Origin of the sequence: Leptospira gomenensis (genome assembly GCF_004770155.1) — a bacterium.
Lineage (GTDB): Bacteria > Spirochaetota > Leptospiria > Leptospirales > Leptospiraceae > Leptospira > Leptospira gomenensis.
The window spans coordinates 1-57,671 of record NZ_RQFA01000026.1 but is presented as its reverse complement, the minus strand read 5'-3'; the positions used below and the strand labels follow the sequence as shown (position 1 = coordinate 57,671).

Sequence of the window (57,671 nt, the reverse complement as noted above, 5' to 3'; positions counted from 1 at the left end):
TCCATTGAAAATCCAAGAATTGGTATAGTTTCATGAGAGAGATAAAAACAGTCACAGTTTTAGGCGCGAACGGTACTATGGGTGCAGGTTCTGCGGCAATCGTTGCCTCGTTCGGTAAGGCAAAAGTCCATATGCTTGCAAGGGACATAAACAAAGCGAAAGAAGGGATTGAGAAAGCGATCGGTTCGGTTAAGACAGATACGATTCGTCCAAGATTGATTCCCGGTTCGTACGACGCGGATTTGGAAAAAGCCGTTGCGGAATCGGATTGGGTTTTTGAACTCGTTGCGGAAAGTTACGAAGTCAAAGAACCGATCAACAAAAGAATCGCGAGCTCCAGAAGACCCGGAACCATCGTTTCCACTGTATCTTCCGGTCTTTCCATCGAAAGACTTTCCAAAGCCTTCGACGAAGACGGACAAAAGCATTATTTCGGAACTCACTTCTTCAATCCTCCTTACAAAATGATTCTTTGCGAACTCGTTTCCCACAAAGGATCGGATAAGAAAGTTCTCAAACAACTCGGCGAATATCTGGATAAGGTTCTTGGCCGCGCGGTCGTTTATACGAACGATACTCCCGCGTTTGCCGGAAACAGAATCGGATTTCAGCTTATCAACGAAGTCGCCCAATTCGCGGAAAAATATTCCGATAAGGGCGGGATCGCTCTGATGGACGCGATCATGAGCGGTTACACAGGAAGAGCAATGGCTCCTCTGGACACTGCGGACTTCGTAGGACTCGACGTTCACAAAGCGATCGTGGACAACCTCTACGAGATGACTCAGGACGCGGCTCATTCTACTTTTAAAATGCCGGGTTACTTCCAAAAACTAATCGATAAAGGCGACCTCGGAAGAAAAGCGGGCGGCGGTCTTTACAAGATGTCCAAAACTCCGGACGGCAAGAAAGAAAAGTTAGTCTATAATATAGGCGCCGATTTGTACGAACCTCTTCCCAAATTCGACATTGATTTTATTCGTCAGGCGAACCGAAGAATTTCCGAAGCGGACTACATAGGCGCAATGAACGTCGTAAAAGAAGCGAAAGGTCTGGAAGCCGATCTCGCGAGATACTTCATCGCAAGATACGTTAGTTACTCTCTCTCGATCGTCGGCGAAGTCGTAGACACCAAAGAAATGGCGGATCTCGCGATGGGAACGGGATTCAACTGGGCTCCCGCGTCTGCGTTCGTCGATTTCTTAGGCGGACCTAAGGACGCGATCCAACTGATCGAAAAAGCAAAACTTCCGGTTCCTGAAGTATTAGCAAAAGCGAAACCGGGAAAACCGTTTTACGAGCTGAAGGAAAAACTTGACGCTCGTTCACTTTTCAAAGGATAATTTAGGGGAGAAGGTATCACCATGAGCGATAAAATTTACGTCCTCGGCGGGGAACAAACCGATTTTCAAAGAAACTGGACCAAAGAAGGAAAGACCTTCATGTCCTTAATGCGCGAAGCCGTTCAAGACGGACTTGCGGCTGTCGGAATTACTCCCGATGAAATCAAAAAACTGAACAAACAAAATAGAATCGGAATTTTCGTAGGAAACTTCGACGCGGAACAATATGCGACGCAAGGTCACTTGGGCGCATTCTTAACCGAAGTCGATCCTGCGTTCTACGGAATTCCGGGCGGACGTTTTGAAGCCGCTTGTGCTTCCGGATCGATCGCACTCGATGCGGCCGCTACAAAAATCCGCGCAAAAGACTACGACGTTGCCATCGTTCTCGGAATCGAGATCATGAAAACGGTCAGTTCTTCCGTAGGCGGTGACTTTTTAGGAACAGCCGCTTATTACGAAAAAGAAGCGAAAGGAGTTCAATTTCCTTTCCCGAAACTTTTCGGAAAACTCGCGGACGTAATTCTGGAAAGATACAAACTTCCGGAACAAAGATTCATGGGCGCGTTAGCCGAAATCTCAAGAATCAACTACGACAACGCAAAGAGAAACCCGAAAGCGCAAACACGTTCTTGGTTCATGAACAAAGAACACGCGAACGCTCGCGGCGGAGAATACAATATGGCCGTGGGTGGAAGACTTTGTATCACCGATTGTTCTCAAGTAACCGACGGTGCGGCGATGGTGGTTCTCGCGAATAAATCTTACACCGAAGAATACGCTAAAAAAAGAGGAAAGAAGATCACTTCCATCCCAAGACTGAAAGGTTGGGGACACAGAGTGGCTCCGATTACTTTCGACGCGAAGGTTGCCGAATCTAAAGGAGACAAATACATTCTCCCTTGGACCAGACAAACCGTAAAAGACGCTTACGACAGAGCGGAACTCGGAGTGAAAGACATCGACGTTTTCGAAACTCACGACTGTTTCACTTCTTCCGAGTATGCGGCGATTTCCGCTTTCGGAATCACTCAACCCGGTAAAGAACACGAAGCGATCGAAGACGGCGTAATCGACATCAACGGTAAAAAACCGATCAACCCGTCCGGCGGACTGATCGGAGTCGGTCACCCGGTCGGAGCTTCCGGAGTTAGAATGATGCTCGACCTCTACAAACAAGTTACCGGCACTGCAGGCAACTACCAAGTAGAAGGCGCTAAGAACGGATTGATGCTGAACATCGGCGGATCCGCGACGACGAACGTTGTATTCATCGTAGGAAAATAAGAATGAGTTTAAGAACTGCGAAAGATTGGAATCAATTTCTTTTAAGGCTGTTTATCGCCTTCGGTTTTTGGGAAGTAATTTCCATTCCGCTTCGCAGTTTGTTCTTTTCGCGTTTTTACTACGACCCTGCCTATAAAGGTTTTTTCCAATCCGTTGGAATGATCTTATGGGTGGGGCCGATCGCCGCCGACCTCATTCAGGTTTTCTTTTTGGGAATTATCATTCGTCTTGCGAAAGATTCTCTTCCGACCGGAATCGTCGGCGGGTTGATCGTTGCGATTTGTTTTTCCCTCGCGGCTTATGTCGGTCCAGCAATTTCCATCCTGAATTTCATCAACGTACTTCCGACCACGATCGTATGGCTTTGGGTGTTTTCTCAGTTTTTACTCGCCTTCTTGGCTTCTTTGATCCTGACATACACGACCGACGAAGAATTTTAACCGGAGAATTTTTCTCTCGTTAGAGACTTAGAAAGATAACCTTTCTCGATTCAAGCCTTCAAATAATTCATAATAGAATGTGAATTTCAAGTTATCAATTTGGGCGGCTCCCGCCAACCGACTTACAAAAGTAAGCCGGAACGAATCAGGCGGGATCGGGCTCTCAGCTTTGGTCAAGTTATTGAAAATTCAATCACTTCGATCGCTTTTTCTAAAAACCAATAACTTGACCCCGCGTCGATCCCTGCCGCAGGGACCGGTCGGGAACGCAAGGGATTAACTTCTTTCGTATCGATTTAAACCAAGATCGAAAAATGCCAGAATTATCACGAATTCCATTGAGTGTTATCGATCGATCGGAAAAGTGTTCTTTGTTTTTAAGACCCATCGGAGTTCACATTATAATCCGAATCCTTTCCTGCAAGTTTTCTAAGGATTCTCTGACTTAACTTGAAAGCTAGTTCAGTATTTTTCTCCGGATGTTTTGAAAATATCCGGAGAAAAATTTATGAAAATCAATATAAAATTTGTTTTAAGCTCTTTGTTTCTTTGTGCCTTCTTGTCCTTTTGTTCCATGAAAGAAGAGGATAAAATGAGCTCCAACCTTCTTCTACTTTTATTGTTACCGGATCGTGCTGAAAACTACGATCGTGACGTTCAAATCATAACGCATACGATCGTGTCTTCTCCCTCGGTTTCCTATGACGTGAATTATTCGGATGAAGATTTGAATTATTATAAAGACCTCGTAACAGCGGAAATTGCAAGGTATCCAAGAGGATATTTTATCAAAGCCCGGGCGGAAAGAATTGTATTTACTAGAAATCTTTATATTGACTCTATCGGTTATAGAGGTGGCTTATCAAGGCCCGAAGAAAATATTATATTTTTGGACGTTTCGGACGGATTAAAATCTAGGTCCATTTTCAATCCTGCTGCTCCTTGGACTTATTATAGTGAAGAAAGGTTATCACAGATAATACACCATGAGCTTACGCACAGTATGGATGCTACTATGAGATTCTGGTCGAGTCCAGAATGGGAATCTCTAAACCCGCCTTCCTTTCAATATGGAAGTTACCAATTTTCAATAGATAATTACAATTCTCGTCCGTTATCGTCCCAAAGCCCCCTCACTCCATTCTGGAATCCTATTGACGGTTTTGTGAGCGAATACGCCACGTATAATTATGCTGAAGATCGAGCGGATGTCGGAGCTGTATTTCAAGGACGTCAATTTTCCTATTTGAATGAAATTTGCGCTACTGACCCTATCGTGGCCGCGAAAGTGCGTTTGACGATCGATGAAATGAATCGCTTTTGGCCTTTTCCCGGTGCGGAAAATACCCAATGGAAACGTAGATTCTCCGAGGTACAATGCAATTGACAGGATTTGTTTAAGAACGAAACACATTGGAATTCATCCGATGCTTTCATTTCTTTAGAATCCGAATTTTAATTCCGTAGATCGTAAGACCACGTTATTCATTCCTGCCTGTATTTTTCAGTGGATTCATTTTTCGGAGCAACTACATTGTGTCTGAAAATCCTCGACCTCATAACGAATTCGGGTGCCAAGACGGCACTCGAATTCAATTCAGGAAGGCAGCCAATGAATCGGATTATTAGATACTCCTTACTCGGCTTCGTTTTCGTAGCCGCGTTTCTTTATACCTTTTATTCCATCGCATCCAAACCGAAAGAAATATTAGAATTTTATGATCCGTATCATCAAGGACGTTCAACTGCCGAAGGTAAAAAATTCATGGTAGCTACCGGACATCCTTTGGCGACGAAAACCGCTCTTGAAATGCTGAAACGAGGAGGCAACGCAGCTGACGCGGGCATAGCCGCCTTATTGGTGTTAAACGTCGTTCAAGGAGAAGAGGCTTCGTTTCCCGGAGTCGCCCCTTTGCTTTATTATGACTCGAAATCGAATCGCGTCGAAAGTTATATCGGAGCCGGAAAAGCGCCTTCCAAAGCTACGATAGAATATTTCAGATCGAGAGGACACGAATATATACCCGCTTTGAAATATTCATCGCAACTCGTTCCCGCTTCTCCGGACGTAATCGTGGCACTTCTGAAAAAATACGGAACGATGAGTTTTGAACAGGTAAGCGCTCCAGCGATCGAAATAGCCGAGCAAGGTTTCCCGGTTCACAGAATCTTAATGAGGAACCTCAATATGAATATTTTCAAAAGAATCGGATTCTACCTCCTGCTGCCTTACAACGCCGAAGTCTATCTGGAAAATCGATGGTGGAAACCGCTGTATCATAAGGAAATATTCAGACGCCCGCGACTTGCGAAAACGTTACGCGAACTTGTGGACGTCGAATTTAAATCGAAACAGAACGGAGCCGATCGAAATCGCGCTTTGGACTTCGTCCGTAATTATTTTTACGAAGGCCCCATCGCTCAAAAAATCGTAAAGGCTCATGAACAGAACGACGGAACGATCACACAAAAGGATCTGACGGAATATTCGGGAGCTTGGGAACGACCTCTTCAAGGCAGATTCGGATCGTATACGATTTTTTCCAATCAAACTTGGAATCAAGGCGCGGTCGTGCCGATCGTTCTTCAAATTTTAGAAGGAATCGATTTGAAATCGATGAAACACAATTCTCCGCTATACGTCCACACCGTGATACAAGCGATCGAACTTGCGATGGCGGATCGAGAAAAATTCTTCGGAGACCCCGCCTTTGTGAACGTTCCGAGCGAAGGTCTTCTCAGCAAGGAATACGCTAGCGAGCGAAGAAAACTATTACAACCGACCGCATTCGGCAAAACACCTTCACACGGAAATCCCTTCGCTTATCAAAAGAAGAGTGTTTTAAACTCGCTCGAATTTCAAAAACAGCGGAAAGATTCTCTCCCGAGTCAAAATCATTCTCCTGTCGATCAAAATCGATTTTCAACCGGGACCTCCTCCGATTCTAATCCCAACACTTCGCTATTAGGTCGGGTGATCGCAAAATTGATTTTTTTTCAATCGTCTCTTACATTCCATTCTTCCTTAAATGACCAACAACTTTCCCTTTGGGAAAAAACGGGAAAAGTGGGACGTGACACCACCTATCTCAGCATCATCGACGCTCAGGGAAATTCCCTCTCTTTGACTCCGAGCGATTTTCCACAATCTCCGATGATCGATGGTGACATTACGCTCGGAATTCGCATGACCCAATTCCGTCTTGATCCGAATCATCCGTCCGCTCTACTTCCCGGTAAACGACCTACGATTACGCCTAACGCGTCTATGGTTTTTAAAAACGGAAAATTCCTGATGAGTCTCGGAACGCCGGGAGGCGATATGCAAACCCAAGCTACCATACAAGTTTTTTTGAATATGTTTGTCTTCGGAATGGATCCGCAGACAGCGGTGGAAAAACCGAGGTTTCGGTCCTTAAACTGGACCGATTCCTTCTCGCCTCATAATTATTATCCCGGCCGCATAGAACTGGAAAAGGATATCTTCGAACTTCACGGAAAAACTCTGGAAAAGTTAGGATACGAAGTCGTAGGCCGGGGCGTTTGGGAATACGACTTCGGGGCCCCTTGTGTTTCCCTCAAAAATCCGATGACCGGAAAATTATACGGAGGAGCCGATCCTCGAAAAGAATCTTGGGCGGAAGGAAAATAAATGATCCGCTTCTTTCACCTCGGAGCAGTTCGAATGCGAAAATCGGGGCTTAATTTTATAAATAGCCTTGTTTTATCGGTAACGATACGTTTTAAATCCGGAAATAATTTATAGCCTAACAGAAGTAGGCAGGAACAAGGTCGATTTCCGGAAATAAGAACGTTCTTAGTATAAAATCACCTACAATAACTTTCCTGAATTCCGGAACCGCAGTAGTCTTCCTTAAAGTAACTCGTAAAACGGTTTTTAATCGCCTCCGAATCGTATCGATTCATTCCAACGTCGTAAAGATCCGATAAGACGTTTATCGGAATTACCGTAGAAAATTTATCCTCTTTGACAAGGAAAACGACATCGGGTTCTTCTTCTTTGACGATTTCCTTCGGGGGAAGAACCGAAACCGCAAAATTTCCGAGATAAGAGACGCCTTCCGGCACCGAAGTGATGTTTAAGAGATCAGGATTTAGTACTTTATAAATTCTTAATTTTTGAATCGGAGTGGAGTATGTCGCCGAGTTGTTTAAATAAGTCGTATATTCGAAACCGACTTCCTCCAATTGATACGTAAAGCCCGGTTCGATTCCTCCGAAGACGTAATACGGTGTAAGAACGTCTAACGTCTTTTTCTTGTCCGTTAGACCGGTAAAAACGCTGTAAAAGAAATCGGTATTTTTCCCTTTATAAGGGGCTTTTTGTTTAAGGTCGTAAATCTGGCGATGGCCGCAATCCTCGTTGAACGCTGCGTTTTCCGTTTTTTTACAGAGAATTCTGAATTTGAAATACTGCGCCTTTAACTTATAAACGACAGTTTTATCCCCTCCCATAGGAACACGTTTGAACGGGTCGAATAAAAACAGGGAAAACGCGGACAAGCCTTGCTTTTGACCGTCTTTCTGATCGGGAACGATCATCATCGTGGTTCTGCAGGAGAAAAACAAAAAGCCGGAAACCAACACGGTAAACGAAAAGTTTCTGATCATAGAACGAACTCCCTTACTTGGAATATAAGAATCGGCGAGCGCGGAATTTTCCCGTTATTCTATCGCCTAACACTAATTTGACGTCAACCTTCCGGAGTTTGTTTTTGGAATTCCCGAAGGTCTTTTTCCAAAACGGCTCTTATATCGGGAGGAACCGGTATCGTACATTTACGAACGTGATCGAAGGTAACTTGAACCGTTTTCGCGATGGCAAACAATTCGCCCGTGTTACTTTCCACGATTTTGGATCGGAAATCCCAGGAGCTATTGCCTATACGGATCACCGAGGTTTGCACTTCCACGGTATGTCGGATCTCGATCGACTTTTTAAGGTCGATTTCGATTCTCGCAAGAATAAACGGAACTTCGAAAACGTCCTTCACACCGAATCTGCGACGACAGTAATCCACTCTTCCGATCTCCAAATAAGCGACGAACACCGAATTGCTGACGTGAGCGAAAGGATCCATGTCCGTCCACCTGGTTTGAATCGGGGTGGAAATCATATTAGAATTGTTTTAAGAATCTAAGATTACCGGATTGAAAATAACGAATATCATGAATTCCGTAACGCATCATCACGAGTCGGTCCAAACCGAGTCCGAAAGCGAAACCGGTCCATTCTTTCGGATCCAAACCCGCATGCGACAACACGTTAGGATGAATCAATCCGCAAGGAAGAAGTTCCAACCATCCGGATTGTTTACAAACGGGGCAACCTTTGCCTTCACAGACGAGACAGTTGATATCCAATTCAAAGCCCGGCTCGACGAACGGAAAATAACCCGGTCTCAATCTGGTTTTGATTTCCTTTTCGAAAATCCTGGAAAGCAGAACCTGCATCGTGTCGATCAGATTCGCGGCGGATATATCCTTACCTACGACCATTCCTTCGATTTGATAAAAAGTATGTTCGTGAGAGGCGTCCACTTCCTCGTAACGGAATACTCGCCCAGGCGCGATGATCCGAAACGGAGGTTTCAATTTTCTTAATGTTCTCACTTGAATGGCGGAAGTATGGGTACGAAGAAGATTTCCGTTTTCCAGATAAAACGTGTCCTGCATTTCCCGTGCGGGGTGATCTTCCGTAAAATTAAGGGCGCCGAAGTTGTTCGTGTCGGTTTCGATTTCCGGACCGTCCATCACGCTAAAACCCATGGACGAGAATATATCCTCGATCTCGTATTGAATCTGCGTAATCGGATGTAAGGTCCCGTCGGAAGGATCGCGTAGAGGTCGAAGCGCGTCGAAAAACTCGGACGCGGCCTGTGTTTCAAAAAGTTTTTTCTTTAAATCGGACTTGGTTTCGATCACGAACGCTTCCAGTTTTTTGGAAAGTTCGTTCGCCTTTTGACCAACCGTCTTTTTTTCCTCGATGGAAAGGGAGGCAACGTTTTTTAAAACCGCGGTCAACTTTCCTTTTTTACCGATGAAGTCGTTCTTATTTTTATCTAAGTCCTCTTCGGATACGGAGGACGCGATTTTAAGAACCGCTTCTTCGTAGATGGAATCCAATTCCTGCGATAAGTTCATACGTGTTTACGCGCCAATTCGACGAGATCGGGATAAATTCCACCGAAAGCCCCGTTGGACATGGCTAAGATCAGGATTTTCTGTCCCGCGAATTGGGGAATCATTTTCTCTAATTTCGCAAACAACTCCTGCGGATCCTTCGCGTAGACGGGTAGGGTTTTGGAATTTTTCAGAAGTTTCTGAACCAATTTTTTGACGTCCAGACGTACGTCTTTCGGAACCTTCTTGAGGTTGTAGATTTCCGTGAGAATGGTCAGATCCGATCCCAAGAAGGAATAGGAATATTCCTTTTGAAATACGTTCCGATGCGAGGTTGCGCTTCTCGGTTCGAACAAGGAAATGATTTTATAACCGTGAAATCTTTTTTTGACGGAATGAATCGTCTCGTGAACAGCGACCGGATGGTGAGCGAAATCCTCCATGACGACGGCCTTCTCGGATTGAAAAAGAATATCCTGTCTTCGTTTAACTCCCGGAAAGGAATCGATCGCTTTTGCGATCCCTTGTTTATAACCGTTCGGATTTTTTTCGCGCAGAATTTCCGAACAAACTCGAATCGCAACTTCCAAGTTTCGATAATTATGATCTCCGAATATTACCGGATTAAGTTTTACGTTCTCCCAAACGAGCTCGTTTTTTTTCCAACCGAGAGAGGATTCCTTTCTGTTCCATTCGAAACCCTCCGTGTCCGTAAACTTTACGTGTTGAACGAGTTTTTTCAACGAACCGGAACCGCTCCAATAAAAGATTTTACCGTTGCCGGGAACAAGATTGATCAAACGCAGAAACATCGTTTCTATCGCGGCGATATCCGGAAAAATATCCGCGTGATCATAATCCAGAGCGTTTAACACCGCATAGGTGGGACGATAATGGAGGAACTTGGAGGACTTATCGAAAAAAGCCGTGTCGTATTCGTCGCCTTCGATCACGAAATAAGGACCGTTTCCCAATTCAAAACCTGGAAAACCGTCCTTACGAATTCCGCCGACGAACAATCCCGGCTGTATTCCGTTTTCTTTTAGAATATGATGAATTAAGAATGTGGTCGTGGTTTTACCGTGAGTTCCGGCAACGACGATCACTTTTTTTCCTTTAAGAAAAAATTCGCTGATAGCGGCGGGCATAGAAAGATATTCCGTTCCGGAATTGAGCATTTCCTCCACTTCCGGGTTCCCCCTGGAAATCGCGTTTCCAACCACGATCAAATCCTGGCCCTTTACGTTTTCGGCTTTGAACCCCTCATAATAAGGAATTCCCCATTCCTTCAACTTATCCGACATCGGAGGATAAACCCCCGCGTCGGAACCGGAAACTTCGTGCCCGCTTTTTTTGAGCATATAGGCCAGATTGCCCATGGCAATCCCGCCGATGCCGATGAGATAGATCTTCAATTTAGGACGGTCCTGATTAGATTGTAGAATACGGTAAGAAATAAAATTCCGGTTAGAAGATACGCGGACCCGGATAAAAAGAATATTAGAATTTCCTTATCATCCCAATTTAAAATCCGCTTCAGACTTCGTACGGACAAAACACAGGAAAGAAAAAACGAAATTGCGATAAAAACCGCCTGAAACGGAGAAGGTAAAATCCAGAATAAGGAGGATGCGCTAAACGGCAAAAAGGACAAAAGCAGAATGTTCGCGGGTGGAGGCGTTTCTCCTTTGGTCCGATCGGCCTTTTTTTGAAAAACCCGAAACACGTCCAACTGAACTACGACGAACAAAACCACCGGATAAATCGCGAAGGAAAAAACGACTCCCGAAAAAATCGTCCATTCACCGTCGTCGAAACGTACAAAAGAAAGAACGGACAAAATCAGATTGGAAACGAGCTTTGCCGCCGGTGCGATCAACCAAAGAAGAAAATGTGTTTTGACGATTTCGCCGTATCCGAATCCGTCCGTTTTTTGATAAAGCTCGAAGGCCGACTCTGGAGATTGAAACACCCGTTGAAGAAGACCCGTACGTATTTGCGAAAAATCCTGTTCTTTGTCCGTGATCATTTTTTAGGAATCGCGGATTGATGATTCTTCAGGATTTGTTCCGGAGAAACCGGCGCCTTTTTCGCCTCCGCTTTATCCAAGTTCGCTACGTTTTCTTTTAACCGCAAGAAACTATCTTCGCGAATATAAAAAGGAGGTTCGGAAAATTTTCCGTTAACGATCCGAATCACGGGACGATAATCCACTGAGTGGATATTGGTCTTCGGATAATAACGCAGAACGATCCAATCTCCGTTGGAAATGCGAATCTTTAAGGATGCCTCTGCGGGAACCGAAGTGAGTTTTTTCGCGACCGCGAATCCGGCGCCGCTCGGATCATCGGGATACACGTCTACCTTCTGACCGATGATCTGACTGTTCCATGCGTCGCCGAGATGATTTTCCAACGCGATGATCTTTCCGGAAAGTCTTCTCCAAAAATTCTTTTTGATCGATTGTTCCTTGAACGGATGATTGTCGAGTCGAAGAGTTTTTCCCTCTTCCTCCCAGACCGTTTCCAAAATGGATTCATCCTTTAATACGACCAATTGTTTCTGACGAAATTCTCCGATCCCTCTGGTAAGACGATCCAGAATATGATTGGGAACGATGAAAATCTCCTCCCCTTCCCGTAGAATTCTGGTCGCGTCCGAAGATTTTTTTTTACCGATCCATATTCGTTTCAAAGTTCGTCCGGACGATTTCAAAATCAATACGGGAGAATCATCACCTAACATGAGCGAGGTGGTCAATTCTCCGGGCGCGATCCGCTCCAGCCCTTTCACCTTTAGAACGGAAAGTTCGCGGAACAGATTGTCCACGTTATGCCCACCTTCAAAGGAAATCGTTTCTCCCGTTTCCGAATCCACGGATCCCACCGAGGAAAAATTCCCCGATTCGCTGATTTCCTTTTCCTTTTTGAAAATGATCGGCCAACGGAAAAAAGACGCGGAATCCTCCGCATTCCAGGAAGATTTAGGAGGAACATATTCGATCTCGTCGATGTCCAGATCCCAAACGGAAATCTCGGTTTGATTTTCCTTCTTTTCGTCGAGAAGAAAAAAACTTATCGCGAGCAGCAACAAAGCAAGAACGAAAAGGATTCCTCTTTTCAAGATTCTTCTCCTTCCCGTCTTCGTTTACGAATCAAAACGAACGAGGATACGACCGCGATCAATCCGGGAAAAACGAACATTCCCAAAATCCAAACCGTACGTTTTTGAGTGTCGGTCAAGGATACGGTGTTCACCTCTTCCTTTTTCGGTTGAATCGAAGTTAAGGAAACGTCCTGATACATCCAGGTGACGGAAGAAGTCGCGAGTTCGTAATTGGCTCCGTAGGAAATAAATTGGTCCGTGATCCAGGATGTACCGGAAAACACCAAAACCCTTCCTTCCCCTTTCGACTCGGACGTCGTTTCGTTTTTCGGCGATTCCGGAGTTTGAGTTCCTAAACCGGGCAAAGGCGAGGAACCGACTCCCGGGGTTTCGGCCTTTTCGGAATCGGTCGCGTTAGACGAAATCGGGTTCTTCGCTACGCTCCGCAGAATCATCCCCAAAATCACGTTGCGCTTTTCCTCGCCCGGATCCTGTTTTCCATTATTATTTTTATCTAATATAGATTCCCCACCCGATTCCACCAAAGGAAACGGATCGAGCGTTTTCCCGGCGGGCGTCAAACCGGCGGTCGCGGTAAAATATCCTCCGAACGGAAACATGGAACCCATCTCTTTGCGGGTCAGAGTCTCCTCGATCGGATGTTTTCGGAAAGACTTTGCGATCACGACCCCGGGTTGGCTCGGAATTTGGGAAAGAGGTCCTTTCGATAATTCGTAACCGGCCCTTTCCAAAAGCCAGGAGAAATTCTCCGAACCCTTCGGATCGATCGTGATAAAAACTTTTCCCTTTTTTCGTTCGATATAATCGATCACCGAAGCCTGCGCTTCTTTGGAAAAGGCGACCGTAGGTCCGACGATCACAAGAACGTCCGCGTCTTCCGGAATTCTTCCGGGCCAACCTTCCGCAATTCCAAGCCCTTTCACTTTGAAATTCAGAAAACCGAGCGCGTTGCTCAAAGTCCCCACTCTTTCATTGGGAAGATTTTGGAAGATAGGAGAAAAACGTTCTCCGTTGGATTGGGTGAAATAAACCTTCTTCTCTTCCGTCGTAATATTGACTACGGCCTGTACGAGTTTGCGTTCGAAATCTTCCAGGTCGGTTTTTTCCTTGATAGAAAGCCTCTGCTCCGCGAATTGTTTTCCGTCTTCGGAAAGATTTTTTTTCACCCGAATCAGAACGATTCCGTTCGAGACCTGACCGAACTCTGCGAGTTCGTCCAGCTCCACGTCCGCGTTGATGAAACGTACCTTATACTGCGCGCCCAATGATTTGAGTTGATCCAGATAAATTTCCAAATCGGGTCGGATTCTTCGGAGCGAAAACGAATTGGCCTTATCGCTCGCGGTTGAATTTTCCAGAGGACGCGGGTAAAAGGCGATCACCTCCACTTCTTTCGTGACGTTTTTTAGAATTTTGACCGCGGTCTGACTGAAGGAATATTGCCCCTTCGAGCTGAGATCGAAATTCCTGTTCCGGATTACGGAAACGTAATTTACCACCACGAGAACGACGAATACGATCGCCAAGTTGAGGATGAAATAACGGACCAGGGCTTGTTTAGAAGTTTTTAATACGCTTTGGGCGCCGGCGGAATCCTTTCCCAATTCCTTCAACAACGTTAGAATGAGAAATCCGAGCACGGTCAAAACCAATAGGACCAAAAGAATTTCCCGAAGACGTTCGTTTAACGAATGTGAACCGCTCGTTTTGAGGGCGACATCCTCCAGATAAACCCGAAGATGATAAATCCCGAACGCTAAGAGACCCAGCCCGGCCGATAAATAAGAATTCCATTCTTCTTTAATATTCTTTTTTCGAAAATAACGATAGCCCGGCTCCAGGATAAGAATTCCAAGAACGAAGCCGAACCATACCCACTTCGTTCCGGGAGCCAAGATGCTGTCCCTTACGGGAAAATAAAGAAACAACGCCGTTAGGGAAATCCAAGGGAAAATTCTGAATAAAACGGATTCTTTCATCCTCTCCATCTCCTGGATTCCAAAACTTTCACAGTGAGATAAAGAAAGAATAAAGAACCGCTCAAGAAAAATACGATACCGTTCAAGGGAAGAACTCCTTTACAAAATCCGATAAAGTGCGAAAAAATATGAAGGTGATACAAGACCTTTCTCGTAACCGAATCGAAAAGATACGAAAAGTAACCCGAAACCCAGAGAGTCAGAACGATCACGATCGAAATCAAAAGGGATATCATCTGATTTTTACCGAGACTACTTCCGAACAATCCTACCGAAAACGAAAATAAACCCAAAAGAAAAACCCCGATCGTTCCCGATACGACGATGTAAAGCGGAGCCTTCCAAAAGGAATAAAGGAAAATCGGAAACAAACCGTTCACGAAAACCGAAATCAAAAAACAAATCAAGGCTCCGAACGCGAACTTCCCGGCAACGATTTCCAGATCCGTGACCGGCGCGGTAAAAAGAAACTCCAGCGTTCCCCGGTTTCTTTCCTCGGTGATACTTCCCATCGCAAGAATCAACATGGCGATGATGATCGTTGACATAAAGGAAAGAAACGTGATTACGGTCGTATCTACGTAATTCGTGCCGGAGTTAAAATTCAAAATAAGGACGAACAACGAATTGAGAAACGCAGTTCCTCCGAAAACCAGAGGAGCCATAAAGGTTCCGAAGAACACCTTAACTTCCTTAAAAAAAATCCATTTGATATTTTGGAACATAAATTCCTCAGACCTGATTCATAAAAATCTGTTCTAACGTAACTTCCTGTTTACGGACGTATTCCAATCGCGGAACGGAAGAGGCGGAAGCGAAAAGACGATCCTTAAATTCGCGTTCCGTGGATGTGGAGACCAAAAACGTGATTCCCCGAGAGTCCTCTCCTATGGATTGGATCTTTTCAGCGGAAGCGCCGGGAAGCGATGACAGATAACGTTTCCCGGAATCGGCGTCGGTTCCGGATAACGTGACTTCCAATCCGGAAACTTTTTCCATCTCCTCTTCGAGCTGTTTACGGTCCCTCTGATACACCATTCGACCCTTGTGAAGAAAGAGAAACCTGTTACAGGTTTTATAAACTTCGGGAAGAATATGGCTCGAAAGAAGAATGGTATGTCCTTCCTTAAGGGAATGAATCAGATTTCGAATTTCGACGATCTGCTTCGGATCCAAACCGGAAACGGGTTCGTCCAGAATGATGATCCTCGGATTTCCCAAAAGCGCCTGAGCAATTCCCACTCGTTTGCGATATCCCAGAGAAAGCGTTTCGATATCGCTCTTACGAACTTCCGTAAGAAACGTTCTTTCGCAGACTCTTGCGATTTCGGTTTCGATCACATCGGGAGAAACCTGTTTGATTCTAGCGGCGAAGCGCAGATAATCTTCCACGGAAAGTTCCGGATACAAGGGCGGGGTTTCGGGAAGATATCCGATTTTCTTTTTCACTTCGAGAGGGTTTTCGAAAGTGTTGGTTCCGTCTATCTCGCAGACTCCGTCCGACGCGATGAGATATCCGGTAAGAATTCGGATCGTCGTGGTTTTACCCGCACCGTTTAAACCGAGAAGTCCGACGATCTCTCCTTCTCCCAATTCGAAATTCAAACGGTCTATGGCTAATTTTTTGCCGTAAAACTTAGATAGGTTTTTGACTTTGATCATCTTTATTAAATTGTAAGGCGGTCTTGACCGCGTTATCTGGTAAAGAATACAAAAAATTTACAAGATAGGGTCAACCTCTTTTCTCGAGTCGGAGAAGACCTCGGGCGCTCGTCGTACGCCAAAGAAACCGATCGCTCTAAAACCGGGGTCGGACCGAAATCTGTTCCGCAAGAAACATAGAAATTTAAAATCCGGGAATCAAAGTTCCGATACGGCTACGAAACGCGTCCGATCCTTTTTAAAGCGAAGCGAACGATTTCTAAAAATCTCTTCGCGGATCTTCGTAATCGGGATACTGCGGAGGGAATGTTCGCGGAAGCTCATTTTTACTTGCTTAAACAAATAAATGGCTTGCAAAAATTTTGCGACCGAAATAGACATTCATTGCTTGTTTAGACAATGAATGGGGAATTTTTACGAAAACCTTGGACCAATTTTTGCAGACTCGCGCTCGGTTCCGTTTTTCTTCTTTTTGAAATCAATGATATCGGTTATCGGCGTTCGGAACTTTTTCAGGAATACATCCGGACATACTTCGAACGGAGTCGAGTTTTTTAGAGTGATTCTTTTTCCGGCGCAAACCGATTTAGAATAAATGAATATACTTCCGGCGATCCGGAATATTCCCCCGATAACGCACGAACAATTATTTTCCTCCCGGAACGGTTTGTTCGCCGAGATCGATTCGGATCAAGAATTCCCTGTGCGAAGCGGAAACGTCGAGATCGATTCGTAACCGGCTGCGATCGCGATTTCCAAAATCTGATTCGAGGAGATTTTAAGTTCGCAAGCCGCCCTCATACGCTCTTAATCCTCGAATACATTATTGAATTCTAATAGGATTGAAACTCCCGAACCTTCGTTTTTTTCTGAAATAATTCTTACGAACCTTTTCCAAACCGGGTGGCATAAATCCCAATTCGAATTCGGGGCGATCGTTTTCGCTTTTTTCTAAGGAGCAAAAAAATAGCGCCCGATATCGGACGCTACAAAGTTAGGATGTGCCTTTACGATAGATACGGATCAGAAATAAATGCGGGAAATCGATCGATCGTTTTCCCGACCACAAAACGAATGTTTTGAAGCGACCGCTTTTTTGTTAAACGAAGCGGCCGAAACTCCGTTTTAATTTTGGGAAGATCCGTAGATCTGTTCGATCTCTTTGGAGTATTTTTCGGTTATCAAAAATCGTTTTAACGATAGTTTTGCGGTCAACTCCTCCCCTTTTTCCCAGGGTTTGCTCAAAAGACTGAAACCGCCGATCCGTTCGAACGATTTGAATCCGTTTTGATCGCTGATCATCCGGGAAATTTCGGTCCGAATGAGGGTTTTTACTTCAGAATTTTTGCATATACTTTCGAGGTCGTTTCCGAATTGTTTCAGATTTTCCAAACTAGGAACCACGAGAACTCCCGCGAATTTTTTATCCTGCCCGACCACCATACAAGATTCGATCAAAGGCGATTCCTGAAGTTTGGCTTCGATGGGGACCGGTTCCAAATTTTCCCCGTTGGAAAGTACGATCGTTTCCTTGATCCTTCCGACGATCTTAAGATACGAATCCGGAGTGATCAAAGCGAGATCCCCCGTTTTGAACCATCCGTCCTGAAACACTCGCTCCGTAGCTTCCGGATTTTTATAATAACCTTTCATAACTTGAGGACCTCTGACCAATAGTTCCCCTTTTTTTCCGAAACCGTCCCCGCCGGGATAAATATCTTTTCCGGTGACGACGTCCAAAATCCGGATTCTGGTTTCGGGAAATATCTTTCCAACCGTACCGACGATCAGATTCTGAGGGGTTCGCATAGCAAGGATCGGACTCGTCTCCGTCAAACCGTAACCTTCCAGAACGGGAATTCCTATCGCGTTAAAAAGTTCGTCCACGTGAAGGGGCAAAGCTCCTCCTCCGGAAACGCTCGCCTTGAGTTTTCCTCCGGTCGCCTGTCTCACCTTTCTAAGTACGATAAGATCCAAAAAAGAAGCCGGCAGGAATACGATGAGAAACATTAAAAAAGAATAAAGTCGTTTAACGAAAACGAACGGTAAAAACTCCCGTTTCATTATCAGTTTACGTTTTTTTAATACGGATAAATGGTGATATCGTAATCGATTCGTCTTCAATGCCGCCGAAAACAACAATCTAGCAAAACCCTTCATACCCTGAAGTTTGGCCTGAATACCTTGAAAGATACTTTCCCACAACCTCGGAGCGGAGGCCATAAACGTAGGTTTTACGATTTGAAGATCCTCCTTTAAGGAGCGGATATTCGTGTAATACGTTTTACAACCGAAAGTAAACGAAACGATTTCGAAAATTCGTTCGAAGATATGCCAAACGGGAAGGATGGAAAGGATCTTATCCTCTTTGTTCAATCCGAGCGGAATATTTCGAATCTGAGAAAGGATGTTCGAATGAGTGAGCATAACACCCTTAGGATTTCCGGTTGTTCCGGACGTATAAATCAATGTGAGAAGATCGTCGGGTCGGATCCTATCGGCTCTGGAAAGAACCTCTTCCTTGGAAAGTTTTTTTCCTTCCTCGAGAATGTTCCAAAAAGAAAAAGCCTTTCCTTCGCGGAAAAGATCCTGATTCGCGTCCATCAGAATAACGTGCTCCAAACCGGAAAGCCTATCGCGAATCGCATTCAATTTTTTGAATACGTTTGCGTTTTCCACGAATACGATCCTACAATCCGCGTGGGAAAGAATATATTCCAGATCCTGCACGGTAGCGTCGCTTCCTCTCGGGACGTCCGCGGCGCCGGAAAATAAAACCGCTAGATCCGTCAAAATCCACTCTAAACGGTTATCCGCGATGATCGCCACGTTTTCCTGAGGTTTTAATCCGCACTTGTGAACGAGAAATGAAGCGAGGGACAATGCGTCTTCGTACAATTCTCCGTAAGTCGGTCCCTCGAACACACCTTGGGAATTTTTCGTCAAAAACGATTTTTCGTCCTTGTAGGCGCCGACCGAATGACGAAACAACTGAGCCAGATTTCGAAAATTATCTAAGTTTGTTTTGGACATGCCCTCACGATACTTCGTTTTTCAAAAAGGATCGACGGGATTCATGATTCCCTACCCTTTTTTTTGAGATATTGTGTGGGTGTAAGTCCCGTTTCTTTTCGGAAGGATTCGTTAAACGAACTCTTACTGTTAAAACCGCAGCGCATCGCTACGTGAATGATTTTAAGATCCGGATCCTTTTCCAAAAGACGGATCGCTTCTCGGATCCTATAATTGTTCAGAAACCGATTGAAGTTGATCCCGTAGGAATCGTTGATCACTTGGGAAAGTTGATCGGGCCGGAGCGAAAGTTTCGAAGAAAGGGATTTTAAGGAAAGATCTTCGTCCAGATAAATCTTATCCGTTTCAAACAATTCGTGAATTCGGTTTAACGTGGAGGCGGTTCGGTCTGACGAAATTCGATTTTGTTTTCTACGGATTTCGCGGATTCCCCTCCGGAGAAGTTCCAAAAAGTCCGGATATCTCGCCAGCACGACGAAGATCGAAACCACACCCGTCGAAAAAAATAAGGCGCCGATTTTTTTCAGAAAATTCCATTCCTCCCAAAAAAAACCCGCAAACGTTACGAGTTTGGAGAACGCGAAAAATCCCAACACGAGATAAAACACGAAGAGACTTTTTTCTTTTCCTGCCGAAAAAAGAATCCGAACGTTGAAGAGAAATCGAAACGAAAAGACGATATAAATCGCCGGAACGAAATAGCTGATAGTTAAGAAAAACAGAATATAGTTTTTCATAAACGGATCGATTGCTCCCGAATTTCCCCGGAACAATTGATATTTGGTTTCGGACGGAATCGCAACGACGGGCAAAAACGCAGCGAATAAAACGAGAACGAACGCGACGTGCCACCACTGATTTTTTTCCCATAGATAATCGGTCTTGAAAACGGATTTTATAAAAAGATAAAACAGCGGACCGGTCGAAATCGCAAACGGTACGTGCAGAAAAATCAACCACGGAAAAAGAATCAACTTTCCCGATGTGAAAAGATGAAGTTCCGTCAACCAAACGGAAATACAAAAAAACAAAAAGGAACCGATCGTCACCGTCGGATTTCTTTTCCGACTAACGGCAAAGATTATTCCGACAAGAAACGCACAAAACGAACTCGCATATCCGTACACTTCGATCCACATCGTTTTAGCCGTTTCGCAAAGCTAGATTCGTTCCTGATTCTGCCAATATCAATTTGAATCCGATTCGTTCCGTCCGATTCGAAACTCGAATTCGCTTTATAAAAAACGTTAAATTCACTTAAATTCAGGCGATTTTCCGATGAAAAAACGGATGAACGAAGCGGGTAACGTCGATTTCGAGAATCGAACACGCAAAAAAGAATTGCGAAAGGGCCCCCGAAACGGGATCCATCCTTAAACACCTAAGGAAAAAAAGTTCATGGCAATCGCAAACTTTCTGAACCAAGTCAAAGCGGGCGGAGGAAAACTCTTTCTGCAATTCGGAGGACAAGGATCTCCTTTTTTAAAGGAACTCTCCAAACTTTACGAATCCGAACCTTCTCTGAAAGAATTTTTCGAAGTTTCCTTTAAAGCGATCAGCGAAGAGGTTCCGAAACTCGACACGAAAATTTTATACGGCGGATACGATTTCGAAAGCTGGGTAAAAAATCCAGACTCCGCTCCCGATGAAAATTATCTCTGCAGCGCACCGGTTTCCATCGTGGGAATTTTTCTGACTCAAATAGCGAACTACATCGCGTTTACGAACAAAGGATTTCCCGTTTCGGAATTGATCTCCAACTCGATAGGAGTAACCGGTCACAGCCAAGGCGTGATCTCTTCCGCATTGATCGCACTCGGAAAAGAAGGAGCGGATTTTTACGCGGCGTACGTTAAATTCTTAAAGTTCGTTCTTTATATCGGCTACAGAGCCCAAGAATTGGTCGGGCCTTACAATCCTTCCGAAGCGCTGATCAAAGCGAACGAAGAAGTGGGAGACAAACAACCCGCGCCTATGGTGGCCGTGATCGGTTATTCGCAAAAGGAATTGGAAGACCGCGTAAAACAAACGAACGATGCGCTTGGTTTAAGCGGCGACAAAGCGATTTACGTAAGTTTGTTTAACACTCCGGATTCAAACATCGTATCCGGAAGCCCAGAGTCCTTATTGGAACTTCGTAAAAAGTTTAAAGCCGAAATGGATGAAAGAAAAGTGAAGTTCGTTTATCTCAGAACGACCGCTCCGTTCCATTCTCCTCACATGAGTGAAACGGAAAAGATTGTCCCGTCTGATATGGAAAGGATCGGTTTCGCTTTCAAAGGAAGCGATCTGAAAACCCCCGTTTATTCCATCTTCGACGGCAGAAACATGCAATCGGACGACGGAATCGGACTTCCTTTGTTCAAGGAAATGTTGATCAAAACCCTCTACTGGGACAAGGCAGTAAAGGCGTTTGCAAGCACGCCTAACGTTACCGGAATCGATTTCGGACCGAGCGTGGTAAGTCAAAAACTCACGCAGGCAAATATGGGTTCCTCCGAAAACAAAATCTACGCGGTTTCCAGCCCTAAGGATATCAAGGTTCTTTTGGCCTGAAAAACCTCGGACCTCCGATTCTAAAATGGATTTACCCGTTCCGGAAAATTCTTCCGGAATGGGCTTTGGTTCGTTTCTCCTTTAATCGACCGGTCGAAGAAATCCCAAAACTCACCAAAGCAGGTTTCACGACCGGTCTTTACTGCGAATACCATCTTTGGCTCAACACGTACGAACCTCGCCCCGACTTCGATCCTTTCGAATACCAATACATTTCTCCCAAACAAAAATCCCTGCTTCGGGAACTTTCCCATTCGCTTTTTCCCGAATCGAAAAACGCGCGTTATAACGAATCGGAAACCAGGAGAATTTTAAAATCCGGCTTAGGTGTGCGGTCGGCTTGTCTGGAAACGGATAAATTTTCGATGAAGACGGAATACGTTCTTCCCGATCGTCAAGTCGAAAACGCGTTCGAATTAGTCGTCCTCAAAGCCTCTAGTTCATTCAAAAAACAGCATATTACAGAAGTTGCATTTCAAAAATTCGTCGCCGAAGAATGCGGATTCCCGATTTCTAAGTGCACCTTACTTTTCGTGAATTCCAAATATCCGTATCGGGAAGAAATAGAACCGGAATTCTTTTTCGTCAAAAAGGACATCACTTCCGAAGTGGCCGCGAGATACGGAGAAACAAAAGAAAGGGCGTTTTCCTTATACGATCTCCTTTCCAGAAAGAATCTTCCGCCCCGCTCCGTTAGCCGAAATTGCGCCCATCCTAGAAACTGCGTTTATCCGGAAATCTGCCTAACACCCGAGGTTCCGGGCGACATCTTCACACTTCGCGAAGGGAAAGAAGAATCCGGGAGATTTTATAAAGAGGGAATTTTTCATCTCAAGGATATCCGAAATCCCGAAGGTCTTACCTCGCGACAAAAGATTCAGATCGAAACCGCGAAAACCGGAATACCTTACGTAAACCATAAGGTTTTCGTGGAATTCCTAAAGAGGATAAAGTTCCCGATTCATTTTCTGGATTTCGAATCGATCAATCCTCCTATTCCCGTTTATCCCGATTCGAATCCGTTTCAACACGTTCCTTTTCTTTTTTCTCTGCACGTATTACGGCAAGATCTTACCGAAGAGCCGGAAAGTTTCCATTACATAGACGACGGGACTACTGATCCAAGAAAAGGAATATTAGAAAAACTGCAACAATGGATTTCCCCCGGAGGAACCGTTCTGTGTTACAACGATAAATTCGAAAAAAGATGTCTGGAGGAATCGGCCGCCGTTTTTCCGGAATTTAAACCGTGGTTAAAATCGATCGAAAACGACTTCGTCGATTTGGCTAAACCATTTTGGGAATACGAATACTATCATCCCGACCAAAAGGGAAGCACTTCCCTAAAGACCATTTTGCCTGTCATCACCGGAAAATCGTATCGTGATTTGAATATCAAATCGGGGCAAACCGCCAACGCCGAATTTCTGCGTCTAAAAACCGAAACCGTTTCCGAGGAGGAAAAAAGGAAAATAGAAAATAGCCTGATCGAATACTGTAAATTGGACACGTACGCGATGGTGCTCATATTGAGAAAAATCCGCGAGTGGATCGAAACGGTCTAAGTTAGGAAACTCCGATAAAAACCGCCCGAAAAACCCTCTATGGAACCTCTTCAAATCGACGCAGAAATTTCCCAAAGAACATTCTCTTTATCGAATATTCAAGAAATAAAAATTAATCTTTCATTGATCAACGTAAGTTCGGAGGAAATCGGAATTTATCCGAACGTAGCTCCTTTTACCGGAACGACAGGTTGGGGAGGTCCGAGTTTCGGCATCGAAATGACTCCCGCTTCGTTTTGGGAATTGAGGGGCTACTACGGTCCTCCCGGACAACCGCCCAACCGGACTTTTTACGAAAAAAATATGATTTTACTTTCGCCCGACGAATCCTATCGTAAAACGTTTACGGCTTGTTGGATTCCACGCTCCGCAATCGCGCCGACCGCCGTTTCCCCAAACAACTTGGATCCGGAAGGGATGGACTCGGTCGATCCGGCTCTCTTTCGAAGAGCTTCGTTTTTGATTTTGGGAAAAGGGTCCGAACAGGTTTTACAAGAGATGGATTCTCGAGAGGATTTTTTGAGACCGAATCCTTTGCTCGTTTTTCCGAAGTCCGGAGAATACGAATTATCGGCGTCTTATCTTCAGTTTCAGTGGGTGGAGTTCCGACCAAAACGAACCTTCTCCTGCAAATCTCGGTCCATATCCGTTCGAGTGGAATAAAAATAGACGCGGAGAAAAGCCGTGCTTTCCTCGTCGGATCCTTTGAACTTTCCGACGCTTCTTCGATTCGTTTTCCGTTCGTTTTCGGTTTTTTTCCAACTCGTTCCAACTCGACTTTGATTCACCTTCCATTCGTTTTCCAAGTCGTCCTCGATTCGTTTTTATGTCGGAATTCCGACTACGATCTTCTCCTAAAAAAAGATCGACTAAGAAGCCGCTTCCGCTTGCACGAACAAGGATCGTCTCGGGAAAAGAAGGAAAATCCGGTTGTCCACAGACATGGATCGAATTTCAGTGTTCCCAGAATGGCGCAAAATAAACCCGTTAAAAAAATCGTTCTCGCATACTCGGGAGGATTGGACACTTCCGTAATTCTCACCTGGTTGAAGGAAACCTACGGCTGCGAAGTGATCGCGTTTACGGCCGACATCGGTCAAAAAGAGGAACTTTCCGGTCTGGAAGAAAAGGGAATCAAAACCGGAGCCTCAAAAGTTTATATCCAAGATCTGCGACTGGAATTCGCCCGCGATTTTATATTTCCCGCCATTCAAGGAAACGCGATTTATGAAATGCGTTATCTCCTCGGAACTTCTCTCGCACGCCCTTTGATCGCAAAAGCCATGGTCGAAGTCGCGGAAAAAGAAGGTGCGGACGCATTCGCACACGGCGCCACCGGAAAAGGAAACGACCAAGTCCGGTTCGAGTTGGGTGTGAAGTCTCTCGCTCCTTCAAAAACGATCATCGCTCCCTGGAGAATTTGGGACTTCGGAGGAAGATCGGATCTGATAGAATACGCCAAGTCCAAAGGAATTCCGGTTCCAGTAACGGCGGAAAAACCGTATTCGATGGATCGCAATTTGATGCACATATCTTACGAAGGTGGAATATTAGAAGATCCTTATAAAGAGCCCGATGAAAAAATGTTTCTTCTCACCGCTTCTCCGGAAAAGGCGCCCGACGCACCTGAATATCTGGAACTGGATTTTGAAGAAGGGAACTGTGTCGCGGTCAACGGCAAAAAAATGAATCCCCTCGACGTGATGGAAACCCTGAACACGATCGCGGGAAAACACGGAGTGGGACGTGTGGATATCGTGGAAAACCGTCTCGTGGGAATCAAATCCAGAGGCGTCTACGAAACTCCGGGAGGAACCGTACTTTTCGCCGCTCACCGCGATTTGGAATCGATCACGATCGACCGAGACACGCAACATCATAAGGATAAATTATCCATAGAATTCGCAGAGCTGATCTACAACGGTCACTGGTTCTCCTCAAGGATGAAAGCCGTGAGAGCTTTCATAACCGAAACCCAAAGATACGTGACCGGAACCGTTAAAGTGAAACTTTATAAAGGAACTTGTAGCGTAGTGGGAAGAAAGTCGTCCGTTTCGTTATATAATCCGGAAATGGCGACGTTCGAAAAAGAGGAACTGTACAACCAAAAGGATGCGGAAGGATTCATCAATATCTACGGACTTCCCGCACAGGAAACGGCTAGGCTTCGCAAAAAATGAAACACTTAGCGATTTATCCGGGCTCCTTCGATCCTTTGACGAACGGTCATCTGGATATTCTCCAGCGATCCTTATCCCTTTTCGACAAGGTGATCATAGCGATCGCGGTCAATTCCAACAAGACCACTTTGTTTTCGATCGAGGAAAGACTCGGGTTCATCCGTGAAGTGACCAAAGGTATGAAGGGTTTGGAAATCGACACATTTCAGGGACTTACCGTCGATTATTGTGCGAAAGTCGGAGCCACGAGTATCATTCGGGGATTACGGGCGGTCACCGATTTCGATTATGAATATGCAATTTCTCTAATGAATAAAAAACTCGCCCCGGATGTTGAAACGATTTTTCTGATGTCTTCGAACGAATATTCGTTTATCTCTTCCACGATCGTTAAGGAAGTGGCTAGACACGGAAGAGACGTGAGCAATCAGGTGCCGGAAATCGTCAGCAAAGCATTACTTAAAAAACTCTCTCAATAAGGAAAAACAATGTCCACAAGAACGTTTATCATGATCAAACCCGACGGAGTTAAGAACAAACACGTCGGAGAAATTCTCGCCAGAATCGAAAAAGAAGGATTCAAAATCCTCGGTCTCAAATACCTGAAACTTTCCCTCGAAGACGCGAAACAATTCTATAAAGTGCACTCGGCTCGTCCGTTTTACAACGACCTTTGCGGATATATGTCTTCCGGACCGATCGTAGCGGCCGCTTTAGAAAGAGACAATGCCGTTCTTCATTGGAGAGACGTGATCGGTGCCACCGATCCTAAGGAAGCGAAAGCCGGAACGATCCGAGCGCTTTATGCGGAAAGTAAGGAAGCCAACGCGGTTCACGGATCGGACTCAGACGACAACGCGGCTCTTGAAATCTCCTTTTTCTTCAAAGGAAACGAATTGTTCTAAAATTCTTCCGGAGGCTCGGACGTTCTTTCTTCGTCCAGCCTCCTCTCTTTTCCAGCCGTTTTCGATCCGCAAACTCCTCGACCCAGCTAATCCGCGACGGAAAAAAGATCCATTTCGGTTTAAAATATTACAAAAATTAGAAGTTTTTCGGTTGTACTTTTGGAAAGAAATTATTTATTCTTTTCGAAATTCGTCATGGAACGGTTGTTTCAACCGACAATTCTAATATGAACGCAAGCACAAAAACGCAGATCCAAAAACACAACGAAATCATGAAACAATACAGAGCCAACGATCCGTTCGGAGATCCGAATCACGGAACTCCGGATTGGATGGACGACGTTATGGAGCTCATCTATTCCCGCGAGGAATTTCTTGCGGATTCAGAGTCGGATTTCGAAATCGAATAGATCCGCTTCTTCTTTGTTCCTTTCGATTTTTCGTCCTTCCACGTCTAAAAGCCCCGGATAACCAAGATTGTCTTAACCGAAATCATTCGGTTTCCTTTCACATTTTCTCCGTTCGAAGCCGATCTTATCCCGTAAGGGAATTGACCTCGCCCTCCGTTCCCGCTCTATTAGAAGTATTAGGAGAATAGAATGTCCGAAAAAACCAAAATTGCGATCGCACACGGAGACGGAATCGGTCCGGAAATTATGGAAGCCACTCTTAAGATTCTCGATGCCGCCGGAGCCAAGATCGAACCGATCGAAATTCAAATCGGCGAAAAGGTGTATCAGGAAGGTCATACTTCCGGAATCAAACCGGAGGCCTGGGACATTCTCCGCCAAACGAAAGTTTTTCTCAAGGCACCCATCACCACTCCTCAAGGAGGAGGTTATAAAAGTTTAAACGTCACGGTCCGCACCACCTTGGGATTGTTTGCAAACGTTAGACCCTGTTTTTCTCTTTATCCTTATGTGGAAACCAAACATCCCGTTTTGGACATCGTCATCATCCGCGAAAACGAAGAGGATCTTTATACCGGAATCGAACACCAACAAACCAACGATACGGTCCAATGTCTGAAGTTGATCTCGAGACCGGGATCGGAAAAAATCATCCGTTATGCGTTCGAATACGCAAGGGCGTATGGTCGCAAAAAAGTGACTGCTATGGTAAAGGACAATATCATGAAACAAACGGACGGTTTGTTCCACGATATATTTAAACAGGTGGCAAAAGAATATCCGGAGTTGGAATCCAATTCGCAGATCATCGACATAGGAGCCGCAAACCTCGCGGATCGTCCGCAAAACTTCGACGTCGTTGTAACTTTGAATTTGTACGGAGACATCATTTCCGACATAGTAGCGCAAATCGCCGGTTCGGTGGGAATGGCCGGATCCTCCAATATCGGAGAAGTCGTTTCTATGTTCGAAGCGATACACGGTTCGGCACCGGACATCGCCGGAAAAAACGTCGCCAATCCTTCCGGACTTCTCAATGCCGCAGTGATGATGTTGGTTCATATAGGACAACCGGATATCGCGGCAAAAATCAACAACGCTTGGCTTTTGACGATCGAGGAAGGAATTCATACCGGAGATATTTTTAAACCGGGCGTAAGCAGGATCAAAGTGGGGACCAAGGAGTTTGCGGAAGCCGTCGTAGGAAATTTGGGACATCTTCCCGAAAAATTCAAACCCGTATCCTTCGGAAAAGCAAAGAAAATTACAATTCCCGAATATAAGAGAAACATACAAAAGAAAGAGCTGGTGGGCGTGGACGTATTTTTGGATTGGCCCGGAACAAAACCCGACGAACTAGGAAACCGACTCCGAGCTTTGGCCGGAGATCTCACCTTAAAAATCATCACGAACCGCGGTGTGAAGGTTTTTCCGGAAGGACAGCCCGAAACTTTTTTGACCGATCATTGGAGATGCAGATTCGTACATAAGGAAGCTCTAATACATCATGAAAATCCTACCTACTATCCTATCGATCGAAGACAAATCGCCGAACTCCTTCTCCGTCTCGACGAAGCCGGATTCGATGCCGTAAAAACGGAAAACCTTTATTACTTCGACGGAAAACGTTCCTTTTCCTTGGGACAGGGAGAATAAGTTGAATCTTACCGGCAAAACCGTATGTATAACCGGCATCGGCGGCTTTATCGGTAGAAGATCGGCTCAAATCGCCAAGGAACGCGGAATGAACGTCCGCGGAATCGAGATGAATGTAGCGAAGGCGGAAGAGTTGAAACGAGAAGGTTTTACCGTGATCGTCGGAAACACTTCCGATCCGGAAATCCTAAAGGAAGCCGTAAAAGGGGCCGACTTCATTCTACATACGGCGGCCGTAGTTCGTGAAGGAGGTTCGCTCGAAGAATTCAGAAAAGTGAATGTATTCGCTTCCGTAGAGTTGGCAAAAATCGCGAAAGAGTCCGGAGCGAGGGGAATGATTCATTTATCTTCCGTAATGGTCTACGGATTTTCGTATCCGAATTACGTGGACGAACAAGGGCCGTTTCGCGGAGAAGGAAACCCGTATTGTATTACGAAAATTGAAGGTGAATCGGAACTCGTTCGTTTGAACGATCCTGATCGATTCGGAATTTTGATCGTTCGCCCCGGAGACGTTTACGGACCGGGTTCGATACCTTGGGTCGTACGCCCCGTTCAATTGATGAAGAAAAAACTTTTTTCCTTACCGGACGGAGGCAAAGGAACGATCAATCTCACCTATGTGGACAATCTCGTGGCAGGAACGTTACTCGCGTTGGAAAAAGAGGCTTGGGGTCAATCGTTCAACATAACCGACGATCACCCGATGACCTGGAAGGAATATTTCTTCCGTCTCGCGGACGCCGCAGAAATTTCAAGGCCGCCCTCTCTGCCCGCTTGGCTGTTGAAAACTTTTGTCGTTTTGATGGAATACGGGTTCGGAGTTTTCGGAAAACGACCGCCGGCTACCAGGGAAGGGGTAAATTTTCTCCTAAGACAAAATCCAGTTTCGATCGAAAAGGCCAAATCGGTGTTAGGTTATAAACCCGTCGTCGATACGGAAAAGGCGCTGCAATTCACATTCGACTGGGTTAAAACTCAGGTCAAATCGTTGTAGAGTTTTTGAATATGATCCTGTGTGAGAGGTTTGGAAAGATAACCTTTCACCTCGGGAAACGAATTCGCCTTTACGATGTCTCGCTCATCGACGGAAGAGCTGACCATAAAAATTTTGACGTTTTTAGCGAGATCTCCCCGGATTTTTTTGAATTCGTCCAAGAACTGCCAACCGTCCATAAACGGCATATTGATATCGAGTAGAATCGCGTCCGGAAGTTCGTCCTTGTCTCCGCTCAAACTTTGCAACTGCTGCAGGGCGATTTCGCCGTCCTGGAAGTCCCTCAGTTTTTTGGTTCTTCCGTCCTTCTCCAGAAATCGCTTTGCGATCATAATATAGATGGAATCATCATCGATCAGCCAGAAATTCATATCAACGTTGTTCGAAATCATTGTATTTATCGAAATTAACGATGAAGGTCGTTCCTTTGCCGGGGGTACTTTCCACCGTGATTTCTCCTCCCAAGGATTCGATCTGATTCTTCGTCATAAATAAACCGATACCTTGCCCTTCTTTTTCACGATGAAACGTCTTATTCATTTTAAATATCTGATGGCCGTATTTTTTAAGGTCAATCCCTAACCCGTTGTCTCGGACCGCTAAAAAGATTTTTTTCTCTTCCACGAATGAGACGAAGGATATCAAGGTTTGTTTACTCGGATCCGAGTATTTTAAGGCGTTGCTAAGAAGATTGAGTAGGATACTCTCCAAATAAACTTTAGGATAAAGAATCTCGGGCGCCGCCGAAAAATCGTATCGGATATCGGCGCCCACTTCCTTGATTTGAGCCGATAAAAGATTTTGCACTTTAAAAAAGGCGTCCTGAAACGAGACGGTCTGCGCGTCTATATTCAGGTTTCTTCTGATTTTAATCACTTCCACGATATCGTTCAAAGTGGTCATAAGATCCTTAGCGCTGATTTCGAGGGATTCGAGCAGCTCCTCTTTATCCGCACCGTCTTTTTCGCGGAGCATTCCCGCAAGAGTGAAAATATTTCCGATCGGGGCCCTTAGGTTATGCGATACGATCTGATTGAATTCCTCCAGCTGCGCGTTTCTTTCCGCGAGTCGATTGCTCAAATTCTGAAGCGCTTCGTTTTTTTCCATGAGGGCGGAAAGCATATTCTTGCGGTCGGTTATATCCTGAATTTGCGAAATGAAAAATAGAGGTTTTTTATTGGCGTCCCTAACCATACAAACGATAAGAAGAATCCAAATCGTATTTCCGTTTTTATGGAAATATCTTTTTTCCATTCTATAAGTATCGCGTTTACCCTCCAATAGCTCCCGCACCAATCCCAGATCCTCTTCGAGGTCGTCCGGATGTGTTATATCCTGAAACGTCAATTTTAGAATTTCATCCCGTGTATAACCTATAATCTCCGTTAGGTGAGGATTGACTTCCAGCCATTTGCCTTCCAAGGAAACGATCGCCATCCCTACTCCGGAATAAAAAAAAGCGTTGTAGAACTTTTCTTCGGAAAGACGGACTTCGTCCAAAGCGCGTCTCTGCTCCGATTCGTCCACGATCGTCGTCAAACCCTTGTATTCCCTGGAAGAAGTTAATATTCCTATCACGGTTTCGTTTTCGTCGAGAATCGGCTGGGCGATCGTCTGAAGCCAAACGTATCTCCCGTCCTTTTTCAGGAATTGATATTCGACCAAGTCGATTCCTTTACCTTGTTTTACGGGTTCGTGCGAAGTTTTAGAAATCCTATCCCGATCCAAAGGATTAAAAAAATCGTACGGCGTTTTGCCGATCAATTCCTCGGGAAGATATCCGAGCATAGGAGTGACGGAAGGACTGACGTAAATATAGTTTCCGCCCGGTTCATGGTAACAGATCAGTTCTGAACTTCTTTCTACGAGGAATTTGTAAAAAGTCTCCGACGTGGGATTGATTTTATTCAAAAGAAAACCGCCCGTATAAGTCTTAGAATCAAGATTCTTTCATAAAAAGACAATCATTCACGCTGAAAACGTTTCGATGCACTTTTTTTTCGAGCAGAAGAAAGGTATTCCGAAATCGAATCGCTGAAACCCGCAATTCCGCGACGGACCCCGAAAAACGGAAAAATTCGGAATTGGAATCCACAAAGAAGTGCGTACGTTCAAGGGAGGAAATCGAAAAATGAGAAATTAGAATATTAGAAAAAACGATTATACGTCGGGCAAAAAAATACCCGGCAAAAACGGATTATTCTCCGTCGTTGCCGATGGCTTCGACCGGACAGATTTCCATGGCTTTTTTAGCCGCGATTTCCTCTTCGGGATTCGAAGGTTGTTTATGAAAATAAACCTTTGATTCGTCGTCCGTATATTTGAGAAGCATCGGAGCTTCTTCCAAACAATCGTTGCAAGGCACACAAGTGTTATCGATATAATATTTTCCGGAAACGTTCTGTTTGACTTTATCGTTTTTGTCGGCCATGCGTTACAAAGTTAATCGAACGATTGTTTCGTCAATCCCGTTTTCAGAATTGACACCGATTCCGAGATAGGAATACTCACGGAACGATGAACGTGTTTTCAGAAAAATTCTCAAGAAGAAAACTGCTCGGTTTCGGGCTCGGCGGTCTGTTCAGCCTTTGTATCGGAGTGTTCTTCATCAAAAATTCAAAACGCTCCTCGATTCCCAAAACGTTGTTCTTCTCTACTTCCGAAGCGGAATTTTTGCAGGCGTATTCGGAGACGATCCTGCCGCAGGAAATCGGTTTTCCGGACATAGAAAAAGCGGAAGTTATACGGAGACTTGATGAGGAATTTTTTTTCGTGGATTCCGGCATCACCGACGACTTCAAAAATCTAATACTGATCCTCGAATACCTTCCGCTGATCACTGGTTATTGGAGTCGTTTTTCAAGATTAAACGAAGAGGATCGGAAACGTTTCCTGATGTCGAAGGAATCGACCGACTCGGATACGATTCGAGCTGCATTAGCAAATCTTAAAATGCCCGTCTTATTGATGTATTACGGGCACGAATCGACCTTTAAAGCCATATCATACGAAGGACCTTTCGGAAACCCTCCTGAAAAACTGAGCGAATCTAGAATCTATTACAAAAAAATCTTGGGGGAATCATGAGCGGCCGCGTTTACGAATGGAAAAATCTGGGAGAATCGAGAACAGTTCGGGCGGACGCGGTGATAGTGGGCACGGGATGCGGAGGTGCAACTCTCGCATACGAACTTTCCAAAAACGGAAAGAAGGTGGTCCTTATCGAAGAGGGAGGTTATTATCACACGGGCACATTCGATAACCGTGAATTGAATATGGCCGGTAAAGTTTCCGCGGAAAGAAACATGGCCACGGACGGAAGCGGCACGATCAACTTAGTCTACGGTAAAAACGTGGGCGGCGCCTCCGTTCATTATTGGGCGGATAGTTATAGAACTCCGGACGATCGACTCGAGTTATGGAGAAACGAATACGGAATCCACGCACACGGACCGGAGGATCTTAAACCGTATTGGAAAGAGTTGGATGAAACGTTGAACGTTCATCCGGCAAAAGAAGAATATCATAATAAAATGAATTACCTCGTACGGAAAGCGACTCAATCCCTCGGATGGGAAGGAAATCCGGTTCCGCAAGCGAGAAAAAACTGTCAGAAGTCCGGGCATTGTATGCAGGGATGTATGTTCGGGGCAAAACAAAGCCAGCTGGTAACTCATATCCCCCGGGCGATGGCGTTGGGTGCTGATATTTATGCGGATTGCAAAGCCGTAAAACTTTCTATGAAAGGGGACAAAGTGGAATTTTTGGAGGCGGTAATGATCGATCGTCCTTCCGGAAAAATATCCGAAATCGTTTTGAAATTCGAAGCTCCCGTCTTTGTGATCGCGGCCGGAGGATTCGGAAGCTCCACGTTTCTGCTTAAAAACGGATTCAAAAAGAAACTTCCCGCATTGGGAGAGTTTCTTGCGATCAACCCGTCCCCTTTCGTCCACGCCTTCTATAAAGAGCCGATCCTACAATGGAGGAATATTCCTTCCGCGTTCGGAGTGGAGGAATTTCGATTGGCTCGGTTTCAGGAAGGACGTTACGTCGAAGGCGGATATTTGATCATGGCCAATCAGCTTCAACCGGGAAGTTTAGCGGCGTTGATTCCCGGATTCGGAACCGAACACAGAGAGATGATGAAACGTTTGCCGCATTTCGGAGGAACGATCGGTTGGATCGACGACGTGCCTTCCGAACTAGGAAATATCTCGGTGAATTCCTCCGGAAAAAGAACCGTAACGTATAACTTCGGTAAGGTGACCAAGGCCGTACTTCGGGATTGTATACGAAAACAGGTTCAACTGAACTTTAAGGCTGGAGCGGAGTGGGTGCTTCTTCCCGATATGAAAAAAACGAGGATCGATTCCGAAAAGGAAACCGACAAGGTCGATTCCTTGGAACTATCGCCGGCTTCCATGATGATGGCGGCTCCTCATCCCGCAGGCGGATGCAGAATGGGAACGGACCCTTCCCGTAGTGTAGTGGACTGGAAACACAGGGTGCACGGAATCAAAAACTTATACGTCTCGGATTCGAGCGTTTTCCCGACCGGTGTTTCCGTTGATCCTAGTTATACGATTATGGCTTTCAGTAAACGCGCTTCTTCCCTCCTCTTAGAGGATTGGCCGAAATCGTAAACGCCTTCGATCAGGAAGATAACTCCGCTTTTTCGGATCTTTAACCCGAGGAAGAATAATTTCTTGCATCGAAAAGGGTTCGGTTTATTATTTTGCTCCGTCCCGGTGCAATCAAAATGGAATCGAACCCTTTTCGAATGAAATGGAAATTTTTATTTTTGATTCTTTATATCCTCGAAGGAACTTTTTTTTCGGAAAGGGAAATCTCCGCAAAGGAGGATCTGAATCAAATTTTCGAAACGATCAAACAGAACTCCCGCAATTCCATTTCCAAATTCAAAGGAATCGATTATAGGAGGGATTTGATCGTAACCGAAACCAATTCCGAAACCGGTCAAAAAATTTCCGTATCTCAGATTTCTACGCGTAGAGTGGAATATTACTATGAAAGGCCCGTGATCGTAGCGCTGAGTTACGTAAAAAACGGACAGGCGTTGTCTCCGAAGGAATACGAACCGGAAAGGGCCTCGCCTACGTATCCGATTTTCGACGATCAATCGCAGGATCACTATTCGTACCGAATTTCAGGACCGGTGACGATCCGGGATAAGTTCTGTTATGAAATCGAAGTGTCTCCGCTCCAATCCTCGCCGAGACACTTCAAAGGAAAGATTTATTACGAAAAGAATTCTCTTAAACCCTATTACCTCGAAGGCACGGTCGCAAAACGCGGATTTGGCGTTAAAAATCTTTATTTCCGAATGTTTTTGGAATTAACCAAAGAAAACGTTCCGTACGTAAAGTCCGGCGAAATATTCATCAAGTCCTACGTGCCCTTGCTAAGCCCGGAAAAGGAAACAAAGATCGAACTTCAAACCTTGGATGCGGTTCCGATCCGTAAATAAATCCGAATGCTCCTTGACCGCGCAAGCGGAAAGGATTAAGGTTTTTTAAACTATGGAATCTTTCGCAAAACCGTTTTTGATCCTCGGCGTTCTATTTTTTTTGCTCGGAATTTTTTTTCTTTATGGAAATAAATTTCCTTTCTTAAACGAACTCGGAAAATTACCGGGGGACATACGGATAGAAAAAGAAAACTTCCGATTCTATTTTCCGGTCACGACGTCCGTTCTTGTCAGCGTTTTGTTATCAGCAATTTTTTACGTCGTTCAAAAATTCAAAAGCGGTTCGCCATGAAACCGGATTTCAGTTCGAGGTTTTCCTTTCAGGAAGGAGAAAACGAATTCGCCGCCGTTTTATCCGACTTTGATCGTAACGGCGTCAAATACTTCGATCTCACCGCTTCCAATCCGACGGAAATGGGATTTCAATATCCTAGGGAAGCGATTTCCCATGCGTTTCAATCCGCGGATTGTATCGCGTATCGGCCGGATCCTCGTGGAGTTTTGGAAGCGAGAAAAACGGTCTGCGACTACTACGCGTCCAAAGGATATACCATCGATCCGGAGGATCTTTTTTTAGTTTCCTCTTCTTCGGAAGCGTATTCCTATCTATTCAAATTGTTCTGCGATCCGGGAGATTCGATCCTAATTCCCGCACCGGGATATCCCTTGTTCGAATTCCTATCCGCGATGGAAAATTTAAACCCTATCCATTACCGCACTAAAAAAGAAAACGGATGGAAGTTGAGGCCGGAGGATTTGGAACCGCAGGACCTTTCTCGAAGTAAAATTCTGCTGGTTGTCAGTCCGAACAATCCGACGGGATCGATCCTGACCAAGGAGGATTTCGCATCGATACGAAATACATTAATAAAACATAATATTCCTATGGTCATCGACGAGGTCTTTTCCGATTACGTTTACGGGGACGAAAAACACAGTACGATTCTTGATGAAAAAACTCCCGTAATAACCGTAAACGGTCTCTCCAAAAGTCTGGGTTTACCGGGTATGAAACTGTCTTGGATTCTGATAAGCGGACCGAAAGAATGGAAAAAAAAAGCGGCCGAATATCTGGAGCTGATATCGGATACTTATTTATCGGCCAATGCCCCCGTTCAAAACGTACTTCCGGAACTTTTTCGCTGGAGAAATATGATACAATCGCAGATAGTAAAACGAATCGGCAGAAATCTCGCGTATCTTCGGTCCGTTCTTGCGGGCGCGAACGTTGCCGGAAAAATTGGATCTAAAATTCCGCAAGCGGGCTGGTACTGCGTTTTGGAAAGCGCCCTTTTTTTTCCCGAGGAACAATTCGCCCTGGAACTTCTAAAAAAAAGCAGGATCTACGTCCATCCGGGAGAAATGTTCGGATTTCAGGAGGAGGAATCGTCAGGAAAAATCGTTCTCGGTCTTTTGGCGGACCCGGAGGATTTCGTCTCGGGGATCGATGGAATTTTAAATTTTTTGAATATTCAAAATTAGATAAATCAAATATTTTGAAATCCATAGCTTAGTCGCATTGGAATTCCATCTGATTTCCGTTTAAATACCCCAATCTTTCGGTTTTTTCAACCCCAAACGCACAAAATCGCGCAAGAAACCCCTGTATCGACCCACCGTTTCGATTTTGTTAAACGAAGCCGGATTAAAAATACCGCGCTTACGGAAAAGTTTGGTCGGATCCTCCTTGATATCCGACCAAGTTCCTATCTCCAAAGTGATCGGAAGAAATTTGGAACCGGAAATCGCGGGATACAAACCTTGGTATGTCCGATATTGATCGTAGAACCTATCCCAAAGATCTCCATGGGTCGTATATGTTTCGCTTTGAGGTCCGTATTGAAAATGAATATGGCCGCAATGATCCTTAAGATGATCCGCGATTTTTTGATACAAAGGAGTATCGGGACAGGGAGTTTTCGTAAAAGCGTAAGGCCACCATACGTTGTCGATCGTTCCGAAACCGGAATGCAGATCCAAAACCGGCATCACCGCGTTTTCCGTTTGAAAAAAACAATCCTGCATCAATCGAAACAACGCTCTGGACTCCGGCTCCAATCCGTTTCCCCTAAAATAAGGAAGACGATTGGAAATTTTTTGACCTCCGAAAAACGGAAGCGCTCGAACAGCTTCAACTCCGGAGTTCCTCATCAAATCCACTCCGCCGGGATTGGATCTCTGTTTTAAAACCACGCCGCCAGGATTAACGACGGGTAACACTACGATTCCCAATTTTCCTTTTTGTAATTCGGGCAAAAACCCGGTTGAATCGGGATGCAGAACGTATTCCAAGAAATCGAGAAGAACCAAAATACCGATCGTTTCCAATCCGTGAACACCGGCTACGATCCCGACTGGATGTTCTTTTAGACCTTTTTCCGTACCGATACGAAGTGCATGAATCGGAAACCGGAATCCTTCCTTTGTTTTTCGGGAGAATCCGATCTGATTCAAACTCGTCAACTTACCTCCGAGTTTGAGAATCTTGAAAAGTTTTTTGTCGTATCGATTGAGACGTTTGAGACCGCGAAGCATGATCTGACCGAAGTTAACGTTTCGACTGAATGTTCTGAAGAACGGCACAGTCGGCGGACATAACGATCACTCCTGTGCGGATTTTTTCACAAGACTCCATGATTACGGATTTAAAACAACCTCGCACGATTTGTTTGATCTTTTCAGGATCCTCGTTTGCAAGAAGATATGCGTTCGATTTGCGGAATTTATCCGCACAATAAGCCGGATTTAAACGTTCCCGAACGAGCTCGTTCGTCGATTCCTTAAGATCCGCTTTTTGATTTTCGGCGCACTCTGCCAATTTTTGACAATAAGACGAAACCAGTTCCGACGATTCCTCTCTCCATTTTTCATCGATAAGGCCGTTCGGGATGGATTGTTTTTTGCAAACGATTGAACAAAACAATAATACTCCTATCGAAACGATTTTTAAGATTCTACGTGAATTTTTTCCGTTCATAAATTTCCCGATCAATGTTGCGATTTTTTGCGGATAAAAATTTCGACCCGTTCTCCGGAAGCCTTGCCTTCCGGAGTTAATGGTGAATTCTCCGGCGCCTTGTACGAGCTCGAAGCCTCGATCGAAATCCTTTCCTTTGGTATATTATAATTTTTTGATAAAGAATCGGCTATCAGCTCGGCCCGATAAGCGTTGTATTCCCAGGCGTTGCGAAATCCCTTTTGAGCGGCCTCGTTTCCGTACGGAATCTGGACTCTAAGGGAAATGTCCACGTCCATGGCGCCGGACATCTCGGAGATTTTTTGAAAGGCGAAGTTCATGTCCTCGTCGGGACGGAACTGTCCTTCTCCCAACGAAGTTCCGAACAACACGATTTTAATCTCCTCGGTTTCCTGGATTCCGATGTTTAGTTTGGCCTTTTCCTTCAGGCGTTTTAAAGCGTAACTAACGCGCTCCCAAAAACGGTATAATTGGGTCCTCGGCTGAAGAAGCGGATCCTCTTCGATCGCGATATTGTTCCCCTGGAAAAAGGATTCACCCAAACCGAACCCTCCGCGGATTACGTCGGCAACCTGTTTTAGTTTGTTTTGATCCACTTGCGAAATCGAATACATGATGATGAACAAACCCAAAAGTAGAGTGATCATATCTGCGTACGTAAGAAGCCAGCGCTCCCGGTTTTCGTGGGATTCGTCCCTACGTCGGCTCCTTTCCAGAAGTTGTCTACGAAGACGACTCACGCTTCCTTCCTATGATCACCTAACAGTGTTTCGATGAAGTCCGTTTCCCGTTTCCTAACTTCCTCGTAAAAAGAATCGAATATGTCCGACGAAACAGGCAAAGTCGCATTATACGCCTCTTCAACGCTTTGAAACAAAGCCGAAACCCCGAGCACCGAGGCCATAAAACGCGCCGGCTTTATGAGATAGGCGCTGATAGGCTTGTGTGCGAGTTCATAAAATACTTTAAGATTCCTTAATACGATTTCGAGCTGCCTGCTTCTTTCCTTGTAATGACCCATACGGGCGTATTGGAGGTCGTATTCTTCGCGGGTAAGACGTTTTCCGTCCCAACCGGAATCCACCAATTGTTTCGCGAGGATCGTATCCAGTTCTTCCGTAAGGTTGTTGAGTTCGATGAGATATTCGATGTTTTCGCGCGAACTTTCCTTCATCATACCCTTGACTTTCTGATACGTATCCATCGCAAGTTGGAGCCAGACTTCCCTTCCTTCCAGATTGTATATCTTTTCGAAGAAATATTCCACCATCGGAATCGTTTCCTCTAAATGGAAATAACTCGCGTAAAAAACGCGGAAGCGTTCCACTTGCGCGCGTACGACTTCGGCCCTTGCGGCTTTCAATTTTTTTCCTGCGAGATCGGTCATTCTTTTCTGGAAACCAGCTCCAATTTATAAGCGGAAAATCCTTGTTGATCGCTCTGTTTTTGAACCGAACCGGATTGGCTCGGAAGATTGATCACCTGTGTCCCCATCCGCGTCGAGGAACGGAACAATACGTTCGGAGTTCCGTCCTTATCCGGAGTTAAGGAAAAACGAATTCCGTATTTATGATTTCTGCCCCAACCTTCTTTCGTGATTTCGACTAACGGAACGGACGAATTGACGTATTTTCCCGCGGAAGAAAAAACACTGGATCCCGGAGAATAAAACCTCTGCCCTTCCTTGGAAGTATCGAGGATCACTTTTCCACCGTCCGGAAAAGAAAGGGAAAGATACGTCGTTCCCGCGTACGAACCCCTATTTTTAAACCAGACGACGACTTCACCCGGAATTCCCTTTTTCCATTCCTGCGGGGCTTCCAACGAAAGCAAAGAAGGAACGGCCACCCTCGGAATATCGGGAACCATTTCCCATCCGTTGAAGATGAAATTCTGCGCATAACTACGATTTGATGGAAAGATGGTGATGTTCTTTTCGGTCTTATTGTATTCGAAATCGATCCGTTTGCTTTTAGCCAAAAACTCGTGGTCCTTCAACGATAAAAGTCCGTCTAAAATTTTACGACCTTTTCGAATCGCATACGGAACAGAAAAAAGTCCGAGCGGAGGTTCTTCGCTTAACACTTCCAAAAACAAAGTGTTAAAACCGTCTCCGGGAAGTTCTTCCATTAGAATTCTCTTAACTATGTAACCCGCTTCTTTGGATCGGGACGTTTCGGATTCACCCGGAAGCCACGACGATTTGGAAGGATCGTAGTGAAGCGGACCGATGTTCAAAAGAGAAAAGGAAAGTTTGCCGTCTAAAATCCATTCCCCGTCCTTTTTTTGAAACGTTCCCAAAACCTCCTCGGTTCCGTTGCGGACCAAAACAAAGGATTCCAATTCGGGATCTTCGTCCAAATTGCCGACTTTTTTCAGGATCACGTCCGGATTTTTGCGCTCTTCCGCGGAAAATAATAATTCGACAATCTTAGAATCGGAAGGCGTTTTGGAAGCGCATCCCGCCGCGATTCCTGAAAAAATAATGAGAAGAAAGATTTTTCTAAAACTGAAAGAGAATGGATTCATGTTCGGTAACAGAATCCGGGAGGGAAAACGGACTGTCTATGATTTTCCAGCGATCGAATCGAGGTCTAAGACCTCTTTTAAGATGCGGGAATTGACTCTGCCCGTATACTCGTCCTCGTAATTTTCCAACGCCGTTACGAATTCCCGGGAAAATCCTGCCTCGATCCTCGTATCGGGAAAGTAGTGATATCCCTTTGCGCGACGAGGAGTGAACGGAAACTCGATCAAAGAACGATAATGATCCCATTCGCCGACGTCCTCGGGCATTCGTTTTCGGATATAATCGTAACCTCTGCGAACGTGTTTGATCTCGTCTTCGTAAACCTTCCGCATGATCGCCGCTTTTTCCGAATCACCGAAACGTTCGAAAGCAAGGGTATAAATTTTGGAGAAGTCCAGATTGGCCCCTTCGAACGAGATCGCCATCACCGCATAAAATTTTTCCAGCGTGGACATCCTAGGAAGTTGTTTCCAAAAGATATAATTCAACGGTCGATCTCCCAGTTCCATTCCCCCTTTTTTCATCTCGGAAAGATATAGCCGCAAATGTGTCTGCTCTTCGAGAAGCGTTCGATACAAACCGAAACGTACGGAGCTCGGGGCGTCCTGGAATTTCAGGATCGCATACGCGAACAATTCGATCGCCATCAACTCGTGATTGGCGAAATGATGTAGAGTGACGTAACGATTGTCCTCGATAAAAAGCTGCTCCAAACGGGGGATTTTACTTTTACGATCGCTGATTTGGATCCGCTTATCACGCACCGGAGCGACGGGTAAATTAGAATATTCGGAAATTGTAATGTCTATGGGAGGATCGGCGGGTGAAAAAAGTTTATCTTCGAGAGAGGGACCGAAAAGCACCCGCTCGGCGAATTCGTTCAAGGTCATAGTTTTATGCGGGATGTTTGGAAGCGTCGAAACCGAGTTCTATGATCGAACCTTTGATGTTTTTTTCGTCCGGGTTCGTGGAAATTTTCCCTTCCCCGCAATGATACATGATCCGGAAGGAATCCATCAGGGATTGGATGATCTGCAGACCTTTTCCCGTGTTTCTGTGAGAAACTTTCGAACCTCTACACGGAAGGATCTCGCATTTTTTTTCCTGATATTTTTGGATATAGGAAATATAATCTTTGAGATTGGAAGGTTTCGTATCCGCGGGGATCGCTTCCAATTTTTCCGCCTTCAGACCGGAACCGTAATCCATGATCCACAAGGTGAATTTATGATCGCGGATGAGCCAACGGCAGATGATGGTTTCGCCGGAACTCACTTTGACGTTCGCCGAAATCGAGTTGGTCAGCGCCTCATCGGCGGCCAGTTCGATTTGGGAAATATCCTTTGCGGAAAAACGATTTTCCGCGAGGGAATTCCGTAAAGCGGAACGTAGTTCTTTGATACTGGTCAGGTCGGTGGGCAGGAACATGACGTACGATCCACCGTGATGTTTCACCAGCATTGATTCGTCCGAATCTCTCATTTGTATCTCGGCACCCGCTTCCCAGAGTAACAGCCTAAAGTGGGTGATTTGAGCAAAATATACCGCTTTTTTTCAGGAGGACAACGAAATTCCTACTTCGGCCGCGGTTTTTTCGATTCTCTGGAGGAGTTTTTCCTTCCCCAAAAGCGGAAAAAGAATCGGTAACTCCAGCCCAGCCGACTTTCCGGTGGTTGCTGCCCGGATCGGCATATAGAGAGTTTTTCCCTTTTGTCCGGAAATTTCCCCGACTTTGGACATAAGGTTCTTATAATCCTCATCGGTTTTCGGGGCTTCTTTCTTCAGCATTCCGTAGAATTCTCCGACCACTTTTGGACCGTCGCCTTCCTTCAGGAACCCGGCGGCCTCCTCGGATTGAATTCTCAAATCCGTGACGAAAAATTCCGCAATGTAGTCCGGAGCCTGCGTCAGGTTGTCCAGATACACTCTAACAGATTCGACGATCGAGGTCAGCGTCGTGTTACTCGGATTTTTTACTTCTTCCGGAATGTCCTTTCGGTCCCTAATAAAAGGGAATAGCGCTTCTAATACTTTGGATATATTCAAATCCCGAATCGTTCGATTGGACAACCAATTCAGTTTGGATTTAGGATTCATGGCTTCCGCGATTTGTGCAAGATCGGAAAAGTTCGTAACGACTTCTTCATCCCCGCCTTTCGGTTTTTTGAACACGTCGAAGGTGGAAGGGGATTTGGAACAACGATGTACGTCGAAAATCGTTTCCAGTTCGCCGCTTGTCAGAAATTCCCTTCCGTCCGGAGATGTCCAACCGAGAAGCGCCATATAATTGCGGAACGTTTCGGGCAGATATCCCAAATCGCGAAAGGCCAAAATCGAAGTGGCCCCGGCGCGTTTGGAAAGTTTTTTACCGTCCATTCCCACGATCTCGGAAGCGTGTGCAAATTCGGGAACCTCGTACCCGAGCGCTTCGTACAAAAGAATCTGCCTCGGAGTGTTGGAAAGATGTCCCACTCCTCGGATGACGTGACTGATTTTCATCAACGCGTCGTCTACCACCACCGCGTAGTTATACGAGGGAAATCCGTCCGACTTAACGATGATAAAATCGCCGATCAATTTGGTTTCGAATTTCACTTTTCCCTGAATGATGTCGTCGATGATCAAAGTTTTGGAGGGAGTTTTAAATCGGATCGAATACGGAATTCCCGCTTTGAGTTTTGCGTCCACTTCTTCGTCGGACATGTTCGCGTGTAAGCCGTCGTAAACGTAGGGAACTCCCATCGCTTCCGCTTGTTTTTTTTTGGCTTCCAATTCCTCTTGCGTGCAGAAACAACGGTAGGCTTTTTTTTCCTTTAGAAGTTTGTCGGTGTATTCCTTATAAATTCCGAGACGTTCGCTTTGAATATACGGTCCGTGATCGCCGCCCACGCCGGGTCCTTCGTCCCACTGAATTCCCAACCATTGCAAAGATTCTAATATGATTTTGAACGAATCTTCCGTGGAACGGTTTTGATCCGTGTCTTCGATCCGAAGGATGAATTTTCCGCCCTGCGACCTAGCGTATAAATAATTGAACAAAGCCGTTCTTGCTCCACCTACGTGTAAAAACCCGGTGGGGGACGGTGCAAATCTTGTACGAACTTCTTTGGTTTGGTTCATTGGAATCAATTCTTCTCGTTGGAAATTCTTATGATAGGATAATTTTTGAAATCTACCGTTGCGGTAAATGGTTTATTTGCGATCAAATCGTAAAAGGAAACGGATTTTTTAAGCCCTTTCTTTTTAGAGGAAATCAATTCGGTTTCGTCCGGATAATCCAAACAATAATAATCCGCGGTCGTATCCGATTTCCGTAACGGAAGAACCGGAGCGCTTCCGGTTAAAAACTTCGACGCAGGATATTCCATCGATTCATAATCGTAGTCCCGCGCGGAACGGGAATCTCCCTTTGCGTTGACGAACTCGGTCTGCATGACCTTGACGATGATTCCGCGCAAACCGTGTTTCCAACGAAGAGTTCCGATTCCCGGTACGAATCTGATTTCCTCGACTTCTCGCAAAGCTCCTTCCTCGTCGAGTGCGAAAACTTTTTTCAGAGATTGAATCGACTCGGTTTTCGGGATCGGTTCCCGGATTTCCGGTAAGTTTCCGTTTTCGGAAATCTCCAAACGTTTCAAAACGAACTTCGGTTCGAATTCGATCTTGTGTTTTTCCTGAGTATCTCTTCGGAAATTTCCTTTCCATTCCGAAACGAAGACGAGATTCTTTTCGGTTCTTCCGCTGGTTTCCGAAAGTTCGAGGTATTTTAGAATTCCTTGAACCATTTCCTCCTTACCGGATCGATTCTTTAAGAAAACGTAACGCGCTTGAAAACTGGAGGGTTCGTATCCGGAAGAAAGGAACGGCTTGGCTGCGAAAAAAATCTGATTCGTATAGGTTTCGGAAACGGGAGAAGAACGTTCGAACCAAACCTCGCGAATGCCGCCGCAACGTATTAGAAAGACTGAAACCGCCAAAATCAGCGGATTACGGACGAAATACAAAAATCGGATCGAGATCGGTATTCTTAAGCGGGAATGATCGTGCATCGAATTGTAAATCGGGTTTTTTCGAAAAACCTGCAAGGAAAAACCCGAAAATTAAACTTTCTTTACAAAAACAGGGGGTCCGATAAGCAAATGCGCGAAAGCGGATTGTTCAAATGTCTGCTTGTAAAACACTGTTCCAAATTCCTGTCAACTTTTTACATTTGACAGGAAAGTGTTCTAGAATTTCGTTGGCCAAAACCGTATGAAGAATTCCAATCCACCAAAATCGAAGGAAGCGTTTCCGAAACGTCCTTTTGAAGATCAAGTCAATGACGATCAGAGAAAATATTCGCGCTATGTCTGCGATTCAAGGGCGATTCCCCACGAAATCGACGGATTAAAACCGGTTCAGAGAAGAATTCTCTGGGCGATGTGGAATTCGGACGCGAGAAACCGTTACACAAAAACCGTAAAAGTGGCCGGCCTCGCGATGGGATATCATCCGCACGGAGATCGATCCATCCAAGACGCACTTTCCCAAATGGCGCAGGACTTTACGTTCGCGAATAATATTCCTCTGGTTTCCGGAGAAGGGACGTTCGGCGACGTGTTGGATCCGAGCGCGATCGCCTCTCCGCGTTATACGGAAGTAAAACTCTCCGACTTCGTGAAGGATTTGGGATTTTTCGAAAGTCTTCCCGACATCGACTACGTCAAAAACTACGACGAAACCGAAGACGAACCGATTCACTTCGTGGGAAAAGTTCCCATCGTCTTACTCAACAATATCCAGGGAATCGCGACCGGATTCCGTTGTTTTATTCCGGGTCATAGACTTGCGGACATCGTCAAATCACAGATCAATTATTTAAAAACGAAAAAGCCTCTTCCGCTTAAACCTTGGTACAAGAACTTCAACGGCGAAGTCAAACTGGCCGAGTCCGAAGCGGGGAACATCACGATGGCGACCACGTTCGCGTTCAAATGGGAAGGCGAAACGTTGTATCTTACGGATTCTCCGATGAACTGGAATCGGGAAAAGGTGGTTTCCCTTCTCGACGATATTCTCGAAAAAAAAGATTCCTGGCTCAAAGACTATGTGGATTATTCCAGTCAAACGTTCCGGATCGAACTTCAATACAAAAAAGGGGAAAAACCTTCCGAAAAGGAAATCATGGCCCTCTTCAACAAGGAGGACGTCCAAACCCTTGCGACGAACGTGATCACATACGACGGTAAGTTGAAGAATTTCAAACCCGAAGAGATCATCAAACGTTTCTGCGATTTTCGTAAAACACACTTGATCCGGAGATTCAAACGTCTTTCCGGTCTGGAAGAGGAAAAGATCGAAAGGAATTCCGAACTGATACGATTCATCAAGGAAAAATGGAACGAAAAAGTGATCGGAATCAAATCCAAAAAGGACTTCGAGGACAAACTCAAAGCCTCAAAATTCAAATACTTCGAATGGTTATCCACGATTCCCGTCTATAGAATGACGATCGATGAAGTGAGAAAATGCGAAGAGGCGATCGTGGAAGCGAAAACGACTCTTGCGAGATACCAAGGATTGGTCAAAGAAGACAAAAAATTGACCGAATTCATGATGACGGAGTTGGACGAACTTCAAAATAAATGGGATAAAGTATGAGCGCAGACAAAACGAAAGGAAAAGAAAAAACGTCCCAGGAAAGAAATTTTAAAAAATTATCCAACGTAGAACACGTTCGGATGAGAACCGGAATGTGGCTCGGTCAGAATTCCGCGTCCACATTCGAACAACATTTTTTCCGTAAAAACAACGAAGGAAAATACGAAATCGTCCACGAGGAATTGGAGGACGTTCCGGCGAAATTGAAATGTCTCGACGAGGCTTGTATGAACGCCGTGGACGAATACCGCAAAAATCAAAAGGACAAAACGATTCCCGAAAAAGACAAGATGTCCAAACTGATCATCCAACTTTCTTCGGATCGCAAAAGTATTACGATCTCGGATAACGGACGGGGAATTCCCGCCGCGAACGCGGAAGGAGTTTATCTCCATCTGATGTACGGGGAGAATTTCGACGATCACGTAAAACAGGATCACGTCGCCGGTCAGAACGGGGTCGGTATATCTCTCGTTCGTATGGTCTCCAATTATTTTAAGGTGAAAACGGTGAACAACGGAACTTCGTTCAAGAAATTATTCACCGTTCACGACGACGTAAAAAAACAGATCCGCTCCTATAAACTTTCCAAAGAGGACACCGAAAAGGTTTTTCTCTATTTCGACGAACACGGAAAATTCACCGATTGTAATCTTTTAACGAAGGACCAGATCGAAAAACTCGGACCTTTATTAAAAAAGACGAATATGCAGGAACTGATCGAAAAGGCCTCCAAGGAAGACCACGGAACTTCGGTGGAATTCGAACTGAATCCGAAATACTTCAACGGGCTCGACACGTCGTTTAACGTCGAATTGATGAAGCAGTATCTTCAGGATATCGCGATGACGAACCCAGGACTAGAAGTGCAATTCGTCTTCAAAGGGAAAAAGGAAAAGTATAAATTCAAAAAGGGTCTGGACGAGATCTTTTCCCATTCTGACCTCGTATATTACAAGATGGATTATCTCGCCCCAGGTTCGGCTTCACAGCTGCATCTCGAAACATATCTTGTAATCGGCCAGAATAAAAATCTCACCTGGGTCAATTCCATCTTCGCTCCGCAGGGAGGATCCGCCATCGAATACCTCGAAAATCGGATTTGTGACGAGGTCCGCAAAAAAAGCCAGATCACCGCGTTGGAAAAGAAACTCAAAACGAGTTCCACGAGAAACGACGTGAGAAACTGTTTTCATATGTATGTGAACGCGAGACTTTTGAACCCGCGTTTTAAATCGCAGGATAAATCCTATCTGATCAACGACCTCAATGAAGAGATTCGGAACGCCGTGGACAAACATCTGGACAAGTTCATCAAAAAGACGGGGCTCCTCGAAGAGATCAAACTGCAGATGGAAAAACGAACCCAGCTCAAAGCGTTTGAAGACGCGCAAAAGGGTTTAAAAAAGGCAAGCCGCATGAACATTCCGAAACTCATGCCTCCTACCGGAAAACCGGGTGATCCGGGAAGAGTTCTCTTCGTCGCGGAAGGGGATTCCGCAATCGCGGGTTTGCGTCCTGCGAGAAATCCTAAACTTCACGGATTATTTCCGCTACGCGGCAAGCCGTTGAACTGCAAAGGTATGAGTATCGCGAAAGCGATCGCAAACGAAGAATTAAAAAACATCGTTGCGATTTTGGGACTTCCTCTCGATCAAAAGGTTAAGTCCATCGACGAACTGAATTACGAAAAGATCAGCATCATCACGGACGCGGACTTCGACGGTTACGCGATCCGCTCCCTAATGCTTTCGTTCTTTTATGAATATTGGCCGGAACTTTTCGAATTAGGTTTTATTCATATATCCAGCGCTCCTCTTTACGAAGTCGATGTCAAATTCGGAGACAAGAAGAAAGAGACGGTTTTTTGTATAGACGATAAGGATTATGACGAGTTGATCAAACGCGTGGAAAAAAGCGGCGGAGAAATCACTCGCAAGAAACGGAACAAAGGACTCGGTGAAACGGGAAAAGAAGCGATGAAGTTTGCGGTCGAGGAATGTATGACCAAGATCACGATCGGAAACAAGAAAGACGCTTCCAAGGTTCAGAATCTTTGGTTTCATAAGGACTTTGCGGAACAAAGAAGGGACGCCATTTCCGAATACGCGATGAGCGTGATCGAAGACTGATTCGGTCCGTTTTCTTAAAGTCGGCGCGCGGATTGTTATTACGGTCGTTTTGATATTAAACGTAATCGTAATATTCCTTTTTATCAGAGGTAACTCAGACTCTTAGGAACAAGAAACTCCGAAGACATTTCCGGTTCCTAAAAATCTAGATACAAAATTTGGATTTCCGGAAATACACGTTAGACGTTTTCGCAAAGTTTCGACCATACAGCAAAAGAGAAACGGCCATCCCGGAACGGGAATTGCAGAGGCAACCATAGACTGTAAGAATTTTCGAATCAACGTTGTGGCAAAATGCGATTCCGATGAAACAGAAAATCTTTTGACGGTCCACTACGGAAAAAAACGAATCGAATTATACAGACACGCAGGATCCGATGCTTTCGGTGACGGTTATTTAAATTTTTTAGGCGTCGGTGACTTAGGTATTTATTATAGTATCAGTAACGGTACAATTACAGCGTAACGCAAACTTAACGATTGTTTCAATTGGAGATCCGGACAAACAGGTATTCTTGATTCCGATTCTGAATTTTGTAAATGAAGTTAAACATCGACTCTAAAAACGGTCATTCACCGTTCGACTAGAAAATCAAACGGCCGATCGTTTTTGAAAATGGAAAATCATAGTAAACCGCGTCTCAAAACTTGACTAGAAATCCGCCTTACTCACTCGATATTTTTAATTGAACTCGGGAGTTCCTACATTTCAAGCAGCAAGGTTTAGGAATTAATGAAAAGGATTTCGCAAAGGATATTTTTCGTAAAAGTGGGAGTTCCTACGTTTTACAAGAGAATCTAGATTTCATAGGACATCCTACATCTTCAGCGATTAAACTCTATATGTCCGCCTAATCCTATCCTAGATGCTCAAAGTGGATCTCCTACATTTTGAATTTTCTGAATAAACCCTATTTTTTTTAAAAAACTTACGACCTATTTTATAAAAGCTAAACAAAAGTTATTTTTTTTATCATTCCTACGATGAACGATAAAGAATGATCGAAACGTTACACCGAATATCATAAATTCGGTGTAAGGCGAATCTAAGCTCATCTCGTTTCCTAAATAATCCTAATTCGGTCCAATAAAATCAATCGGAATCGATCTTATCTAAGAAATCTTCCCGTTATAAACTGAAGTCATATTCATAAAAGCAAATGTTATATTAATTCCCTAAATTCAGAGGAGAAGCCGGTTTTCCATTTGCAACGTATCCTCGGACCCGACTTGTGAATTCGCACAAAGCCGTTATTGTTGCGGATTTGAACAGCTTCCCGCGGAAAACCTCAACCGTAAATATTCTAAACTAAACCATTGAGAATCCTTATGATCCGAAAAATTATTATCTTATCTTTAATCTTCTCATATTTGAACTGTTCGACTACGTCCATGCTGATCGAATCCGTCAAAAAGAAAAAAGACTATCGTCCCTATGAGGGAACCATGATAGATATATTCTTAATTGCCTTAGGACCTTTCGGGGTATTTTACGGAAAAAATACAACCCTTCCCTTTATCTCAGGAGTGATCGATCTTCCTTTCTCTTTCGTATTGGATACGATTCTGTTACCGGGCACGATTCCATATTATATTTATGTAAAGTCCGGGAAACCTTGGTCCGAAGAATGGTACCATCAAAAACACGGCGTAAGTCTAAAATCTTTCCGAGACCGTAACCCTTCTTACGATACTTTGAAGTTAATCGTTGCCGAAAACGATTTCGGAGCTCTCCAAGAATTCATTAAATCAAACGATGTGGTCGCTCTTGAAAAAAAAATCAGGGTTTTACAAGAAGACAATCTGCTTCCTTATGAACACCGAGATCAGGGGCCTTATTACCCCGAAATCGGAATCATGGATTACATGGCCGCCTTTTTCTCAAAAGGAGAACCTTATAATTATCGGAAAAGATCCAATCCTATTAGTTTAAGCGACCGGCTTGAATTCGCGTACTTACTTTATGAAGAATTTCGAAAGGATCCAATATTAGAAAAAAGATATTATGATACGGTTTGGAAAAGCTGCTTTTCTTCGGGAACGCTCATTGAAAATCGAAAAGTATTGAAAAAAATGCTTCAAGAATTTTCCGAAAAAAAGGAAATCTCCGATTTGTTTATATCGATGGCACGAGAGTATTCGGAACAAAGATACAAACACTACGAAGATCCTTTCGATGATCCTTACTACTTTTTCGATAAGGGTAAAATTCAAAAAATTTCCGAACATTGGTACAATCGAATCGAATTGTTAGAGGATCTGGACACATATCTAAAAAATAATCCGAAATTACAAAAAGAATGGCGACGCACTGCATGGAGCTCTGCCATTTCCTCCGGAGTGATCGCTTACAACCCCGTTTTGCTCGACAAGGCATTTCGTGAATTTCCGAAAGAAGCTGCAAGATCGGTATTAAACATTTTTCTGACAGCAGACAAGGCTAAAAACAACCAATCGATAAATATCATTACACGAAATCTCGTAAATGCGGAGAAATTCCGTTTAGGGGAGTTGCACGAAAGTAAAATCGAAAATATATTAAGATATCCTAATTTATTAGAGAAATTGTTACAAAACGGCTGGGATCCTAATTCGATCTTTAAACGTGCAGAACGGAAGTTCAGCGAAAAAATAGGGGGACCGGAATTCAAAGTTCAGGATGAAACTTCCCTATTGATGCTTTCCGCAAGAAACGCTTCGATTCCTATTGCAACGGTTCAAATTCTACTAAAATACGGAGCAAAACCAGATTTAAAAGTCAAAGAGTTTGATCATAAAAAAAACGAATATCTTTTAGTTTCTCCGGAAGAGGACATTAGGCAAAAACTAGAGAGAGGTTATTCCTACGACCTAATAGATTTTCCCAAAGACGGGCCGTTACAAACGTTTTACAGAAAATACCCGATTTATTCCGTTCTTAAATCCTTCGCGGAAGACCTAAACGTTTCGGCATTTAAAAAAACATTAAGCGACATCGATTTAATTCCTATGGAAAAGGAAATTCACCGTCTTCAAAAAGAATATATCGTACCTACGGAGATTCCCAGAGTAAATAGAAACGGCTCGGACAAAACGAGTATTTCAGGGGAAGTGTCTTCTTCCGCAAAAGTATATTTCAAATATAAAGAACCGCAAGAGTGTTATCCCGGGGGAAAATACTCCGAGGCGATCGAAATTCAAAGGATATTCTATAAGGCGATCGAAACCGATAAAGATTTGAAACATTCGTTTTTAGACCAATTAGGAAAAAAAGGAAGTTATTGGGAGGATCCGATTTTTTCCGAACAATTTTCGAAACTTTTATTAAACGACAAAATAAATTGGTCGGGATTCGAATTAGAGAGTTTGGTGCAACATACGGAAGCGTTGGAATTCCTGATGAGCCACGATTCAAACATGGAAACCGAATTAAAGCACAAACTAGCGGCCGTCTCATTGTTCTGTCAAAATTCAAAATCGGCGAATAGCGTCTTGAAATACTTTGTACAACAAGACTACCGGGATTTCCCAAAAGAATATATTAACTTTCTATTGTACGATTCTAAGATCTTAGAATTATTTTTAAAAAACGGTATGAACCCGAATGCAACCGGTAAAAGAACGTACTTTGTTCCATCCGGTTGCCCCCTGCTTTTGACCGCTTTGGTATCGCCCAATTCCTGGGATGGAAGGGAGAAGTTGATTCAAATGCTTTTAAAATACGGTGCGAATCCAAATCTCCCTACGATAACGATCTTGCACGAAAAGAAAAAAAACGTGTCGGTCTATCCTCTACAAGTCGTCGTAGGTACGGATCGAATTGCGAATCGGCTCCGGAAAATTTTAAAAACCGCCGGAGCGGACGAAACTCTGTTGCCGATCGATTTCGAAAAAACGGACTTCCCAGGATTCGGATGTCAGTAAACATAAACTGGGTTTTCCAAACCGAAATCCCGTACGAATATCGTCCGGAATACATTCATCGCTGCGATCTGAAATCGAAACGATGAACTCAGTCCTAAAGAAGAATACAATCGTCCATCTGAACGTTGACCAACTTTCTTTTCACGACACCTTTCACCTTGATCGTTTGTCCCTTCTTGAGTTTCGCGATGTTCTCAGCCTGATCTTTTACGAAAGTACATTGAACTCCGTCTAAATACGAGCCGCCGATCTCGACATACATCTGATCCAAAATATCCTTTCCGACGCTACGAACCCTTCCGGTAACCTCTCCTACTTTTCCTTTATACTTGGCGTCTGCGGCCACTTCGTTCGCGTGATATTCGCTGTACAATTCGTTTGCGGAAAGACTGAAAGAAGTTTCCGCAGAATTCGTAGAATCACTGTCGGAGTCACCGGTGCCGACCGCAAAAACTCCAAAGACCAAAAACACTACGAGCGTAAACGAATGCTTCCATCCAATTTCGATTTTATTCATATATTTCTCCTGATAAAAAAAATTGCACAAAAAAGAAGAATCAATACGTCATCCAGATCGAATGTGCCCGGAATCCATCCTAAGAATTGAAAAAATTCCGATCCGAGGGCTATCGTCGGAATGATCCAGATATAAATATAACGCCAATTCGACTTGGAATCCGCCCAGATCGAATCGATCAGAATCATAGAAGATAACATCCAAAGAGCGAAAGGAAGATTATAAATCATCCAATCCGGCATCGGTAGATACCGAAACGTTTCCCTGAAAATCAGAATCCAAGAAGATAATCTCAGAACATCGAGCCAGTGAAACATCAAAAGGGAAGTCGGTCGAAAAAGGAGATAGATCGCAAATCCGATCAACAGAAATAGGAACGATATCGCAACTCCGATCCGCCGAGAAAGATAAATTCTATTCATAAAACGGAAAGTCCCATCGCGCGCACTGCATTGTTTGAATCGAAACACGCACACGTCAATCGATTTAACATATTAGATAATTAATTTTTACTTTATAAATTAATGATATATTATCAACGGAATGAGATATAAAAAAGATCTCAAACAAAAAACAAAAGAATCAATGAAAAAAATTATCCACATTATAATATAATCTAATAAGTGTTTTTTATATGATTAACATTATAAATATATTAAGTGATTCATTGGAATCAATGATTTAAATAGCTAGAAACCATCCGTTATCTAAAATACGCGGAAATATAGAAATTGTTTGACTGTTTATCTTTGATCGTTTCCCTACAAACATGATCCGAAAAATCATCGTCTCCCTATTGATCGTTTTTAATTTAAACTGTTTGACGCTTTCGTATATGAAACTAGCTAATAGTGATCGAGAAGACGAGGCGTACTTTCCATACACAGGAACGTTAGGCAACATTACGATCATTTTGTTTGGACCGCTTTTACTCACGGTACCTTTACCGGGCAAACTAACAGGGCAAGATGACTCGAGTTTTTTTGCGTTCTGGCTTTATCGTTTTATCGATCTACCTCTCTGTTTCATTGCGGACACCGTTTTGTTACCGATAACCCTTCCTAATTTTATTTACGTAAAGTCCGGAAGACCTTGGTCCAGCAGTTGGTATCATAGGAAGTACGAAAAAGGGGTGACTTCCTTTCGAGAGCAGAATCCCCCTTATATCGCCTTAAAGTCCATCATCGCGAATAACGACTTAAACGCCTTACGGCGGTTTTTAGATTTATACGACGTCACAGTTCTTGAAAGAAAGATCAGAGAGTTACAGGAAAAAGATTTACTTCCTTACGAACATTCGGGGACCTACAATTTTTTTTCGAATCAGATTGGAATCATTGATCATATCGCTTCTGTGGCTTCCGCTCCCACATATGTTAGAAGGATTACCATTCATCCGAGAGATCGACTTGAAATCATATATACCCTATATGAAGAATTTCGAAAAGATCCTGAATTAGAAAAAAGATACTATGATACGGTTTGGAAGATTTACTTTTCCTCCGGGGAATTGATTGAAAATCCTACGATATTCAAAAAGGTCGTTCGGAAATTTATCGATAGAAAAGAAATCTCTCAGCTAATTGAATCGACCGCTAATAAATATTATAGGAAGGAATCCGATCGACCCAAGGAAACATATTTCAATCCCGATTCAAAAACGATTCCTCGGCAAATTTCGGAAAGTTGGAAGGAAAAGATCGATCTTTTGACGGAAATCGACGATATTCTTCAAAAGAAACCGGCCTTGTTGAAAGAGTGGAGATCAATCGCCTGGAACTTCGCGATTTCCTCAGGATTGATCGCACATCGCCCAGCAATATTAGAAAAAGCATATAGAGAGTTTCCTAAGGAAAGCGCAAACGCGGACCTTATCTTGTTTCTCGAAGCGAACAAGGGAAAAAACCAACGTTCCATAGATATCATTGCGGAAAATATTAAAGACCCAAGTGCGTTTCCTTTAGATCGAATCGAAGAAAAAACGGTCAGATATATATTAATGTATCCTAATGTTTTAGAAAAGCTCATTCAAGTAGGATGGCCGACGAATCAAATTTTGAAATGGAAAAAAGAGAAATTTAACGGAAGAAAAACATACGTTGTAATCGAGGAAAAAACTCTTCTCGTTCTTTCAATCGAAGATGACCTCATCCCGGAAGAAACGATTCGTATTTTGTTGAAACACGGTGCCGATCCAAAGTTAGGAGTAAAGAGCGGTCTGCAGGGAAAACATTTTATACTCTATCCGATGTCGAACAGCTATCCATACGGAAATTCGATTCTAAAAGAGTCGAAACAAAAACTCATAGAGGAATGGAATCGATAATTTTCACATTTATGAACATAAATAGAATTCAAATATTTGCATATATAATTTTGTTTTGTTGCGACTGTACCGGCGGATCCAAAAAATTGGACCCGAAAACCTATTCGGTGGAGGGATTGAAAAAACAAAAATTACAGTCTGATAAAATTCCGGAACAACGAACACAACTAGAAGTTTCGAATACGGCCATCATCAATGATAGGTTCGAATTTTTAGGTATTTCTGCGGATGAGTCGGTCTTTAAAGACGTAGAATCTAAATTCGGAAATCGATATATTCGAAATCATTTTAATTACAAAGAAATAGAAATAGCCTACGAAACCCTCGGACTCATTTTCGTTTTCGACAGCTACGGTGAAACGATCCGAAAAATAATTATAAAACCTCCTTTTCAAGCGGTTACTTCCAGAGGAATCACTTTGGGTAAAAGTACGATCCAAGAAGCTCTGGATGTGTATGAAAAAACGATGTATAGACCGGGGGAATGGACGGAACGGAAGTTAGAAGAAAAACCGCATTTGTGTTTAGAATACGGTTACCCCCGCTATTTCCCACCTCGTAGCATTTCGTTTTGTGCGGAAAAGAATCCTTCTCTTCCCAGAAAATCGGTGGATAAGACTTTTTATTTACACCAGAAAATTCAAAGGATATTCATTCATTAAAAAAAATGAACGGAGTGAAGGTAGAAAGGATAATCTCCGTTTCCGAGCGCGGAAGCCGGAAGCACTTAAAGAATTCTTAATAAATTCGCCGCATTTCGTGATCTTCATTTACGAAAAAAAAGATACGATTTCGTTTTTCAACTTTGCTTGTATCGATCTTGCGTTTTCAAGGAAACGAGTTTGTTCTAAAATTCGGTTCATGAATACTTGTAAGTTTAACTTTGAATCCCTCGTTTGATCATATCGAGAAGTTTTCGAATTTCCGCTTCATCGTCTATCGCATCGGGCTTCGTCAAAACGAATCTATATAAAAGATACGAAATGTTGATGCTATAAGACGCTTTCACGAAAGACTCGGGATCGAGATCCGGCCGCAATTCGCCTTTCTCTTGAAAATAACGAATCGCTTCGATTGCTGGTTCGAAAAGATTTTCTCTCCAGATAGGACCGAAAAAATCCATAAAATCGGAATCATGCAATATCGCCGAAGATAAAATCCGGATTTTATGACGATTCTGCTTTGCCATCTCGATGCGATTCCTCATTAAAGAAAGATACCATTGATCAAAGGAAACGTTCCGGGTTTCCAAAAATTTTCTGAGCTCGGGCATCTGCGAAGCGAAAGCTGCTTCATAAACGATACCTGATAAAATTCTAATATAAAGATCCTTTTTTGCCGGAAAGTATTTGAAAAGAGTTCGCTCCGTTACTTTAGCTTGTCTCGAAATTTCCGCCGTTGTCGTTCCTTCATAACCGCGTTCCCCGAAAAGTTTTTCTGCGGAGGTGAGAATGTCTCTCTCCTTCGGAGTGGACGGTTGTGCGTATTTTCCGTATTCGGAAAGAAGTTTCTTCCGATTGAGTTTCATAAAAATTCCTAAGTTCGATTTTTTAGAATCCTTTCCAAAGAAAAGAAGTATTTTAGGAGGAGAGATTCTTCTTTTCGCAATACTTTTCGAAAGAATTTTACCGAGCTTGCTACCCGTTCTATTGTACGAAACCCATCTAAGTTTGAAGAAATCCGACGTATTCTTAGAATAAATGCTCTTTGAGCCGAATATCGTTTTTTTACGGATTAATTCCCCACTTTTCTCGCCAAACCGTGCGGGCATATCGCGAAAATTCGATTTCGATTTTTTAACATTCCCTGAAAAGTTATTGTATAGTATTTGCTATACTAAATTTTATGTAAATATAGTAAATACTATACTTAGGAGAATTTATGAAAAAGGTGGATATCTCGTTAAAGCCGATTCTTCCGGTTAATTGGCTAAAAAAGGAAATATCGAGCGCGGCCTCCGGAACTGAAATACTTTCCGACGGGAGGGTTAAATTCTGGATTAGACATGCGCCCGTAAAAGGAGTAACGCCGAAAATGTTAGTTTGGTGGTTCTCCCACTTGGAAGGAAAGATAGAATATGAGGGAGGTCTTTACGAAAAATATCACGTATGGCATCCGGAAGATCACGTACATGCAAGTTACGAAACGAGATTGCCGGATGGTTCGGTCGGACCGGGCGCTTCGATCCGTCTCGTAGAATATCTTGGTAGAAATGAAAAATACATCGTCAACATCGTTACCGAAATAGAAAAGTTAGACGAAACCGGATACATTCATAATCCTAAACTCGAAGGAAAATTTAAAGTAGCGAGAATGGAATATACGTTTGCAACTTCCGGAAACGATACGATCTACGAGAATTGTCTGATTATCGGTTGGAAAGGATGGACTTGGAAATTACTTCGTCCTTTGTTTTTAAAATTCGTTTTTCCGAAGGAGCGAGGAGTTGCCTGGATCAAACACAACGTCGAGGAAGTCGGTCAATTCGAACGTTTTTTACCTGAACTATGGAGAAAAGAAAGCGGAGTTGAAATGCGTGAAGACTCTCTTAATTTACGATAAAACCGGAATTGTCTCCGAGGAAAATAATGAATTTGAATATGTTCAATTGCTTCCGAACGTATTCGAATTCTTTCTTCCCTCCCGATCCAACTCTTGAGAATTGTATTTCGGAGAAAAGTTCGTGTCGCCTTTGTGCACAAACGTCTCGCCATATGGAAGGTAGTGCATCAGAGACAACGTATTCCCCTCGTCGTCTAACACGTGTGAAACGGAATCCACTTGATCGGTGAGAAAATAAGCAAGCGCTCCCGCCTCGTTCAACGCTGCAATACGAACACCGTTCAAGTAGACGTTGTTCACGCTTGTGAGTACG

50 protein-coding genes and 4 pseudogenes are annotated in these 57,671 nt (G+C 44.1%); 26 read left to right on the top strand and 28 right to left on the bottom strand.

The annotated features are described in order from the left end of the window. Nucleotides 1–32 precede the first annotated feature (32 nt). The 5 genes from EHQ17_RS04990 to EHQ17_RS04970 all read left to right on the top strand — a co-directional run bounded on the left by EHQ17_RS04990 (nucleotide 33) and on the right by EHQ17_RS04970 (nucleotide 6,722). Nucleotides 33–1,343 carry a 3-hydroxyacyl-CoA dehydrogenase family protein gene (locus EHQ17_RS04990; RefSeq protein ID WP_135590090.1) on the top strand — a complete coding sequence of 437 codons (1,311 nt, stop codon included), beginning with the start codon at nucleotides 33–35 and terminating at the stop codon, nucleotides 1,341–1,343. A 21-nt stretch (nucleotides 1,344–1,364) separates the two neighbouring features. Further along, entirely contained in the window at nucleotides 1,365–2,630 is a 1,266-nt protein-coding gene (locus tag EHQ17_RS04985) for an acetyl-CoA acetyltransferase (RefSeq protein WP_135590091.1), read from the top strand. A gap of 2 nt (nucleotides 2,631–2,632) precedes the next feature. Beyond that, nucleotides 2,633–3,070, top strand: coding sequence for a hypothetical protein (locus EHQ17_RS04980; protein WP_135590092.1), 438 nt, complete (start codon nucleotides 2,633–2,635; stop codon nucleotides 3,068–3,070). A gap of 508 nt (nucleotides 3,071–3,578) precedes the next feature. Next, nucleotides 3,579–4,457: an LIC13305 family lipoprotein gene (locus tag EHQ17_RS04975; RefSeq protein WP_135590093.1), complete on the top strand. Its 879-nt coding sequence runs from the start codon at nucleotides 3,579–3,581 to the stop codon at nucleotides 4,455–4,457. 225 nt (nucleotides 4,458–4,682) lie between these two features. After that, nucleotides 4,683–6,722, top strand: coding sequence for a gamma-glutamyltransferase family protein (locus EHQ17_RS04970; protein ID WP_246057405.1), 2,040 nt, complete (start codon nucleotides 4,683–4,685; stop codon nucleotides 6,720–6,722). Between the two features lie 176 nt (nucleotides 6,723–6,898). On the opposite strand, the gene EHQ17_RS04965 is transcribed toward EHQ17_RS04970, so the two are convergent. The 12 genes and pseudogenes from EHQ17_RS04965 to EHQ17_RS04915 form a co-directional block, all read right to left on the bottom strand. Then, nucleotides 6,899–7,702 (bottom strand): hypothetical protein, encoded by an 804-nt coding sequence (locus EHQ17_RS04965; protein ID WP_135590094.1) that lies wholly within the window; start codon nucleotides 7,700–7,702, stop codon nucleotides 6,899–6,901. Nucleotides 7,703–7,785: 83 nt separating this feature from the next. Continuing rightward, nucleotides 7,786–8,208 carry an acyl-CoA thioesterase gene (locus tag EHQ17_RS04960; RefSeq protein WP_135590095.1) on the bottom strand — a complete coding sequence of 141 codons (423 nt, stop codon included), beginning with the start codon at nucleotides 8,206–8,208 and terminating at the stop codon, nucleotides 7,786–7,788. Nucleotide 8,209: 1 nt separating this feature from the next. Further along, a complete protein-coding gene (pheS, locus tag EHQ17_RS04955) occupies nucleotides 8,210–9,235 on the bottom strand; it encodes a phenylalanine--tRNA ligase subunit alpha (RefSeq protein WP_135590096.1) in 1,026 nt (341 codons plus the stop codon). Next, a complete protein-coding gene (locus tag EHQ17_RS04950) occupies nucleotides 9,232–10,629 on the bottom strand; it encodes a UDP-N-acetylmuramate--L-alanine ligase (protein WP_135590097.1) in 1,398 nt (465 codons plus the stop codon). The genes pheS and EHQ17_RS04950 overlap by 4 nt, the downstream gene beginning before the upstream one ends. Further along, on the bottom strand, nucleotides 10,626–11,243 hold the full coding sequence (locus tag EHQ17_RS04945; RefSeq protein ID WP_135590098.1) for a hypothetical protein: 618 nt from the start codon (nucleotides 11,241–11,243) through the stop codon (nucleotides 10,626–10,628). Before EHQ17_RS04945 ends, EHQ17_RS04950 begins: the two co-directional genes overlap by 4 nt. Further along, complete coding sequence (locus tag EHQ17_RS04940) at nucleotides 11,240–12,337, bottom strand: hypothetical protein (protein ID WP_135590099.1); 1,098 nt, start codon at nucleotides 12,335–12,337, stop codon at nucleotides 11,240–11,242. Before EHQ17_RS04940 ends, EHQ17_RS04945 begins: the two co-directional genes overlap by 4 nt. Next, nucleotides 12,334–12,627, bottom strand: a pseudogene (locus EHQ17_RS20360) (hypothetical protein); the annotation flags it as partial. The gene EHQ17_RS04940 and the pseudogene EHQ17_RS20360, both read right to left, overlap by 4 nt. A gap of 86 nt (nucleotides 12,628–12,713) precedes the next feature. Further along, nucleotides 12,714–14,319 (bottom strand): annotated as a pseudogene (locus EHQ17_RS04935) (hypothetical protein); the annotation flags it as partial. After that, complete coding sequence (locus tag EHQ17_RS04930; RefSeq protein WP_135590101.1) at nucleotides 14,316–15,044, bottom strand: ABC transporter permease; 729 nt, start codon at nucleotides 15,042–15,044, stop codon at nucleotides 14,316–14,318. The pseudogene EHQ17_RS04935 and the gene EHQ17_RS04930, both read right to left, overlap by 4 nt. A gap of 7 nt (nucleotides 15,045–15,051) precedes the next feature. Beyond that, nucleotides 15,052–15,981 carry an ABC transporter ATP-binding protein gene (locus tag EHQ17_RS04925; RefSeq protein ID WP_135590102.1) on the bottom strand — a complete coding sequence of 310 codons (930 nt, stop codon included), beginning with the start codon at nucleotides 15,979–15,981 and terminating at the stop codon, nucleotides 15,052–15,054. 1,125 nt (nucleotides 15,982–17,106) lie between these two features. Continuing rightward, nucleotides 17,107–19,014, bottom strand: coding sequence for an AMP-dependent synthetase/ligase (locus EHQ17_RS04920; RefSeq protein ID WP_135590103.1), 1,908 nt, complete (start codon nucleotides 19,012–19,014; stop codon nucleotides 17,107–17,109). Nucleotides 19,015–19,055: 41 nt separating this feature from the next. Beyond that, entirely contained in the window at nucleotides 19,056–20,063 is a 1,008-nt protein-coding gene (locus EHQ17_RS04915; protein WP_167881156.1) for an AraC family transcriptional regulator, read from the bottom strand. A 349-nt stretch (nucleotides 20,064–20,412) separates the two neighbouring features. Here EHQ17_RS04915 and EHQ17_RS04910 point away from each other — a divergent pair, with 349 nt between their 5' ends. The 9 genes from EHQ17_RS04910 (at nucleotide 20,413) to EHQ17_RS04870 (ending at nucleotide 29,283) form a co-directional block, all read left to right on the top strand. Then, on the top strand, nucleotides 20,413–21,570 hold the full coding sequence (locus tag EHQ17_RS04910) for an ACP S-malonyltransferase (protein ID WP_135590105.1): 1,158 nt from the start codon (nucleotides 20,413–20,415) through the stop codon (nucleotides 21,568–21,570). A gap of 365 nt (nucleotides 21,571–21,935) precedes the next feature. Continuing rightward, on the top strand, nucleotides 21,936–23,135 hold the full coding sequence (locus EHQ17_RS04905; protein ID WP_246057415.1) for a DUF2779 domain-containing protein: 1,200 nt from the start codon (nucleotides 21,936–21,938) through the stop codon (nucleotides 23,133–23,135). A gap of 39 nt (nucleotides 23,136–23,174) precedes the next feature. Then, the gene (locus EHQ17_RS04900) at nucleotides 23,175–23,798 is read left to right on the top strand and encodes a hypothetical protein (protein ID WP_246057404.1); all 624 of its coding nucleotides are present in this window, start codon (nucleotides 23,175–23,177) and stop codon (nucleotides 23,796–23,798) included. A 305-nt stretch (nucleotides 23,799–24,103) separates the two neighbouring features. After that, nucleotides 24,104–25,315, top strand: a complete 1,212-nt coding sequence (locus EHQ17_RS04895; RefSeq protein WP_135590107.1) for an argininosuccinate synthase — start codon at nucleotides 24,104–24,106, stop codon at nucleotides 25,313–25,315. Then, entirely contained in the window at nucleotides 25,312–25,794 is a 483-nt protein-coding gene (gene coaD / locus EHQ17_RS04890) for a pantetheine-phosphate adenylyltransferase (protein ID WP_135590108.1), read from the top strand. The genes EHQ17_RS04895 and coaD overlap by 4 nt, the downstream gene beginning before the upstream one ends. 9 nt (nucleotides 25,795–25,803) lie before the next feature. Continuing rightward, complete coding sequence (locus tag EHQ17_RS04885; RefSeq protein WP_135590109.1) at nucleotides 25,804–26,220, top strand: nucleoside-diphosphate kinase; 417 nt, start codon at nucleotides 25,804–25,806, stop codon at nucleotides 26,218–26,220. A 227-nt stretch (nucleotides 26,221–26,447) separates the two neighbouring features. Beyond that, nucleotides 26,448–26,630 carry a hypothetical protein gene (locus EHQ17_RS04880; RefSeq protein WP_135590110.1) on the top strand — a complete coding sequence of 61 codons (183 nt, stop codon included), beginning with the start codon at nucleotides 26,448–26,450 and terminating at the stop codon, nucleotides 26,628–26,630. Nucleotides 26,631–26,819: 189 nt separating this feature from the next. Then, nucleotides 26,820–28,286, top strand: a complete 1,467-nt coding sequence (locus tag EHQ17_RS04875) for an NADP-dependent isocitrate dehydrogenase (RefSeq protein WP_135590111.1) — start codon at nucleotides 26,820–26,822, stop codon at nucleotides 28,284–28,286. Between the two features lies 1 nt (nucleotide 28,287). Continuing rightward, the gene (locus tag EHQ17_RS04870) at nucleotides 28,288–29,283 is read left to right on the top strand and encodes an NAD-dependent epimerase/dehydratase family protein (RefSeq protein ID WP_135590112.1); all 996 of its coding nucleotides are present in this window, start codon (nucleotides 28,288–28,290) and stop codon (nucleotides 29,281–29,283) included. Here the strand turns inward: EHQ17_RS04870 and EHQ17_RS04865 are convergent. The 3 genes from EHQ17_RS04865 to EHQ17_RS04855 all read right to left on the bottom strand — a co-directional run bounded on the left by EHQ17_RS04865 (nucleotide 29,265) and on the right by EHQ17_RS04855 (nucleotide 31,714). Continuing rightward, the gene (locus EHQ17_RS04865) at nucleotides 29,265–29,654 is read right to left on the bottom strand and encodes a response regulator (RefSeq protein ID WP_135590170.1); all 390 of its coding nucleotides are present in this window, start codon (nucleotides 29,652–29,654) and stop codon (nucleotides 29,265–29,267) included. The genes EHQ17_RS04870 and EHQ17_RS04865 overlap by 19 nt on opposite strands. 1 nt (nucleotide 29,655) lies before the next feature. Beyond that, entirely contained in the window at nucleotides 29,656–31,194 is a 1,539-nt protein-coding gene (locus EHQ17_RS04860; RefSeq protein ID WP_135590113.1) for a PAS domain-containing sensor histidine kinase, read from the bottom strand. A 286-nt stretch (nucleotides 31,195–31,480) separates the two neighbouring features. Further along, on the bottom strand, nucleotides 31,481–31,714 hold the full coding sequence (locus EHQ17_RS04855; RefSeq protein WP_135590114.1) for a ferredoxin: 234 nt from the start codon (nucleotides 31,712–31,714) through the stop codon (nucleotides 31,481–31,483). A gap of 86 nt (nucleotides 31,715–31,800) precedes the next feature. Here EHQ17_RS04855 and EHQ17_RS04850 point away from each other — a divergent pair, with 86 nt between their 5' ends. The 5 genes from EHQ17_RS04850 (at nucleotide 31,801) to EHQ17_RS04830 (ending at nucleotide 36,253) form a co-directional block, all read left to right on the top strand. After that, nucleotides 31,801–32,370, top strand: a complete 570-nt coding sequence (locus EHQ17_RS04850; protein ID WP_135590115.1) for a hypothetical protein — start codon at nucleotides 31,801–31,803, stop codon at nucleotides 32,368–32,370. Continuing rightward, the gene (locus EHQ17_RS04845; protein WP_135590116.1) at nucleotides 32,367–33,926 is read left to right on the top strand and encodes an FAD-dependent oxidoreductase; all 1,560 of its coding nucleotides are present in this window, start codon (nucleotides 32,367–32,369) and stop codon (nucleotides 33,924–33,926) included. Before EHQ17_RS04850 ends, EHQ17_RS04845 begins: the two co-directional genes overlap by 4 nt. 137 nt (nucleotides 33,927–34,063) lie before the next feature. Then, the gene (locus EHQ17_RS04840) at nucleotides 34,064–34,771 is read left to right on the top strand and encodes a hypothetical protein (RefSeq protein ID WP_135590117.1); all 708 of its coding nucleotides are present in this window, start codon (nucleotides 34,064–34,066) and stop codon (nucleotides 34,769–34,771) included. Between the two features lie 52 nt (nucleotides 34,772–34,823). Then, the gene (locus EHQ17_RS04835; protein ID WP_135590118.1) at nucleotides 34,824–35,063 is read left to right on the top strand and encodes a DUF2905 domain-containing protein; all 240 of its coding nucleotides are present in this window, start codon (nucleotides 34,824–34,826) and stop codon (nucleotides 35,061–35,063) included. Beyond that, nucleotides 35,060–36,253, top strand: coding sequence for a pyridoxal phosphate-dependent aminotransferase (locus tag EHQ17_RS04830; protein ID WP_135590119.1), 1,194 nt, complete (start codon nucleotides 35,060–35,062; stop codon nucleotides 36,251–36,253). The genes EHQ17_RS04835 and EHQ17_RS04830 overlap by 4 nt, the downstream gene beginning before the upstream one ends. Nucleotides 36,254–36,313: 60 nt before the next feature. On the opposite strand, the gene EHQ17_RS04825 is transcribed toward EHQ17_RS04830, so the two are convergent. The 9 genes from EHQ17_RS04825 to EHQ17_RS04785 all read right to left on the bottom strand — a co-directional run bounded on the left by EHQ17_RS04825 (nucleotide 36,314) and on the right by EHQ17_RS04785 (nucleotide 44,327). Beyond that, nucleotides 36,314–37,306: a M14 family zinc carboxypeptidase gene (locus tag EHQ17_RS04825; protein WP_135590120.1), complete on the bottom strand. Its 993-nt coding sequence runs from the start codon at nucleotides 37,304–37,306 to the stop codon at nucleotides 36,314–36,316. 13 nt (nucleotides 37,307–37,319) lie between these two features. Further along, complete coding sequence (locus EHQ17_RS04820; protein ID WP_135590121.1) at nucleotides 37,320–37,748, bottom strand: LA_2478/LA_2722/LA_4182 family protein; 429 nt, start codon at nucleotides 37,746–37,748, stop codon at nucleotides 37,320–37,322. 11 nt (nucleotides 37,749–37,759) lie between these two features. After that, the gene (locus EHQ17_RS04815) at nucleotides 37,760–38,488 is read right to left on the bottom strand and encodes a flagellar motor protein MotB (protein ID WP_135590122.1); all 729 of its coding nucleotides are present in this window, start codon (nucleotides 38,486–38,488) and stop codon (nucleotides 37,760–37,762) included. Further along, on the bottom strand, nucleotides 38,485–39,135 hold the full coding sequence (locus EHQ17_RS04810; RefSeq protein WP_135590123.1) for an FFLEELY motif protein: 651 nt from the start codon (nucleotides 39,133–39,135) through the stop codon (nucleotides 38,485–38,487). The genes EHQ17_RS04815 and EHQ17_RS04810 overlap by 4 nt, the downstream gene beginning before the upstream one ends. Beyond that, entirely contained in the window at nucleotides 39,132–40,277 is a 1,146-nt protein-coding gene (locus tag EHQ17_RS04805) for an LIC13341 family surface-exposed protein (protein WP_135590124.1), read from the bottom strand. Before EHQ17_RS04805 ends, EHQ17_RS04810 begins: the two co-directional genes overlap by 4 nt. Nucleotides 40,278–40,313: 36 nt before the next feature. Beyond that, a complete protein-coding gene (locus tag EHQ17_RS04800) occupies nucleotides 40,314–41,168 on the bottom strand; it encodes a DUF455 family protein (protein ID WP_135590125.1) in 855 nt (284 codons plus the stop codon). A gap of 4 nt (nucleotides 41,169–41,172) precedes the next feature. After that, nucleotides 41,173–41,760: an ATP-binding protein gene (locus EHQ17_RS04795; RefSeq protein WP_135590126.1), complete on the bottom strand. Its 588-nt coding sequence runs from the start codon at nucleotides 41,758–41,760 to the stop codon at nucleotides 41,173–41,175. 72 nt (nucleotides 41,761–41,832) lie between these two features. After that, nucleotides 41,833–43,398 (bottom strand): glutamate--tRNA ligase, encoded by a 1,566-nt coding sequence (gltX, locus tag EHQ17_RS04790; RefSeq protein WP_135590127.1) that lies wholly within the window; start codon nucleotides 43,396–43,398, stop codon nucleotides 41,833–41,835. A 5-nt stretch (nucleotides 43,399–43,403) separates the two neighbouring features. Beyond that, on the bottom strand, nucleotides 43,404–44,327 hold the full coding sequence (locus EHQ17_RS04785; protein WP_246057414.1) for an LIC_13346 family putative lipoprotein: 924 nt from the start codon (nucleotides 44,325–44,327) through the stop codon (nucleotides 43,404–43,406). 202 nt (nucleotides 44,328–44,529) lie between these two features. On the opposite strand from EHQ17_RS04785, the gene EHQ17_RS04780 reads away from it, so the two are divergent. The 4 genes and pseudogenes from EHQ17_RS04780 to EHQ17_RS04765 all read left to right on the top strand — a co-directional run bounded on the left by EHQ17_RS04780 (nucleotide 44,530) and on the right by EHQ17_RS04765 (nucleotide 51,953). After that, the gene (locus EHQ17_RS04780; RefSeq protein ID WP_135590128.1) at nucleotides 44,530–45,918 is read left to right on the top strand and encodes a DNA gyrase subunit A; all 1,389 of its coding nucleotides are present in this window, start codon (nucleotides 44,530–44,532) and stop codon (nucleotides 45,916–45,918) included. Next, nucleotides 45,915–48,050, top strand: coding sequence for a toprim domain-containing protein (locus tag EHQ17_RS04775; RefSeq protein ID WP_135590129.1), 2,136 nt, complete (start codon nucleotides 45,915–45,917; stop codon nucleotides 48,048–48,050). Before EHQ17_RS04780 ends, EHQ17_RS04775 begins: the two co-directional genes overlap by 4 nt. Before the next feature lie 31 nt (nucleotides 48,051–48,081). Next, a pseudogene (locus EHQ17_RS20110) lies at nucleotides 48,082–48,594 on the top strand (hypothetical protein). 785 nt (nucleotides 48,595–49,379) lie between these two features. Further along, complete coding sequence (locus EHQ17_RS04765) at nucleotides 49,380–51,953, top strand: YceK/YidQ family lipoprotein (protein WP_135590130.1); 2,574 nt, start codon at nucleotides 49,380–49,382, stop codon at nucleotides 51,951–51,953. 94 nt (nucleotides 51,954–52,047) lie between these two features. Here EHQ17_RS04765 and EHQ17_RS04760 read toward each other — a convergent pair whose 3' ends face one another. Then, nucleotides 52,048–52,470: an OB-fold protein gene (locus EHQ17_RS04760; protein ID WP_135590131.1), complete on the bottom strand. Its 423-nt coding sequence runs from the start codon at nucleotides 52,468–52,470 to the stop codon at nucleotides 52,048–52,050. Next, complete coding sequence (locus tag EHQ17_RS04755) at nucleotides 52,467–52,892, bottom strand: hypothetical protein (protein ID WP_135590132.1); 426 nt, start codon at nucleotides 52,890–52,892, stop codon at nucleotides 52,467–52,469. The genes EHQ17_RS04760 and EHQ17_RS04755 overlap by 4 nt, the downstream gene beginning before the upstream one ends. A 620-nt stretch (nucleotides 52,893–53,512) precedes the next feature. Between EHQ17_RS04755 and EHQ17_RS04750 the strand changes: the two genes are divergently transcribed. Both EHQ17_RS04750 and EHQ17_RS04745 read left to right on the top strand, forming a co-directional pair. Next, the gene (locus EHQ17_RS04750) at nucleotides 53,513–54,796 is read left to right on the top strand and encodes a YceK/YidQ family lipoprotein (protein ID WP_246057402.1); all 1,284 of its coding nucleotides are present in this window, start codon (nucleotides 53,513–53,515) and stop codon (nucleotides 54,794–54,796) included. A gap of 11 nt (nucleotides 54,797–54,807) precedes the next feature. Beyond that, nucleotides 54,808–55,458 carry a hypothetical protein gene (locus EHQ17_RS04745; RefSeq protein ID WP_425460677.1) on the top strand — a complete coding sequence of 217 codons (651 nt, stop codon included), beginning with the start codon at nucleotides 54,808–54,810 and terminating at the stop codon, nucleotides 55,456–55,458. Nucleotides 55,459–55,673: 215 nt separating this feature from the next. Here the strand turns inward: EHQ17_RS04745 and EHQ17_RS04740 are convergent, their stop codons facing one another. Beyond that, nucleotides 55,674–56,324 (bottom strand): TetR/AcrR family transcriptional regulator, encoded by a 651-nt coding sequence (locus EHQ17_RS04740; protein ID WP_167881157.1) that lies wholly within the window; start codon nucleotides 56,322–56,324, stop codon nucleotides 55,674–55,676. Between the two features lie 353 nt (nucleotides 56,325–56,677). Between EHQ17_RS04740 and EHQ17_RS04735 the strand changes: the two genes are divergently transcribed. Continuing rightward, on the top strand, nucleotides 56,678–57,358 hold the full coding sequence (locus EHQ17_RS04735; RefSeq protein ID WP_135590135.1) for a DAPG hydrolase family protein: 681 nt from the start codon (nucleotides 56,678–56,680) through the stop codon (nucleotides 57,356–57,358). Nucleotides 57,359–57,400: 42 nt separating this feature from the next. Here EHQ17_RS04735 and EHQ17_RS04730 read toward each other — a convergent pair. Continuing rightward, nucleotides 57,401–57,671 (bottom strand): annotated as a pseudogene (locus tag EHQ17_RS04730) (hypothetical protein); the annotation flags it as partial.

Excerpts from the sequence above, each read along its gene's own strand:
- EHQ17_RS04990 (WP_135590090.1), top strand. The coding sequence starts at position 33 with ATGAGAGAGATAAAAACAGTCACAGTTTTAGGCGCGAACGGTACTATG.
- EHQ17_RS04985 (WP_135590091.1), top strand. The coding sequence starts at position 1,365 with ATGAGCGATAAAATTTACGTCCTCGGCGGGGAACAAACCGATTTTCAA.
- EHQ17_RS04980 (WP_135590092.1), top strand. The coding sequence starts at position 2,633 with ATGAGTTTAAGAACTGCGAAAGATTGGAATCAATTTCTTTTAAGGCTG.
- EHQ17_RS04975 (WP_135590093.1), top strand. The coding sequence starts at position 3,579 with ATGAAAATCAATATAAAATTTGTTTTAAGCTCTTTGTTTCTTTGTGCC.
- EHQ17_RS04970 (WP_246057405.1), top strand. The coding sequence starts at position 4,683 with ATGAATCGGATTATTAGATACTCCTTACTCGGCTTCGTTTTCGTAGCC.
- EHQ17_RS04965 (WP_135590094.1), bottom strand. The coding sequence starts at position 7,702 with ATGATCAGAAACTTTTCGTTTACCGTGTTGGTTTCCGGCTTTTTGTTT.
- EHQ17_RS04960 (WP_135590095.1), bottom strand. The coding sequence starts at position 8,208 with ATGATTTCCACCCCGATTCAAACCAGGTGGACGGACATGGATCCTTTC.
- pheS (WP_135590096.1), bottom strand. The coding sequence starts at position 9,235 with ATGAACTTATCGCAGGAATTGGATTCCATCTACGAAGAAGCGGTTCTT.
- EHQ17_RS04945 (WP_135590098.1), bottom strand. The coding sequence starts at position 11,243 with ATGATCACGGACAAAGAACAGGATTTTTCGCAAATACGTACGGGTCTT.
- EHQ17_RS04930 (WP_135590101.1), bottom strand. The coding sequence starts at position 15,044 with ATGTTCCAAAATATCAAATGGATTTTTTTTAAGGAAGTTAAGGTGTTC.
- EHQ17_RS04925 (WP_135590102.1), bottom strand. The coding sequence starts at position 15,981 with ATGATCAAAGTCAAAAACCTATCTAAGTTTTACGGCAAAAAATTAGCC.
- EHQ17_RS04920 (WP_135590103.1), bottom strand. The coding sequence starts at position 19,014 with ATGTCCAAAACAAACTTAGATAATTTTCGAAATCTGGCTCAGTTGTTT.
- EHQ17_RS04910 (WP_135590105.1), top strand. The coding sequence starts at position 20,413 with ATGGCAATCGCAAACTTTCTGAACCAAGTCAAAGCGGGCGGAGGAAAA.
- EHQ17_RS04905 (WP_246057415.1), top strand. The coding sequence starts at position 21,936 with ATGAAGACGGAATACGTTCTTCCCGATCGTCAAGTCGAAAACGCGTTC.
- EHQ17_RS04900 (WP_246057404.1), top strand. The coding sequence starts at position 23,175 with ATGGAACCTCTTCAAATCGACGCAGAAATTTCCCAAAGAACATTCTCT.
- EHQ17_RS04895 (WP_135590107.1), top strand. The coding sequence starts at position 24,104 with ATGGCGCAAAATAAACCCGTTAAAAAAATCGTTCTCGCATACTCGGGA.
- coaD (WP_135590108.1), top strand. The coding sequence starts at position 25,312 with ATGAAACACTTAGCGATTTATCCGGGCTCCTTCGATCCTTTGACGAAC.
- EHQ17_RS04885 (WP_135590109.1), top strand. The coding sequence starts at position 25,804 with ATGTCCACAAGAACGTTTATCATGATCAAACCCGACGGAGTTAAGAAC.
- EHQ17_RS04880 (WP_135590110.1), top strand. The coding sequence starts at position 26,448 with ATGAACGCAAGCACAAAAACGCAGATCCAAAAACACAACGAAATCATG.
- EHQ17_RS04875 (WP_135590111.1), top strand. The coding sequence starts at position 26,820 with ATGTCCGAAAAAACCAAAATTGCGATCGCACACGGAGACGGAATCGGT.
- EHQ17_RS04865 (WP_135590170.1), bottom strand. The coding sequence starts at position 29,654 with ATGAATTTCTGGCTGATCGATGATGATTCCATCTATATTATGATCGCA.
- EHQ17_RS04855 (WP_135590114.1), bottom strand. The coding sequence starts at position 31,714 with ATGGCCGACAAAAACGATAAAGTCAAACAGAACGTTTCCGGAAAATAT.
- EHQ17_RS04850 (WP_135590115.1), top strand. The coding sequence starts at position 31,801 with ATGAACGTGTTTTCAGAAAAATTCTCAAGAAGAAAACTGCTCGGTTTC.
- EHQ17_RS04845 (WP_135590116.1), top strand. The coding sequence starts at position 32,367 with ATGAGCGGCCGCGTTTACGAATGGAAAAATCTGGGAGAATCGAGAACA.
- EHQ17_RS04840 (WP_135590117.1), top strand. The coding sequence starts at position 34,064 with ATGAAATGGAAATTTTTATTTTTGATTCTTTATATCCTCGAAGGAACT.
- EHQ17_RS04835 (WP_135590118.1), top strand. The coding sequence starts at position 34,824 with ATGGAATCTTTCGCAAAACCGTTTTTGATCCTCGGCGTTCTATTTTTT.
- EHQ17_RS04830 (WP_135590119.1), top strand. The coding sequence starts at position 35,060 with ATGAAACCGGATTTCAGTTCGAGGTTTTCCTTTCAGGAAGGAGAAAAC.
- EHQ17_RS04825 (WP_135590120.1), bottom strand. The coding sequence starts at position 37,306 with ATGCTTCGCGGTCTCAAACGTCTCAATCGATACGACAAAAAACTTTTC.
- EHQ17_RS04820 (WP_135590121.1), bottom strand. The coding sequence starts at position 37,748 with ATGAACGGAAAAAATTCACGTAGAATCTTAAAAATCGTTTCGATAGGA.
- EHQ17_RS04810 (WP_135590123.1), bottom strand. The coding sequence starts at position 39,135 with ATGACCGATCTCGCAGGAAAAAAATTGAAAGCCGCAAGGGCCGAAGTC.
- EHQ17_RS04805 (WP_135590124.1), bottom strand. The coding sequence starts at position 40,277 with ATGAATCCATTCTCTTTCAGTTTTAGAAAAATCTTTCTTCTCATTATT.
- EHQ17_RS04800 (WP_135590125.1), bottom strand. The coding sequence starts at position 41,168 with ATGACCTTGAACGAATTCGCCGAGCGGGTGCTTTTCGGTCCCTCTCTC.
- EHQ17_RS04795 (WP_135590126.1), bottom strand. The coding sequence starts at position 41,760 with ATGAGAGATTCGGACGAATCAATGCTGGTGAAACATCACGGTGGATCG.
- gltX (WP_135590127.1), bottom strand. The coding sequence starts at position 43,398 with ATGAACCAAACCAAAGAAGTTCGTACAAGATTTGCACCGTCCCCCACC.
- EHQ17_RS04785 (WP_246057414.1), bottom strand. The coding sequence starts at position 44,327 with ATGCACGATCATTCCCGCTTAAGAATACCGATCTCGATCCGATTTTTG.
- EHQ17_RS04780 (WP_135590128.1), top strand. The coding sequence starts at position 44,530 with ATGAAGAATTCCAATCCACCAAAATCGAAGGAAGCGTTTCCGAAACGT.
- EHQ17_RS04775 (WP_135590129.1), top strand. The coding sequence starts at position 45,915 with ATGAGCGCAGACAAAACGAAAGGAAAAGAAAAAACGTCCCAGGAAAGA.
- EHQ17_RS04765 (WP_135590130.1), top strand. The coding sequence starts at position 49,380 with ATGATCCGAAAAATTATTATCTTATCTTTAATCTTCTCATATTTGAAC.
- EHQ17_RS04760 (WP_135590131.1), bottom strand. The coding sequence starts at position 52,470 with ATGAATAAAATCGAAATTGGATGGAAGCATTCGTTTACGCTCGTAGTG.
- EHQ17_RS04755 (WP_135590132.1), bottom strand. The coding sequence starts at position 52,892 with ATGAATAGAATTTATCTTTCTCGGCGGATCGGAGTTGCGATATCGTTC.
- EHQ17_RS04745 (WP_425460677.1), top strand. The coding sequence starts at position 54,808 with ATGAACATAAATAGAATTCAAATATTTGCATATATAATTTTGTTTTGT.
- EHQ17_RS04740 (WP_167881157.1), bottom strand. The coding sequence starts at position 56,324 with ATGAAACTCAATCGGAAGAAACTTCTTTCCGAATACGGAAAATACGCA.
- EHQ17_RS04735 (WP_135590135.1), top strand. The coding sequence starts at position 56,678 with ATGAAAAAGGTGGATATCTCGTTAAAGCCGATTCTTCCGGTTAATTGG.